The 57,671-nt window shown below is 50.0% G+C and carries 49 protein-coding genes and 3 rRNA genes (1 of these 52 cut by a window edge); 39 read left to right on the top strand and 13 right to left on the bottom strand.

Going from position 1 to position 57,671, the window contains the following annotated elements:
* Window positions 1-643 precede the first annotated feature (643 nt).
* Entirely contained in the window at window positions 644-1,372 is a 729-nt protein-coding gene (locus MKZ07_RS18020) for a hypothetical protein (protein ID WP_051493997.1), read from the top strand.
* Window positions 1,373-1,968: 596 nt separating this feature from the next.
* The gene (locus tag MKZ07_RS18015; RefSeq protein ID WP_341026926.1) at window positions 1,969-2,697 is read left to right on the top strand and encodes a Type 1 glutamine amidotransferase-like domain-containing protein; all 729 of its coding nucleotides are present in this window, start codon (window positions 1,969-1,971) and stop codon (window positions 2,695-2,697) included.
* Between the two features lie 50 nt (window positions 2,698-2,747).
* On the opposite strand, the gene MKZ07_RS18010 is transcribed toward MKZ07_RS18015, so the two are convergent.
* On the bottom strand, window positions 2,748-3,299 hold the full coding sequence (locus MKZ07_RS18010) for a helix-turn-helix domain-containing protein (RefSeq protein WP_341026924.1): 552 nt from the start codon (window positions 3,297-3,299) through the stop codon (window positions 2,748-2,750).
* A 159-nt stretch (window positions 3,300-3,458) separates the two neighbouring features.
* Between MKZ07_RS18010 and MKZ07_RS18005 the strand changes: the two genes are divergently transcribed.
* From MKZ07_RS18005 to MKZ07_RS17940, 14 genes are all read left to right on the top strand, one after another.
* Window positions 3,459-4,112 carry an alpha/beta hydrolase gene (locus tag MKZ07_RS18005; protein WP_341026922.1) on the top strand — a complete coding sequence of 218 codons (654 nt, stop codon included), beginning with the start codon at window positions 3,459-3,461 and terminating at the stop codon, window positions 4,110-4,112.
* 13 nt (window positions 4,113-4,125) lie between these two features.
* The gene (locus MKZ07_RS18000) at window positions 4,126-4,896 is read left to right on the top strand and encodes a dioxygenase family protein (RefSeq protein ID WP_036700257.1); all 771 of its coding nucleotides are present in this window, start codon (window positions 4,126-4,128) and stop codon (window positions 4,894-4,896) included.
* A gap of 156 nt (window positions 4,897-5,052) precedes the next feature.
* Window positions 5,053-5,937: a hypothetical protein gene (locus MKZ07_RS17995; RefSeq protein WP_341026918.1), complete on the top strand. Its 885-nt coding sequence runs from the start codon at window positions 5,053-5,055 to the stop codon at window positions 5,935-5,937.
* 195 nt (window positions 5,938-6,132) lie between these two features.
* Window positions 6,133-7,693, top strand: a 16S ribosomal RNA gene (locus MKZ07_RS17990).
* A gap of 266 nt (window positions 7,694-7,959) precedes the next feature.
* A 23S ribosomal RNA gene (locus MKZ07_RS17985) occupies window positions 7,960-10,888 on the top strand.
* A gap of 127 nt (window positions 10,889-11,015) precedes the next feature.
* Window positions 11,016-11,132: ribosomal RNA gene (gene rrf, locus MKZ07_RS17980) — 5S ribosomal RNA — on the top strand.
* Together the 16S, 23S and 5S rRNA genes form the textbook arrangement of a ribosomal RNA operon.
* A gap of 461 nt (window positions 11,133-11,593) precedes the next feature.
* The gene (locus MKZ07_RS17975) at window positions 11,594-12,253 is read left to right on the top strand and encodes a response regulator transcription factor (RefSeq protein WP_036701871.1); all 660 of its coding nucleotides are present in this window, start codon (window positions 11,594-11,596) and stop codon (window positions 12,251-12,253) included.
* 2 nt (window positions 12,254-12,255) lie between these two features.
* On the top strand, window positions 12,256-13,629 hold the full coding sequence (locus MKZ07_RS17970) for a sensor histidine kinase (RefSeq protein ID WP_341026914.1): 1,374 nt from the start codon (window positions 12,256-12,258) through the stop codon (window positions 13,627-13,629).
* 103 nt (window positions 13,630-13,732) lie between these two features.
* Window positions 13,733-14,824, top strand: a complete 1,092-nt coding sequence (locus tag MKZ07_RS17965) for a hypothetical protein (protein WP_051494091.1) — start codon at window positions 13,733-13,735, stop codon at window positions 14,822-14,824.
* A gap of 126 nt (window positions 14,825-14,950) precedes the next feature.
* A complete protein-coding gene (locus tag MKZ07_RS17960) occupies window positions 14,951-15,661 on the top strand; it encodes a type 1 glutamine amidotransferase (RefSeq protein ID WP_036701867.1) in 711 nt (236 codons plus the stop codon).
* 30 nt (window positions 15,662-15,691) lie between these two features.
* Window positions 15,692-16,489, top strand: coding sequence for a dihydrodipicolinate synthase family protein (locus MKZ07_RS17955; protein WP_036701866.1), 798 nt, complete (start codon window positions 15,692-15,694; stop codon window positions 16,487-16,489).
* 72 nt (window positions 16,490-16,561) lie between these two features.
* Window positions 16,562-17,146: a DUF421 domain-containing protein gene (locus MKZ07_RS17950; protein WP_036701864.1), complete on the top strand. Its 585-nt coding sequence runs from the start codon at window positions 16,562-16,564 to the stop codon at window positions 17,144-17,146.
* 33 nt (window positions 17,147-17,179) lie between these two features.
* Complete coding sequence (locus MKZ07_RS17945) at window positions 17,180-17,881, top strand: metallophosphoesterase (protein ID WP_036701862.1); 702 nt, start codon at window positions 17,180-17,182, stop codon at window positions 17,879-17,881.
* A gap of 64 nt (window positions 17,882-17,945) precedes the next feature.
* Window positions 17,946-18,419 carry an OsmC family protein gene (locus MKZ07_RS17940; protein ID WP_036701860.1) on the top strand — a complete coding sequence of 158 codons (474 nt, stop codon included), beginning with the start codon at window positions 17,946-17,948 and terminating at the stop codon, window positions 18,417-18,419.
* 26 nt (window positions 18,420-18,445) lie between these two features.
* Here the strand turns inward: MKZ07_RS17940 and MKZ07_RS17935 are convergent, their stop codons facing one another.
* The 4 genes from MKZ07_RS17935 to MKZ07_RS17920 all read right to left on the bottom strand — a co-directional run bounded on the left by MKZ07_RS17935 (window position 18,446) and on the right by MKZ07_RS17920 (window position 23,964).
* Complete coding sequence (locus MKZ07_RS17935) at window positions 18,446-19,864, bottom strand: sensor histidine kinase (protein ID WP_341026906.1); 1,419 nt, start codon at window positions 19,862-19,864, stop codon at window positions 18,446-18,448.
* Window positions 19,865-19,866: 2 nt separating this feature from the next.
* Window positions 19,867-20,553 carry a response regulator transcription factor gene (locus MKZ07_RS17930; RefSeq protein WP_036701859.1) on the bottom strand — a complete coding sequence of 229 codons (687 nt, stop codon included), beginning with the start codon at window positions 20,551-20,553 and terminating at the stop codon, window positions 19,867-19,869.
* Between the two features lie 15 nt (window positions 20,554-20,568).
* Window positions 20,569-22,041 (bottom strand): hypothetical protein, encoded by a 1,473-nt coding sequence (locus MKZ07_RS17925; protein WP_036701857.1) that lies wholly within the window; start codon window positions 22,039-22,041, stop codon window positions 20,569-20,571.
* A 501-nt stretch (window positions 22,042-22,542) separates the two neighbouring features.
* Window positions 22,543-23,964: a glycoside hydrolase family 1 protein gene (locus MKZ07_RS17920; RefSeq protein ID WP_036701855.1), complete on the bottom strand. Its 1,422-nt coding sequence runs from the start codon at window positions 23,962-23,964 to the stop codon at window positions 22,543-22,545.
* 139 nt (window positions 23,965-24,103) lie between these two features.
* On the opposite strand from MKZ07_RS17920, the gene MKZ07_RS17915 reads away from it, so the two are divergent.
* Complete coding sequence (locus tag MKZ07_RS17915) at window positions 24,104-25,075, top strand: LacI family DNA-binding transcriptional regulator (RefSeq protein WP_036701853.1); 972 nt, start codon at window positions 24,104-24,106, stop codon at window positions 25,073-25,075.
* A gap of 58 nt (window positions 25,076-25,133) precedes the next feature.
* On the opposite strand, the gene MKZ07_RS17910 is transcribed toward MKZ07_RS17915, so the two are convergent.
* From MKZ07_RS17910 to MKZ07_RS17900, 3 genes are all read right to left on the bottom strand, one after another.
* A complete protein-coding gene (locus tag MKZ07_RS17910) occupies window positions 25,134-25,832 on the bottom strand; it encodes a DUF6710 family protein (RefSeq protein ID WP_051494090.1) in 699 nt (232 codons plus the stop codon).
* A gap of 258 nt (window positions 25,833-26,090) precedes the next feature.
* Complete coding sequence (locus tag MKZ07_RS17905) at window positions 26,091-27,059, bottom strand: carbohydrate kinase family protein (protein WP_036701852.1); 969 nt, start codon at window positions 27,057-27,059, stop codon at window positions 26,091-26,093.
* 21 nt (window positions 27,060-27,080) lie between these two features.
* On the bottom strand, window positions 27,081-28,121 hold the full coding sequence (locus MKZ07_RS17900; RefSeq protein WP_036701850.1) for a LacI family DNA-binding transcriptional regulator: 1,041 nt from the start codon (window positions 28,119-28,121) through the stop codon (window positions 27,081-27,083).
* Between the two features lie 332 nt (window positions 28,122-28,453).
* On the opposite strand from MKZ07_RS17900, the gene MKZ07_RS17895 reads away from it, so the two are divergent.
* The 4 genes from MKZ07_RS17895 to MKZ07_RS17880 all read left to right on the top strand — a co-directional run bounded on the left by MKZ07_RS17895 (window position 28,454) and on the right by MKZ07_RS17880 (window position 33,439).
* Window positions 28,454-29,392, top strand: a complete 939-nt coding sequence (locus tag MKZ07_RS17895) for an ABC transporter permease (RefSeq protein WP_036701890.1) — start codon at window positions 28,454-28,456, stop codon at window positions 29,390-29,392.
* Between the two features lie 12 nt (window positions 29,393-29,404).
* Window positions 29,405-30,286 (top strand): carbohydrate ABC transporter permease, encoded by an 882-nt coding sequence (locus tag MKZ07_RS17890; RefSeq protein WP_341026900.1) that lies wholly within the window; start codon window positions 29,405-29,407, stop codon window positions 30,284-30,286.
* An 18-nt stretch (window positions 30,287-30,304) separates the two neighbouring features.
* Window positions 30,305-31,924 (top strand): extracellular solute-binding protein, encoded by a 1,620-nt coding sequence (locus MKZ07_RS17885; RefSeq protein WP_341026898.1) that lies wholly within the window; start codon window positions 30,305-30,307, stop codon window positions 31,922-31,924.
* Window positions 31,925-31,987: 63 nt separating this feature from the next.
* Complete coding sequence (locus MKZ07_RS17880; protein ID WP_341026895.1) at window positions 31,988-33,439, top strand: glycoside hydrolase family 32 protein; 1,452 nt, start codon at window positions 31,988-31,990, stop codon at window positions 33,437-33,439.
* Between the two features lie 156 nt (window positions 33,440-33,595).
* Here MKZ07_RS17880 and MKZ07_RS17875 read toward each other — a convergent pair whose 3' ends face one another.
* A complete protein-coding gene (locus tag MKZ07_RS17875) occupies window positions 33,596-34,069 on the bottom strand; it encodes a DUF2798 domain-containing protein (RefSeq protein WP_076161025.1) in 474 nt (157 codons plus the stop codon).
* 363 nt (window positions 34,070-34,432) lie between these two features.
* Between MKZ07_RS17875 and MKZ07_RS17870 the strand changes: the two genes are divergently transcribed.
* The 3 genes from MKZ07_RS17870 (at window position 34,433) to MKZ07_RS17860 (ending at window position 37,885) form a co-directional block, all read left to right on the top strand.
* On the top strand, window positions 34,433-34,849 hold the full coding sequence (locus MKZ07_RS17870) for a MarR family winged helix-turn-helix transcriptional regulator (protein WP_036701844.1): 417 nt from the start codon (window positions 34,433-34,435) through the stop codon (window positions 34,847-34,849).
* 280 nt (window positions 34,850-35,129) lie between these two features.
* Window positions 35,130-36,959, top strand: coding sequence for an APC family permease (locus MKZ07_RS17865; protein WP_036701889.1), 1,830 nt, complete (start codon window positions 35,130-35,132; stop codon window positions 36,957-36,959).
* A gap of 161 nt (window positions 36,960-37,120) precedes the next feature.
* Window positions 37,121-37,885, top strand: a complete 765-nt coding sequence (locus MKZ07_RS17860; RefSeq protein WP_341026890.1) for a hypothetical protein — start codon at window positions 37,121-37,123, stop codon at window positions 37,883-37,885.
* On the opposite strand, the gene MKZ07_RS17855 is transcribed toward MKZ07_RS17860, so the two are convergent.
* Window positions 37,860-40,199, bottom strand: coding sequence for an AraC family transcriptional regulator (locus tag MKZ07_RS17855; RefSeq protein ID WP_036701841.1), 2,340 nt, complete (start codon window positions 40,197-40,199; stop codon window positions 37,860-37,862). The genes MKZ07_RS17860 and MKZ07_RS17855 overlap by 26 nt on opposite strands.
* Before the next feature lie 185 nt (window positions 40,200-40,384).
* On the opposite strand from MKZ07_RS17855, the gene MKZ07_RS17850 reads away from it, so the two are divergent.
* The 4 genes from MKZ07_RS17850 (at window position 40,385) to MKZ07_RS17835 (ending at window position 44,871) form a co-directional block, all read left to right on the top strand.
* Complete coding sequence (locus tag MKZ07_RS17850) at window positions 40,385-41,914, top strand: extracellular solute-binding protein (RefSeq protein ID WP_341026887.1); 1,530 nt, start codon at window positions 40,385-40,387, stop codon at window positions 41,912-41,914.
* Window positions 41,915-41,965: 51 nt separating this feature from the next.
* Entirely contained in the window at window positions 41,966-42,826 is an 861-nt protein-coding gene (locus MKZ07_RS17845; protein ID WP_341026884.1) for a DUF4037 domain-containing protein, read from the top strand.
* Window positions 42,827-42,855: 29 nt separating this feature from the next.
* Window positions 42,856-43,299 carry a GNAT family N-acetyltransferase gene (locus MKZ07_RS17840; protein WP_341026881.1) on the top strand — a complete coding sequence of 148 codons (444 nt, stop codon included), beginning with the start codon at window positions 42,856-42,858 and terminating at the stop codon, window positions 43,297-43,299.
* A 294-nt stretch (window positions 43,300-43,593) separates the two neighbouring features.
* On the top strand, window positions 43,594-44,871 hold the full coding sequence (locus MKZ07_RS17835; RefSeq protein WP_341026878.1) for a transcriptional regulator: 1,278 nt from the start codon (window positions 43,594-43,596) through the stop codon (window positions 44,869-44,871).
* 229 nt (window positions 44,872-45,100) lie between these two features.
* Here the strand turns inward: MKZ07_RS17835 and MKZ07_RS17830 are convergent, their stop codons facing one another.
* Both MKZ07_RS17830 and MKZ07_RS17825 read right to left on the bottom strand, forming a co-directional pair.
* Window positions 45,101-45,373 carry a DUF6809 family protein gene (locus MKZ07_RS17830; RefSeq protein WP_341026875.1) on the bottom strand — a complete coding sequence of 91 codons (273 nt, stop codon included), beginning with the start codon at window positions 45,371-45,373 and terminating at the stop codon, window positions 45,101-45,103.
* A gap of 140 nt (window positions 45,374-45,513) precedes the next feature.
* Complete coding sequence (locus MKZ07_RS17825) at window positions 45,514-45,765, bottom strand: CopG family transcriptional regulator (RefSeq protein WP_341026872.1); 252 nt, start codon at window positions 45,763-45,765, stop codon at window positions 45,514-45,516.
* Between the two features lie 92 nt (window positions 45,766-45,857).
* On the opposite strand from MKZ07_RS17825, the gene MKZ07_RS17820 reads away from it, so the two are divergent.
* A complete protein-coding gene (locus tag MKZ07_RS17820) occupies window positions 45,858-46,118 on the top strand; it encodes a hypothetical protein (RefSeq protein WP_341026869.1) in 261 nt (86 codons plus the stop codon).
* Between the two features lie 97 nt (window positions 46,119-46,215).
* On the opposite strand, the gene MKZ07_RS17815 is transcribed toward MKZ07_RS17820, so the two are convergent.
* Window positions 46,216-46,431: a hypothetical protein gene (locus MKZ07_RS17815; protein ID WP_341026866.1), complete on the bottom strand. Its 216-nt coding sequence runs from the start codon at window positions 46,429-46,431 to the stop codon at window positions 46,216-46,218.
* Between the two features lie 463 nt (window positions 46,432-46,894).
* On the opposite strand from MKZ07_RS17815, the gene MKZ07_RS17810 reads away from it, so the two are divergent.
* From MKZ07_RS17810 to MKZ07_RS17770, 10 genes are all read left to right on the top strand, one after another.
* The gene (locus MKZ07_RS17810; protein WP_036701824.1) at window positions 46,895-48,457 is read left to right on the top strand and encodes an extracellular solute-binding protein; all 1,563 of its coding nucleotides are present in this window, start codon (window positions 46,895-46,897) and stop codon (window positions 48,455-48,457) included.
* Between the two features lie 113 nt (window positions 48,458-48,570).
* Entirely contained in the window at window positions 48,571-49,539 is a 969-nt protein-coding gene (locus MKZ07_RS17805; RefSeq protein WP_036701822.1) for an ABC transporter permease, read from the top strand.
* Window positions 49,540-49,560: 21 nt separating this feature from the next.
* Window positions 49,561-50,436, top strand: coding sequence for a carbohydrate ABC transporter permease (locus MKZ07_RS17800; protein ID WP_036701820.1), 876 nt, complete (start codon window positions 49,561-49,563; stop codon window positions 50,434-50,436).
* Window positions 50,437-50,484: 48 nt separating this feature from the next.
* Entirely contained in the window at window positions 50,485-51,594 is a 1,110-nt protein-coding gene (locus MKZ07_RS17795; protein ID WP_036701818.1) for a glycoside hydrolase family 88/105 protein, read from the top strand.
* Between the two features lie 128 nt (window positions 51,595-51,722).
* Complete coding sequence (locus tag MKZ07_RS17790) at window positions 51,723-53,066, top strand: glycoside hydrolase family 28 protein (RefSeq protein ID WP_036701816.1); 1,344 nt, start codon at window positions 51,723-51,725, stop codon at window positions 53,064-53,066.
* Between the two features lie 330 nt (window positions 53,067-53,396).
* On the top strand, window positions 53,397-54,146 hold the full coding sequence (locus tag MKZ07_RS17785) for a LytR/AlgR family response regulator transcription factor (protein ID WP_036701814.1): 750 nt from the start codon (window positions 53,397-53,399) through the stop codon (window positions 54,144-54,146).
* The gene (locus MKZ07_RS17780) at window positions 54,134-55,438 is read left to right on the top strand and encodes a sensor histidine kinase (RefSeq protein WP_036701812.1); all 1,305 of its coding nucleotides are present in this window, start codon (window positions 54,134-54,136) and stop codon (window positions 55,436-55,438) included. Before MKZ07_RS17785 ends, MKZ07_RS17780 begins: the two co-directional genes overlap by 13 nt.
* 166 nt (window positions 55,439-55,604) lie before the next feature.
* Window positions 55,605-57,179, top strand: coding sequence for a radical SAM protein (locus MKZ07_RS17775; RefSeq protein WP_036701810.1), 1,575 nt, complete (start codon window positions 55,605-55,607; stop codon window positions 57,177-57,179).
* A gap of 56 nt (window positions 57,180-57,235) precedes the next feature.
* Window positions 57,236-57,448 (top strand): Apre_1838 family putative sactipeptide bacteriocin, encoded by a 213-nt coding sequence (locus tag MKZ07_RS33620; protein WP_076161002.1) that lies wholly within the window; start codon window positions 57,236-57,238, stop codon window positions 57,446-57,448.
* Between the two features lie 72 nt (window positions 57,449-57,520).
* Window positions 57,521-57,671: the beginning of an ABC transporter ATP-binding protein gene (locus tag MKZ07_RS17770; protein WP_036701809.1), read on the top strand. Its footprint extends 1,685 nt past the window's final position; the window shows 151 of its 1,836 coding nt (coding positions 1-151); the start codon lies at window positions 57,521-57,523; the stop codon falls past the right edge of the window.

The following is a 57,671-nucleotide window of genomic DNA, read 5'->3' as shown; positions in this document are numbered from 1 at the left end:
TTAGATGCCGATCCCTGCATTTCTTGGGCATTTCTCTGCCTCTTCAGGGACACTAATTTTTATTCGTTTTCGTTCACAATTGAACCAGTTTCTTTCCAGTTCCTCAGTCTTTTTCCCTGCGTTTTTGGGACAGGAATTTTTATCTCAGAATTGGCTGTGAAGCCTTGCGGCGCAAGGGATTGGGGTATGTTGGAGAGGGGCAAAATTTGAGACGGGAATTATTATTTTCTTACAGGGGGAATTAAAGGGTGGAGTAATGAACGCTTGGGTAAATCGTAGTTCGAGCCACGCGAGTACTTTGACGAAGGCCATACCATTTGTGGTAACAGGCTTGTACAAAGTAGTCGAACAACACAACGACGGTCATTTTGGTTCCCGTATCTTGTAGTCCTTGGTTTACTCGGTCATCCTTTGGACTTCTTCCGAAGTTAATACTTGTTTGAATACGGTCAAGAATGGGGTATAACTATTATGAGGTCGCCTCATTTCGGTTTGGTTTGGTTGTACTTACCATTACCCGAAATGGCGGCCTTTTTTGTTGTGCAGCTGCTAGACAAACCTACTCACTCATGAAAAAATAGATGAAGATGTAAAAAATAAAGTTATAGAATAATTATGTTTTGACAAGGGGGCTTAAGAATTAATGAGCCGAATTAATGTACCAAGACAAATTGACGATACCGTAATCAACTTTTGTAAATCCATTTCACCAAAAGAACAACCAGAGTACATAAAAGTGATCCCTGAAAAATGGACTAAAAAAAACGAATGCTACGATAATGTACAACAAATGGTACAACAATTTGGTGGTAGGAGGCAGTTAGGCTGGCGCATTCAAGTTGTGCCCGATCCTTCACCTAAATTCATGATTGAAGCTGTCCATCATGCCATCTGGATTAAAGATAACGGGGAAAAAGTAGATGTTACGCCACAAATATCTATTACTAAAGGCATTGTTTTTGTAGCAGACGATGTAACTAAGTTTGGAAAATACAGAATAGGAGAGAAATATCAAGCGTTAATAGACCATCCGTTAGTGCATGAATATATAGCACTTTGTAATAAAGAGAGTGAGGAATACACTAATAAAACATTATTAGACGATAGACCTAATATTCCGATGAGTATCCGTTCGAGTCAGGAGCAATTGAAGCAAGCGATATTACATACTAGGGATCTTTCACGTCATAAACCGATTGAACAGGCGAATTCGCAAGACAAGAAAATAGTAGAAGAAAAGAATAAATCTTCTCTCGAAGAGAAAATTGGGCGAAAAATAATACAAAATGAACAATCAGAAACTCATAAAGTTAATCCTTCATTTATTTCTAGGGTTAAAGGGAAAATTAAGGGCTTGTCAGGCCGACAATAATTTTTAACTGGTTCCATAGTTTCTTAACTGGTTTCTAAATTGTAGTTAAATCCATTAATCAATTTACTACATCGCGGATGGAAGTGAATTATTGGAAATAATAAGCATGCTTAATGGAGTTCTTTATAAACGAATTTGTAACCTACAACAATTTAGAAGTACATAAAAATTATCCAGCTGTGATTGTTGAATTACAATTAGTAGCACATTATGGACTCTGAAAGCCTAAGCACATCGCGTTATGGCTCTATACTTTTTTTCTGAAACGAAAGTCTAATCTCCTGGATAATCTTGAATGCCTAAATCAAATTGTTGTGAGATACACGAATAATGGTAAATTAAGGGCGGATGATAAAGTGGAAAATGAATTTTAAATCTTCGCATTTCTATTATAAAAGAATATAGAAAGATATTTTTAATATAAAAATTTTCTGAAACTACCGATCAATTTAATAACAAACTTATTAATGTGCTTAACCAACCTATATAGCTTGTCACAATAGAGTCAGTCCCGGTGTGTCTGAATAAGACGTCATGCATCCGGGGCTTTTTTGTATTCTTGCTCTGCTTCAATATTATAAATAGGAGTGATGAAGATGGGGATTATTGTGGCGATTGGCGGAGGCGAGATTAGCGAATTGGAGACTTTGGCCATCGATCAAACGATTGTAGATCTAACGAACAAAAGGAAGCCCAAAGCGTTGTTCATTCCTACTGCTAGTATGGATGCGGAGGGGTATTGTGATTCTTTTCAATTCGTGTACGGTGACCGGTTAGGGTGTGAGATCAAGCATTTGCTGCTGACGAAAAATACATATGCACCAGAAGAAATAGAGGACATGATTTTATCCGCCGATGTAATCTATGTGGGTGGCGGTAATACGCGGAAGATGCTGGACATCTGGCGCGAGCATGGTGTGGATATTTTACTGAAGCAAGCGTACGACTCGGGGGTTGTGTTGTCAGGGATGAGTGCGGGTTCGATCTGTTGGTACGAATACGGTCATAGTGACACAGAGACGTTCGATACTTCAGGAGAGAGGATTTATATCAAATTGAAGGCGATGGGGATCTTACCAGGGATTCACTGTCCTCATTATAATGAAGACAACCGCGAGGCAGATTTCTTGGAAATGGTTAAGGGAATGGATACAACCGGCATAGCTATTGAGAATGACTGCGCCATTATTTATAAAGATGATGGGTATAAAGTGATCTCCTCCAGAGAACAGGCCAAGGCCTATAAGATTCAAGAGATCAATCAGCAGATGATCGTGACGGAGATAAAGAAGCATGCTGAATATAATGAGATAGCGAATATGTGAATAAAAGCCCGCACTCCGCCTATCCGGCCAGAGTACGGGCTTTTGATTGTTCAGAGGACATCCTGTCCGTTTTCGTTTTCAGTGTAGATGGAGATTAGCACAATCGCGGTGTCTTCCCCTGTATTTTTGACGGAATGGGGGGTGCAGGCATTCCAGCTAAAGGAATCACCCTCGGTAAATTCAGCTCCGTCTTCCCCTTGCTGCGCATAGATAGTCCCTTTAAGGACGACATGGACCTCCTGTCCTTCATGCGCATGGGGGGCATCCCCAATCATGGCACCGGGAGGGAACTCGACGATCGACATACGTACGTTCTGGGTGGAGCTGAGGTGTTCGACTTTAAGCTTAGCTGCGCCGCTGGTGGTGATTCTCCGTTCATCCTTGCGGACAATCTGCATGCGTTCTTCTTTTTTTAGCAGCAAATAAGCAAGAGGGACCTTCAGAGCCTGGGCGATATTCTCCAGTGTAGCGATGGACGGTGATGTCTTATTGGTTTCGACCTGGCTCATAAAGCCTTGGGAGAGGCCGGTGGTGTCGCATATTTGCGCGATGGTGATATTTTTCCGCTTGCGGATTGCCCGTATTGTAGCGCCGATATCCATGGGATCACACCTTCATAATATTTGTAATACTAAACTTATTTTCATATTAACAATTTAATTGTTGACAAGTCAATGTGTCTTGCGATAAATTACTCATATAAAAATTATATTATTATAACTAATATTTAAGTGAGAATCTTCAATATGGAGGAAGACAAGATGAATCCTAAGTATTCATATGATGTTCATTTACCGGATAAGCTGGAGCAGGGCAGGAAATACCCGGTGATCTTTACTTTTCACGGCAAAGGCTCTAATGAGCGCAATATGTTCGGTCTGGTGGCGCCGCTGGCTGAGGAGTTCATTATTATCGGGGTTCGCGGGAATCTGCCGCTGGGTACGGGGCATCAATATTATGATTTGAAAAGCCTGGGCAACCCCATCCGCGAGATGTTTGACCAAGCCGTCGGCGATCTTGAGGATTTCATTTACTATGCAACGCAACAGTATCCGGTCGATCCGGACAGACGTTATTTGCTCGGCTTCAGCCAAGGGGCCATTCTGTCCATGACGCTTGTGCTTACGATGGGGGAGCAATTGAAGGGGATTATCGCGCTGAATGGATATATTCCGGAATTTGTGAAAATGGAGTATAGCCTCCGTAGCCTTAAGAACGTGTCTGTCTTCGCTTCGCATGGTGAATACGATTCGGTGTTCCCGGTGCGCATTGGACATGAGACTGCTGCCTATCTGGAAGGGCAAACCGAACGGTTGACCTTCAGAATCTATCCGTCCGACCACGGCGTAACTGAAGAGAACCAGCGTGATTTCTTGCGATGGCTCAAGCAGGATGCCGGATTAACCCATTATTAAGGAGTGATTGACTATGATGCCTTCCTATTTTTTTGCACACGGAGCTCCATCTATTGTTCTTGAAGATAATGCCTACACCAAGCTGTTAAAAGAGTTCAAAGACCATATGCCCAAACCGAAAGCCATCGTTGTCTTTTCGGCGCATTGGGAGGAACCCGTGCAGTCAGTGGGCGCGGCGGCAACATATGATACCATTTATGACTTCGGCGGATTTCAGGACGAGCTGTACCAGATGACGTATCCGGCGAAGAGTGACCAGGCGCTTGCGGATCAAATCCAGAATTTATTCACTGCGCATGGGATTGAGAATGTACGGAATGAGACCAGAGGCTTGGATCACGGCGCATGGGCTGTGCTGAAGCTGCTCTATCCAGATGCGGATATTCCGGTAGTGGCGATGTCCGTGAATCGTGATTTGCCTAATGCGCAGCAGTATGAGATCGGCAAGGCGCTGGCGGCGCTGCGTGAACAGGATGTGCTTATCATCGCCAGCGGGGGAACTGTTCATAATTTACGGAGGTTGAACTGGAATTCGGATGAGGCCAACGGGTGGGCCGAGCAGTTCGATCACTGGATTCAGGAGAAGGTGGAAGCATGGGATACAGAAGCGCTGTTCCAATATGATGAGCTTGCTCCCTATGCAGAGATGGCAGTCCCGACGAGTGAACACTTTATTCCGCTGTTTATCGCTATGGGAGCGGGTGACCCGGGGCGTAATGCGCAGTTGCTTCACCGGAGTTATCAGTATGGCAATTTAAGCTTAAGCTGCTGGCAGTTTAATTAAAATGTGGTGAACTCTGAATGCTCCGCTTCGGCAATCTCCTTGGCATAATTCCGTAATCAGGCATCCCAAGCTGTCGGGAAGGAAGGAATTTCCTGTCCACTTTTCAATCCATTCTTGGTAAGGTAGGGGGACTGCTATTCTGAAGAGGTGATGGTTATGCAAAAGAAACATTGTGCATTCTGCGATCAGATTGTCCGCATTACAGCAGATGGTGAGTACGATCAGTATATCGACTGCGCCTGCTCTCCTGGCGGAAGCTACAGCCTGCTTAGAGACAGCTATGAATCGATTCTTGCGCTCTCATTCCAGCAGAAGCGGGACATGCTGCATCTGATTTCAGGCTACATCCGCGAAAAGACGGATTGTGGCGAGAAGGTGATCCTTGCGTTCAGCGATCTGGAGGAGATTGTGAATGCCCCGAATATTCCGGTGACGGCTGAGGTTAAAGGAGACCGGCTGTTGCAGTATCTGTATAGGCATTGTAGTGGCCCTGGTGAGCCCGTAGTCATTCATCCCCTGTCCCGCAGCTACAATCTGACGTATTCTCCCAATCTGCAGGAACTGGTCTATATTATTGACAGGCTGCAAAATGAGGATCTGTTAGTCCGGGAAGGTATGAGCTTCATATTGACTCCCTTGGGGTGGGAGGAAGCAGTGGCAACCACAGGAGGCAGGACCTTACAGCAATGCACCGTTCTTCTGCCGGATGATGAGAAGCTGCAGGCGGAGTGGCAGGACAAGCTTTGGGCCAAAATCGAGCAGTTTGGCTATTTACCCCGTTTGCTTGCCAACAAGAACGAAGCTGCGAATTCCCTGGTGGCTGTGGCGGACTGCAAGCTGGTTATTGCGGACCTTACAGGCCAGTCAGCTGAGGTGTACTTGGCAGCGGGCTATGCGCTTGGGCTGAACATTCCGGTAATCTGGACGGTCAGAGGCGATGAGGCAGATAAATTAAGGATACATCTTCAGGAGATACGTCCTCTGGTTTGGGGTACTGCCGAAGAGCTGATGGTATTGCTTCAGCAAGAACTTTTGAAATAATAGTTGCATTGTTGTTTGATCCATGTTATATTATAAAAGTTGCTGGTGACGCGGTAAGCGGCGCTGACAACGAGCTTGATCTTTGAAAACTGAACAACGAGTGAGTACCTGGAGATCGCTTCGGCGAGATCCAAATTAGAGAATGTAAATTCTCGTCAGATGTTTCAAAATGAGCAATCGCTCTTTCTAAATACCAATTTGGAGAGTTTGATCCTGGCTCAGGACGAACGCTGGCGGCGTGCCTAATACATGCAAGTCGAGCGGAGTCTGAAAGGAAGCTTGCTTCCTTTCAGACTTAGCGGCGGACGGGTGAGTAACACGTAGGCAACCTGCCCTCAAGCCTGGGATAACTACCGGAAACGGTAGCTAATACCGGATAATTTCTTTTTTCTCCTGAGGAGAGAATGAAAGGCGGAGCAATCTGCTGCTTGGGGATGGGCCTGCGGCGCATTAGCTAGTTGGTGGGGTAATGGCCCACCAAGGCGACGATGCGTAGCCGACCTGAGAGGGTGAACGGCCACACTGGGACTGAGACACGGCCCAGACTCCTACGGGAGGCAGCAGTAGGGAATCTTCCGCAATGGGCGCAAGCCTGACGGAGCAACGCCGCGTGAGTGATGAAGGTTTTCGGATCGTAAAGCTCTGTTGCCAGGGAAGAACGTCCGGTAGAGTAACTGCTGCCGGAGTGACGGTACCTGAGAAGAAAGCCCCGGCTAACTACGTGCCAGCAGCCGCGGTAATACGTAGGGGGCAAGCGTTGTCCGGAATTATTGGGCGTAAAGCGCGCGCAGGCGGTTATTTAAGTCTGGTGTTTAAACCTTGGGCTCAACCTGAGGTCGCACTGGAAACTGGGTGACTTGAGTACAGAAGAGGAAAGTGGAATTCCACGTGTAGCGGTGAAATGCGTAGATATGTGGAGGAACACCAGTGGCGAAGGCGACTTTCTGGGCTGTAACTGACGCTGAGGCGCGAAAGCGTGGGGAGCAAACAGGATTAGATACCCTGGTAGTCCACGCCGTAAACGATGAGTGCTAGGTGTTAGGGGTTTCGATACCCTTGGTGCCGAAGTTAACACAGTAAGCACTCCGCCTGGGGAGTACGGTCGCAAGACTGAAACTCAAAGGAATTGACGGGGACCCGCACAAGCAGTGGAGTATGTGGTTTAATTCGAAGCAACGCGAAGAACCTTACCAGGTCTTGACATCCAACTAACGAAGCAGAGATGCATCAGGTGCCCTTCGGGGAAAGTTGAGACAGGTGGTGCATGGTTGTCGTCAGCTCGTGTCGTGAGATGTTGGGTTAAGTCCCGCAACGAGCGCAACCCTTGACTTTAGTTGCCAGCAGGTTAAGCTGGGCACTCTAGAGTGACTGCCGGTGACAAACCGGAGGAAGGTGGGGATGACGTCAAATCATCATGCCCCTTATGACCTGGGCTACACACGTACTACAATGGCCGGTACAACGGGAAGCGAAGCCGCGAGGTGGAGCCAATCCCAGCAAAGCCGGTCTCAGTTCGGATTGCAGGCTGCAACTCGCCTGCATGAAGTCGGAATTGCTAGTAATCGCGGATCAGCATGCCGCGGTGAATACGTTCCCGGGTCTTGTACACACCGCCCGTCACACCACGAGAGTTTACAACACCCGAAGTCGGTGGGGTAACCCGCAAGGGAGCCAGCCGCCGAAGGTGGGGTAGATGATTGGGGTGAAGTCGTAACAAGGTAGCCGTATCGGAAGGTGCGGCTGGATCACCTCCTTTCTATGGAGAATCGTCTTCTGCAATGAAGACATTCAAATCGGAAGCTTGCTTCCACCAATCAGGTTTAGGCCTGTTACTCACTCGTTGGTCAGTTTTGAGAGTTTAAGCTCTCATCTTTACCTTGATCCTTGAAAACTGGATACCGAAACGAATTTGCGTTTTAGAACATCTTTTAGCTGAAACTTGTGTAAGCAAGTTGAAATAGTTATTAGTTGCTACAAAGTGAAGGTTTTTGATTGTGCAAACAAGCAAAACACCGGAACGTTGGTTAAGCTACTAAGAGCACACGGAGGATGCCTAGGCGCCAGGAGCCGACGAAGGACGTGGCGAACAACGAAACTGCCTCGGGGAGCTGTAAGCAAGCTTTGATCCGGGGGTGTCCGAATGGGGAAACCCAGCTGTGGTAATTCGCAGTTACTCGTATCTGAATACATAGGATACGCAGAGGCAGACCAGGGGAACTGAAACATCTAAGTACCCTGAGGAAGAGAAAACAATAGTGATTCCGTCAGTAGCGGCGAGCGAACGCGGAACAGCCTAAACCAAGGGGCTTGCCTCTTGGGGTTGTGGGACGTCTCACATGGAGTTACAAAGGAATATGGTAGGCGAAGAGGTCTGGAAAGGCCCGCGATAGAGGTAAAAGCCCTGTAGCCTAAACTGTGTTCTCTCCGAGACGGATCCCGAGTAGTGCGGGGCACGTGAAACCCCGTATGAATCCAGCAGGACCATCTGCTAAGGCTAAATACTACCTGGCGACCGATAGTGAAACAGTACCGTGAGGGAAAGGTGAAAAGCACCCCGGAAGGGGAGTGAAATAGAACCTGAAACCGTGTGCTTACAAAAAGTCAGAGCCCTCTTTATGGGTGATGGCGTGCCTTTTGTAGAATGAACCGGCGAGTTACGTTTAACATGCAAGGTTAAGGTGAGAAGCCGGAGCCGCAGCGAAAGCGAGTCTGAATAGGGCGACTGAGTATGTGGACGTAGACCCGAAACCGTGTGATCTACCCCTGTCCAGGGTGAAGGTGCGGTAACACGCACTGGAGGCCCGAACCCACGCATGTTGAAAAATGCGGGGATGAGGTGGGGGTAGCGGAGAAATTCCAATCGAACTCGGAGATAGCTGGTTCTCCCCGAAATAGCTTTAGGGCTAGCCTCGGTGAATGGAGTGGTGGAGGTAGAGCACTGATTGGGTGCGGGGCCCGCAAGGGTTACCAAGCTCAGTCAAACTCCGAATGCCATTAACTTCTTGCCGGGAGTCAGACAGTGAGTGCTAAGATCCATTGTCAAAAGGGAAACAGCCCAGACCATCAGCTAAGGTCCCCAAGTGTGTGTTAAGTGGGAAAGGATGTGGAGTTGCACAGACAACCAGGATGTTGGCTTAGAAGCAGCCACCATTGAAAGAGTGCGTAATAGCTCACTGGTCGAGTGACTCTGCGCCGAAAATGTAACGGGGCTAAACACACCACCGAAGCTATGGCTAGATGCTTTGCATCTGGGGTAGGGGAGCGTTGTATGTGGGTTGAAGGTGTACCGTAAGGAGCGCTGGACAGCATACAAGTGAGAATGCCGGTATGAGTAACGAAAAGATCAGTGAGAATCTGATCCGCCGAAAGCCCAAGGTTTCCTGAGGAAGGCTCGTCCGCTCAGGGTAAGTCGGGACCTAAGGCGAGGCCGAAAGGCGTAGTCGAAGGACAACAGTTTGAAATTACTGTACCACCGTAATCCGCTATGAGCGATGGGGTGACGCAGGAGGGTAGTGACGCGGACTGATGGATGTCCGTCTAAGCAGTGAGGCTGGTGTGTAGGCAAATCCGCACACTATTAAGGCCAGGCTGTGATGGGGAGCGAAAATTATAGTAGCGAAGGTCATGATCTCACACTGCCAAGAAAAGCCTCTAGTCAGGAGAAGGTGCCCGTACCGCAAACCGACACAGGTAGGCGAGAAGAGAATTCTAAGGCGCGCGGAAGAACTCTCGTTAAGGAACTCGGCAAAATGACCTCGTAACTTCGGGAGAAGAGGTGCCTCGGTAGGGTGAATAGCCCGAGGGGGCCGCAGTGAAAAGGCCCAAGCGACTGTTTAGCAAAAACACAGGTCTGTGCGAAGCCGTAAGGCGAAGTATACGGGCTGACGCCTGCCCGGTGCTGGAAGGTTAAGGGGAGTGGTTAGGGGTTAAACCCGAAGCTGTGAACCGAAGCCCCAGTAAACGGCGGCCGTAACTATAACGGTCCTAAGGTAGCGAAATTCCTTGTCAGGTAAATTCTGACCCGCACGAATGGCGTAACGACTTGGGCGCTGTCTCAACGAGAGATCCGGTGAAATTTTAATACCTGTGAAGATGCAGGTTACCCGCGACAAGACGGAAAGACCCCATGGAGCTTTACTGCAGCTTGATATTGAATTTGGGTACGATCTGTACAGGATAGGTGGGAGCCGTAGAGGCAGGAGCGCAAGCTTCTGCGGAGGCGCCGTTGGGATACCACCCTGATCGTATCTAGGTTCTAACCTAGTGCCCTTATCGGGTACGGGGACCGTGTCAGGCGGGCAGTTTGACTGGGGCGGTCGCCTCCTAAAGAGTAACGGAGGCGTTCAAAGGTTCCCTCAGAATGGTTGGAAATCATTCGCAGAGTGCAAAGGCATAAGGGAGCTTGACTGCGAGACCTACAAGTCGAGCAGGGACGAAAGTCGGACTTAGTGATCCGGTGGTACCGCATGGAAGGGCCATCGCTCAACGGATAAAAGCTACCCTGGGGATAACAGGCTTATCTCCCCCAAGAGTCCACATCGACGGGGAGGTTTGGCACCTCGATGTCGGCTCATCGCATCCTGGGGCTGAAGTAGGTCCCAAGGGTTGGGCTGTTCGCCCATTAAAGCGGTACGCGAGCTGGGTTCAGAACGTCGTGAGACAGTTCGGTCCCTATCTGTCGTGGGCGCAGGAAATTTGAGAGGAGCTGTCCTTAGTACGAGAGGACCGGGATGGACGTACCGCTGGTGCATCAGTTGTTCCGCCAGGAGCATGGCTGAGTAGCTACGTACGGACGGGATAAGCGCTGAAAGCATCTAAGCGTGAAGCCCCCCTCAAGATGAGATTTCCCAGTATGTAAGACCCCTTGAAGACGACGAGGTAGATAGGTTGGAGGTGGAAGTGCAGCAATGCATGGAGCTGACCAATACTAATCGGTCGAGGGCTTATCCAAATTTCTATCACGCAGATTTGTTTCGGATTCAGTTTTCAGGAATCAAGTTCCTGAACGCAACGAAATTCATTCACACATTCGTGATGAACCGAATTTCTAGCGGCAGCGTCTGTTTCACAGACGCATGTTTGGTGGCGATAGCGGAGGGGTTCCACACGTACCCATCCCGAACACGACCGTTAAGCCCTCCAGCGCCGATGGTACTTGGACCGAAGGGTCCTGGGAGAGTAGGACGTTGCCAAGCACACAAGACCACTGTTGATACCTCGACAGTGGTCTTTTTGTATTTTCGGCGCTGACTGAAGGCAGGCCGACCAAACCAGGAGGTAAGGTCTCATTTTACAACTCCATAACAACTGTCACTCTACTTTATAACATCTTGAGAGTAGGGTAGTGGTAGAGAAATTATTATATTCCTGTGGAGGTTATCCCGTTGTATAAGAAGAAGTGGTCTGCTTCAGAGGAATTGAGTCCCAGGGGCCTGCTGATAAGGAGAAATAAATGATAAGCGGGAAGCTTATGTTCAATGAACAAACTAGTCCTGACGATCAAGCAGCTCTTGATTGTCAGGATTTTTTGGCGGGCGGGTATGTAGTGTCAGGTTCGGCTTATAGGTTATGGATGCTCTGAAATCTGGTATGATTAAGATTAGGTTACCTATGAAAGGGCACCCTGTGGCTACAGAGTTAGGAGGATATTCGATAGATGGCTCATATACTTGTTGTTGAGGATGAACAGGCGATTAATGATTTAATAACGATGAACCTTAAGCTGGTGGGACATACGTATGCCAAAGCTTATAGCGGTTCGGAAGTAGCGGATATACTGGAGAAGGAACGTGCGGATCTGGTCTTGCTTGATGTCATGCTTCCCGGTCTGGACGGTTTCGGGGTGATGGAGCAGATTGCGCCACTGCGGATTCCGGTGATTCTGATTACGGCCAGGGGTGCACTCTCTGACCGGATCAGGGGATTCGAGCTGGGTGCGGATGATTATATTATTAAGCCTTTTGAGATATTGGAACTACTGGCCCGGATTAATGTCGTGCTGCGGAGGAATGAACAGGCCGCCTCTGCCTTTGTATGCGATGGGGTTGAAGTCCGGTTCACGGAGCGTCAGGTGTGGGTGGAGCAGCTGCTGGTGGATCTGACGGCCAGAGAATTCGAGCTGCTTGAAGTGCTGATCCGTAACCGGAATATTGCTCTTTCCAGGGAGAAGCTGCTGGAGATGGCTTGGGGCTATGATTATGCGGGTGATACCCGTACCGTGGATGTACATATCCGGCAGCTGCGCAAAAAGCTGGGCTGGGAAGAACGGATCAAAACCGTGTTCAAGCTGGGCTACCGGCTGGAAGTTCAGGTCTAGCCATGCGATTCTGGCATAAGATTCTCCTTGCTGTGCTGGTGCTATTTATAGGGGCACTTGATGTAAGTGTCGTGATGGTGATGAAAAAAAGCTGGCAGCTGAACATGGCCAGTGAGAGCAAACGCGCGGCCAGCGAACAGCTGCTAATTACGAATAATATCTATGAGAATCTGGATTCCATTCGGGCAAGAGGCGTCTCTCTTACCCCGGCACTGCTGGTCAGTGTAGCCAAGTCCTATGGAGAACACTATCTTAAGCAGGGAATAGAGCTGGAACTGCGGGATAATGGACTGCTGCTCTATCCCGTTGAGAACGGGGGGAGTTCCGGTCAGGAAGAGGTGCATGCGGCGCAGGAAGAACATATCATGACGTTAGCGATGCCGCTCCCTGCTCCTTATCAGCATCTGGAGCTGGCGTACAAGCGCGATATCAGCGGGCTGTACGCCCAGCAGGAGGAGCTTATCCGTTTTTTCGTGATGATTAACTGGATTGTCGGTCCGCTCCTCATGGTACTGCTCTACCTTCTGATCCGGCATCTGACAAAGCCGCTGAAGCTGTTGTCCGAGACGACCAAAACGATTGCCGAGGGCAATTATTCGAACCGTGTGGAGCTGAACAGCAGGGATGAATTCGGGGAGCTAGCCGTAAACTTTAACAAGATGGCTGCTGTGATAGAGCAGCGGATAAGCGATCTCGCAGGCATGGCTGAGGATAAGCAGCGGATGGTCGATAATCTGGCTCATGAGCTGCGGACACCGCTGACCAGTATGCAGGGATTCGCGGAGCTGCTGACCACGGCTAACATAGATCAGGAGGATCAGGTCAAGGCGGGCCGCTATATTCTCAGTGAGACGGTGAGGCTGAAGAATCTGGCTTTCAAACTACTGGATCTGTCCGTTCTGCGGCATCAGCCGCTGGTGTTGGCAAAGGTAGACGTAGCTTCGCTATTCGACACTGTGGCCCAGACCGAGCAGCAGAGGGTGATAGATAACGGATTACTGCTGGAGATGAATAGCTCCATTCCTGCCGTATGGGGAGATGCTGATCTTCTGGCAGCTTTGCTGGTGAATCTGATCGAGAATGCGATTCCGGTGTCCCGGCCAGGGCAGACGATCCGTGTGCTGGCCTATCCGCAGGACGGAGAAGGGGTGCTTGAAGTACAGGACAGCGGGAGTGGAATGACAGAAGAGCAGAGCAGGCGGGCATTTGAGCCGTTCTACCGTGCAGATCCTTCACGTTCTCGGGCCTATGGCCATGCAGGTCTGGGTCTCTCTCTATGCCGCCAGATTGCTGAAGCGCATCAGGCCAGAATTGAGCTGCTATCTGCTCCCGGTGAGGGAACGCGCATCCGCCTTTTTTTAAGCTCCACTGTGTGAAGCTATTTTACAACTCCATAACAACTGCTCCTCTACTCTATAATATCCCGGGATTAAGCTATGGAAAGAGTTCATATTCTGAATCCCGATGGAGGTAATACAATTGAACAAGAAAAAGTGGTCTGTTACTATGGCTGTTGTCCTATGCTCAGGCGGTATGTTTGCATTCAGCGGACTCCTTGTCCCCAGTCTGGCGAACTCAGCAGTCATTGCGAAGTACAGTACGGCAACTGAGGTCAATGCTAAGGAAAGTCCGGCAGAAAGCGCTGTTCCGGTACTGAAGGTGGAGGCGCCCGTGCCGGTATCTACCGTGAATGATGATCTGCTGCTGAAGCAGATGACAGAGGAGCAGATCCAGCAAATCTACGACTATATGGAGCTACCTGGCGATCCGAACACTTCAGGCCGGGAAATGACCGATGTGGAAATCAACCGTCGCCTGGTACTGGAAGATCAGTATGTCTATGATGGTGTGCGGCCACAGAAGCCATTGCCGCTACAGGCGGGGCAGGGGGAAGTGTATTTCGATATAAAGACCAATACGTATTATCAACCGGAGCGCACCTGGACAGATGAAGAGCTGCTGCAAATGATTGACTGGTACTACCGGCTTAATCTTGTGGCATCCAAACATAATATAACTCCTCCGGCCGTTGCCGTACCGGAGAAATTCAGCAAGGATGAAGCACTGGCACGGGCGGCTGAAAGTGTACGTAAGCTATTCGATGCCGATGTCTCCAAGCTGAAAACAAATGTTATGCTGGTGGAACCGGGTTATGGCATACCCTCATTTTGGTCGGTTCACTTTGCACCCTATAAGTCGCTTACTCTGCTTGGACAAGGTCAGGAGTACTGGCAATATAGTGTGCAGATCGATCCTGACACCGGGGTGGTGGTAGATACGACAGCTTTTAACTCTGTGATGAAAAAAACTCCTATCGATGCAGCGGCAGCGGCTGCCATGAAGAAGGATGACAGCTGGATAAAGGAAGCTACCCGGATTGTAAAGGACAAGCAGGGAGAAAAAAGAAAAATAGTGAAGGCGTATTTGACGGGCACTGAGGTTAACAATAAACGCGGGATGGTGGCCGTGGATGTGTTACTGGAAGACGGCAGCAAATATAATGCGGAATTACGCTATCCGGGTAAGCAGCTGCGTTGTCTGATCTATGAGCCTGCCGGCAAGGCTAAATAAGCGGGAAGTCATGTTGCTATAGAACTGAATTTGTCCTGATGATCAAGTATTTCTTGATTCATCAGGATTTTTTGTTACATTGGAGATAGAAGATGATCGTAAAAAAATGTAAAGCGGGTGGAGTGCATGAGAATTCATTGCTTGCAGCATGTTCCGTTCGAAGCGGCGGAGGAAATTGCAGGTTGGGCTGAGGTCAAGGGGCATGCGCTAACCACAACACGGCTGTATGAGAGTCAGGCTCTGCCTGCCATCCGGGATTTTGATATGCTCGTGGTGATGGGCGGCCCGATGGGTGTATATGATGAGGCACTATACTCTTGGATGACGGCAGAGAAAGCTTTCATTAAAGAAGCGATCCAATCGCACAAGCTGATGCTGGGTATCTGTCTGGGGGCCCAGCTTATTGCTGAACAAATCGGCGGCGAGGTCTACCCTAACAAGTGGAAGGAAATTGGCTGGTTCCCTGTCAGGCTGACCGGAGATGCGCAGACCTCTGCCTTTTTCCAAGGATTCCCGGAGCAATGGGTGCCGTTTCACTGGCATGGAGACACCTTCAGTCTGCCTGCCGGAGCGAGAAGGCTTGCTTCCAGCCTGGGCTGTGCCCAGCAGTGTTTTGAATATGAGGATTATGTAGTAGGCCTGCAGTTCCATCTGGAGGTTAATGAATCCAGCATCCGCAAAATCATTACCAACTGTGCCGGAGAGCTGGAGCCCGGAGAGTGTATTCAAGCACCGTCCGACATGACAGATCAGGCGGAGCGAATAATAGCGTCTAATACCCTGCTGTTCATACTCCTGGATGCGATGGAAGAGAAGCATCTGTCCAGAACTTCTTAAGTAACGCCTACTAACAGTAAGGAGTGTAATATGAAAAGATTAAATGTAGCGATCCCTACGCCTTTTCACTGTGATGAAGGTCTGAATGTGGAAGGGTTCGAAGCCATTGTCGCCTACCAGAAGCAGAACGGCATTGAATCGCTGCTTATCTCAGGAAGCACGGGTGAGCAGCATTCGATGAGTATCGGAGAGAGACTGGAGATCATTGAATACTTCAATCAGCAGCGCTTCCAAGGGATAGAGCTGGTCTTCGGGGCTTCTGCTATCAGAACCCGTGATGCGGTAACGCTGGTTCAGGCGCTGGAGACATCGGTGATGGATGCCATTATGATTGGCTTTCCGCCATACATCCGGCCTACGCAGCAGCAAGCAATCGCTTATGTGGAGGAGCTGCTTAGTCATACGGCTAAGCCGGTGGCGTTGTATAATAACCCCGGCCGGACCGGATTCGATCTGGCTCCTGAATCGCTGAATTGGTTAATCCGCCGTTATCCGCACATTGTCGGCTACAAGGAAACAGGCGATCTGCAGCGGCATGTGGGGGTGGAGTACCCGGAGGAATTCATTCTTTTCGCCGCAGGGGATATGAAGCTTGTGGAGAATTTCGCCTCAGGTCCTTGCAAAGGTCTCTCCAGTGTGGCCGGAAATATATATCCCATGGAGATCAAGGCCGCGGTGGAGCGACTGCTGCGGCAGGAACAGGTGGAGGCTGGTCCGATCGAAGAGAGGGTCTCCCGGGTGTTCAGCGGCCAGGCCCTAATTAACATCAAACAGCATTACAACAGCTTAGGTATTCAAGCGGGGATCTGCCGGGCGCCTCTTCTCTAATCCTACAATGAATATTAATCTCCTAAATGACAAAAAATAGCTGGAATCAACCCTATCAAAGGAGACCTGGCTATGCATGAAATTTGGAGTGAAATATGGAAGGCGCTGGTTCTGATTGTAGTTGGAATGCTGGTGCTTCGGCTTGCCGGACGGAAATCTATCTCGCAAATGACCATTCCAACGACGATCGCGATGATCTCAATAGGAACCATTATTGTGCAGCCGATAGCGAATCACAGTATCTTGATCACGATGGTGGCAGCAGCAGTCTTCATTACTGTATTAATCGTGGTGGAATGGCTGCAGGTACGGTGGAATGTTGTTGAGCGGCTGATTAAGGGGCCTGCGGTTATTGTTATTGCGGAGGGACAGCTTCAGCCTAAGAATCTGAGAAAGCTGAGATTAACTGTCGATGAGCTGGAGATGAGTCTGCGGGGACAGGGCATCTCCAGGCTCAGCGATGTCAAAACGGCAACGATTGAGCCTAACGGCCAGCTCGGATATGAACTGCAGGATTCCGCAAAGCCGGTCACTATGGATCAGGTAGAGGCGCTCTTTGCTAAATATCTGTGCGGAAGCGGTTCAGCGAATAAGGCTGCATACCTGGATCAGCCTGATCCGCAGACGGGGCTTTTTGAGGAGATTAAATTGCAGTAGAGGTAGACCGGATGCTGTAGAAGGAGGGAGATCATGCGCAAATTCTTCATAACGGACATCCATGGGGATCAAAAGGGGCTGGAGCTGCTGCTCCGGCAGTCTGGATTGGACTGGGGAAAAGACCAGCTGGTCATCGGCGGAGATATGATCAACCGGGGGAAGGACTCGGCTGGAGTACTTGGTTACCTTAAGCAGCTTACAGAGCGGTATCCGGGCCAGGTCCATGCACTGATTGGCAATCATGAAGAAATGATGGGGGACTATATAATCAGCGGTGACAAGCTCTGGCTGAGTCACGGCGGACGCGAGACGTTGGCTGGTCTGAAACAGGCTTATCCCGATGCGGATCAACGGCAGAAGCTGATGGAGTGGGCCTATTCTTTGCCGTTGTACTTCGAGGATGATGAATATGTGTATACACATGCCGGACTGTATACAGGGCAGCCTCTGGAGGAGCAGAGCCGGGAGATTCTATGGATGACAGAATATGAGTTCTACCGCCAGCCGCGTGAAGCGCTGCTTGCCTTAACGAGGGGCAGGCCGGTGATTCATGGGCATACGCCGGTTGAACGGATCTATGGTGACGGCGCCAGGATGAACTGCGATCTGGGATCTAATACCTACCCGATACTTGAAGAAAGGTCGCTGGGACTGGTGAATCTGACGGAGATGACCTGCCATGTGTATAGACAGGCAGACCAGCGGCTGGAGACCAGACGGATCGGACGTATCTAGCTTCGGGAGTGACACAAAGACAATAGCACTTATTTGTTATGGAGAAAAGAAAGGACGGAGTGAGATGAAGCATCCTTTTCACCTGAAGGCGGTATGGAATGGAGGGCGGAACAGCGAAGGGCATATTGATGCAGGCGGACTGCGGACGGTTATATCGATTCCGCAGGAGATGGGCGGACCGGGAACAGGCACGAATCCCGATGAGATGCTGCTGGGCGCAGCAGCGACCTGTTACCTGATTACCCTGGCTGCGATGCTGGAGCGTTCGGAGATTGTTCCAGAGGGGCTGACCCTGGCGTCTGAGGCAACAGTAGATGTCACGAATAATGTGTTCACGTACGAGCAGATCGTACATAAGCCTAGCATTGTGCTTCAGGCTGATGCGACACCGGCCCAGCTCAAGCTGGCAGAGCGGCTGGCACATAAGGCTGAAGCCTCCTGTATGATCTCCAGAGCTGTGGCCGGGAACGTCTCTATTGAGACTCAGCCAGTAGTAGAAATCGCGCACGGGAACGGACAAGCCCGGATAGAGTCATAGAAGCACAGCGGAATAAAGAGCTAGAGCTACACTGGTGGTGTAAAATGCTGCTCCACCTCGTAGCGCGGCAGCTCTACAGTTACCGAGGTTCCCTTGGTGAATTCACTCTCGATCCGCAGCTGCCCGTCATGCAGCTCAATAATTTCTTTGCAGATTGCGAGGCCCAGGCCGCTGCCGGATTGACGGGAGCGGCCTTTGAAGAATTTGGTGCCAAGCTGCGCCAGATCCGCAGCCTCGATGCCCTCGCCGTTGTCAGCAACGGTGACGGTTATCCGCTCGCCTTCCAGCACTGCGGTAAGACGGATCTCACCCTCCGCAGGGGTGAACTTGAACGCATTATCCAGCAAATTGACAAACACCTGCTTCAACCGGTTAAAATCACCGTCCACCGGCAGCGGCTGATCGGGAAGGTCGGCGTAGAGGCGGATCTGCTTCGTCTGCCCCCGGTATCTGAACTGCAGCAGCAGATCCTCCAGCAGGCCTCTGAGATCATATGGCTGGCGTACAATGCGGATCTCTCCGGCCTGGAACTTGGAGAAGTCGAGCAGATCCTCCACCAGGCCGATCAGCCGGTCTGTCTCCCCGGTCATGACCTCAAGACCCTGGAGCGTCTCCTGCCTGTCCGACAAATCACCGACCAGCAGCGTCTCGCCCCAGCCTTTGATGGAGGTCAGCGGGGTCCGCAGCTCATGGGTGACAGAGGAGATGAAATCATATTTGAGCTTCTCGCTCTTCAGAATTTCTTCAGACATATAATTCAGTGTTACCGCAAGGGTGCCGACCTCATCGTCAAAGCGCCTCTCTGCCCGGACGGCAAAATTACCGGTGGCCATTTCCTTGGCGACCCCGGTCAGCTGCTGAATCGGTCCTACAATTCGTTTGGCGATGATAAGGCTGAGGATGAAGCCGAATCCAATGACGAGCAGCCCGACGATGGCTGCATTCAGCGCAATTTTGAGAATAACGTTATATAAAGGCTCTGCCGAGACCGAGTAACGCAGCAAGCCAATCGTACTCCCCGACTCCTTCAGCGCAATAGAAACTGCCATAATTCGTTCCCCGTTCACCGGCTTGATGCTCTGAAAGCTTCCTTTGCCGCTGGTCAGAGCTGCTCTCACATCAGGGGTATTCACCTGCTCTGTACTGGAGAAGCCGAAGGAATTAATGACCACCTGCCCGGCCGGACTCAGCACTTCCACCTTGCTGCTTTCTTCAGAGGAAATATTCTCCAGAATATAACGCGCCCGCTCATTCAAGCTATAGCTCTCCAGATACTTATTGAAAAAGGTCGCTGAAGTCGTGGCCCTTGTATTCAATGTCTCCATTGCACTGCCCAGATAATAATAGTGGACAGCGGCAATGAACACCCCCTCCAGCAGCAGCACGATTAGGAGCAGCATAAGGGTAATATAGACGATAAGTCTGGACCTGATTCCCTTCAGCACTCTTAGCCCCTCCAAATATATCCGAATCCCCATACCGTCTCGAGGAACTGCGGCCCGGAGGACTCCTGTCCGATCTTCTGGCGGATTCGGCTGATATTCACATCTACAATTTTAAGATCACCCATGAAGTACTGCCCCCATACGTTTGTCAAAATATCGTCCCGGTTCATGGCCTTGTTCGGCTGCTCCATCAGCAGCTTCACGATCATAAACTCGGTTGGGGTCAGCGGGATATCCTGCCCGTCCTTCAATAATTTCCGTTCATCCAGCATCAGAGTAAAAGGCGGAAGCTCAATAAGGTTCTCCTGCGGCAGCGCCTCTCCCGGATACATCCGGCGGTAAAGCGAGCGCACCCGGGCGACCAGCTCCACTGGACTGAAGGGCTTAACCACGTAGTCGTCTGCGCCGGATTCCAGGCCCATGACCTTGTCGATTTCCTGGCTTTTGGCAGTGAGCATAATGATTCCCAGCCGGGGGAACTGTGTCCGCAGAAGGGTACACACCTCGAACCCGCTGAGTCCGGGCAGCATCAGGTCGAGAATTGCGATGTCGAAATCTCTCTGCTCCCGGGCAATGCTCAGCGCCTCTTCACCGGTAGAAGCCTCCGCGATCTCGAAGCCTGCCCGCTTAAGGTTGATGCACAGCAGATCACGGATCGGCTTCTCATCTTCCAGTATCAGCACTTTCATGAACAGCTCTCCTTCTTATTGCCGGGGCTTCTGGGGTGTGCCGGCCAGCTGAACGACTTCATCCAGTGTCAGCTTCAGCTGATTATAATTCTGCAGATCGGCCCCCTGCAGCTTGCCGGCGGCATCCGCTGCGGGCATTACGGCAACGAACAGGGTAGGCTCCGTGTCATTGTTAGAGTTCCCTTGCTCATACAGCAGCTTATACTTTCTATTCTCAGCCTTCAGCTGGACCTCTGCGGCAGCCCAGGCCTTCTTCGTCAGCAGGCGGAGCTCCAGCAGCGGAGCCTTCACCGCAGATCCGGCATTCTTGTAGCTGAACTGGAGCTTCTCCCAGGGCTGCGGTGATTCTCCCGGAACTTCCAGCAGGGTCTGGCCCGCCCAAGACTTGGGAATACGGAAGTTGAAGCCCCAGCGGTCGAACTGCTCCTGCACGAAGGTCAGAACGGACTGTCCGTCCCACTGATAATATTTGGTGATGAATGGGGTCGCCAAGGGAGCCATGCCCTCCGTACCGGCAGGCGGTACCAGGAAGCTGAACTCCAAGATCCCGTCATTGTTCACATCCAGGCTGGACTGCGGGTAGTCCTTAACTGCAATACTGCTGCTGCCAAGCAGGTCAGGAGAGACAGCCGGCGGAGACAGCACCAGATCCTTGCTGGCAGCGAGCGCGGTACGCTGATAATCATCTGTTGCCAGTATATCAGTAAATCTGTCTTTTTCCCAAGTTAGCAATGAAGTATAGGAAGCATGTGCGCCAATGGCGGCATCGATGACGATTGCGTCCTGTGTAGGGGACGCCTTGCCGAACTGGGCTTCGATCACATTACCGTCCAGCTTCTGGTCGGATAAGGTCTGCAGCGTACCGTCCTTGAGCCGGAGTAATAGAAGATGGGTCTCACGTATGTTATCCGTGGTGTAGGTGCTCTGAAGCAAGGCAATGTCCGTATGCCCGCTCCCGGTCAGGTCGCCAAGGACCAGCTGGTCGTATGGCTGCTTAAGCAGCTCGGTCAGCTTGCCGCTGCTTAGGCTGTAGACTGCCAGCTCTTTGCTTAATCCCTCCCCGCCGCCGTATCCGAGCAGCAGCTCCTCCGCTCCGTCACCGGTAACATCTGTGAAGGACACTTCATTCAATTCGCTGCCCACCCCGGTAAGGTTAGCCAGCTTGGTCCACTTGCCGTTCTGCTGTGAGAGGAGGAGGGTGTTGATCTCGTAATCGGTTTTGTCTGTCTTGTAGAAGGCCAGGAGTTCCTCCTGCCCGTCCTTGTCGAGATCCTGTAATTGAATCGCGCTGCCGGATTCCGAGTGGATCGGTACTGTTAAATGCGCGTTGGCCGGCAGAAAGGATCGGACGATTCCGGTAAGATTGCCGTCGCTATTCCCCTGTGACGGGGCTTGCAGCAGATCGCTCGGCGTCTTCATGGTGCCACAGCCGGAAGCGATCAGGCTTAAGAATAAGAGGCTGCTGAGGCCGAAGGTATATTTGTTCATTACAAGTTACGCTCCTTAGGATTCATCTGTGGCTAGTATATCCTAACCTTTCGGGGAATTAGTTTCAAAATGGTAAAGGGGGATAAGTGAAGATATAAATATGAGATGGGATATGAGATGAAATGACAGAAACGCAAAGCTTAAACTCGTCGACTACGGTGAACATTTGGACTTTCGGCCGCTGTTGTATACAGATTTCTTGATTCAAGCCGCTGTTTGCGGTTGAAATCCGTATACAAGCCTATGCTTACGATGCGAGCTTTCCTTCGGGAAGCTTTTAGGCGGACACTACCGCTCCTACAGTTCCAAACTTCCCCTCCGCTCCTTCCCGCTTTTTGTTAATGGCGTATTCAACTGAAATTGATATCTTCAGTTATCGGGGGAGGGGCAGGCAGAGACCGGCGGAATGGGGCGCTGTCGCTACCATTACTACAATTTAAAAAGGCTGCCCCAATCAGCCTTTTTAAGACTTTTCGGGACAACCTGTATTGTAGGGCTATTCTATTCGCCTGAGCGCCGCAGGCTCTGTCCATTGGTAGCGATAACATCCTTGTACCAGTGGAAGGATTTCTTACGGTAGCGCTCCAGGGTTCCGGTATTGTCGTCGTGACGGTCTACGTAGATGAAGCCGTAGCGCTTACTGAGCTGCGCGGTTGACGCACTGACCAGGTCAATGCAGCCCCATGAAGTGTAGCCCATGAGTTCAACGCCGTCCTCGATGGCTTCGCCAACCTGCACCAGATGGTCATTCAGGTACTCAATCCGGTAGTCGTCATTAACGGTCGGCACGCCGTCTTCGCCGGTAATCAGCTCATCCTTGGCCCCGAGTCCATTCTCCACAATAAATAGCGGCTTCTGGTAACGGTCATAGAACATATTGAGCACATAGCGCAGACCCTGCGGGTCAATCTGCCAGCCCCATTCGGAGGCCTTCAGGTATGGATTGGCTGCACCGCTGAACAGGTTGCCTTCCTGGGTGCGTTTGCCGGGGTCTCCAGTCTCACAGATGCTCACATAGTAGCTGAACGAGATAAAGTCAACGGTATGCTTGAGGATGTCCGCATCTCCAGGCTCCATGTGAATCTCAATGCCGTTCTCTCTGAAGTAACGTTTCATATATCCAGGGTATACGCCTCTCGCATGCACATCCCCGAAGAAGTAGTTCATATGCTCTGACTTCATCGCAGCAATGACATCGTCCGGGTTAGGCGTGAGCGGATAGGTTGGCATGCTTAGAATCATACAGCCGATCTTGGCCTGCGGGTTGATCTCATGTCCGATTTTGACCGCAGTGGCGCTTGCTACCAGCTCGTGATGGATGGCCTGATACAGATCCTGCTTGCTCAGCTGCTCCTTCGGTGTATAGATCCCGCCGCTCATGAATGGCTCGTGCAGGATGGAGTTGATCTCGTTGAAGGTCAGCCAATACTTTACTTTATCCTTATAGCGGGTGAATACCGTTCTGGCATACCGTTCATAGAAGCCGACTAATTGCCGGTTCACCCAGCCGTCATACTGCTTGGACAAGTGCAGCGGAGTTTCGTAGTGGGAGAGAGTCACCAGCGGCTCAATACCGTATTTGTGACATTCATCGAACAGGTCGTCGTAGAATTGCAGGCCTTGCTCATTAGGCTCCAGCTCGTCGCCGTTCGGGAAGATCCGGGACCAGGCGATCGAGGTGCGGAAGACCTTGAAGCCCATTTCGGCAAAAAGCTTGATATCTTCTTTGTACCGGTGGTAAAAGTCGATGCCGACCAGCTTCATATTATCCTCGGTAGGCACCTCGGTGATGGGTCCCTTGATTCCTTGCGGAGCTACGTCCTGGGTGGACAGGCCTTTGCCGTCCTCGTTGTATGCGCCTTCCAATTGGTTCGCAGCGACTGCGCCGCCCCACAGGAAGCCTTCAGGAAATGGTGTATTCATCGATAATCCCGCCTTCTATTAGTTATGGATTCAGATATGGTAAGCTGTTCATAGGTCCTATAATTCCATGCTAAATGTTGTAACGCGTTACATGTCAAGTATTATTATAAAGATGAAAAAATATGTAAGGAGAGCCATCATGTCGAATCTGGATCAAATCGCTAAACTGTCGGGATTCTCCAAAGCTACGGTATCGAGAGTACTGAATCGTTCTCCCCATGTGAGCCAGGCGACGCGGGAGATCATCCTGAAGATCATGGAAGAGCTGGACTATGTGCCGAACGGCAATGCCATCTCCTTGTCCAGAGGGGAGACCATGCAGATCGGGATGGTGACAGAGGGGATCAACGAGGTGATGCTGCCTTTTCTGAACAGCTTCGTGGAGACTGCGAGCCGGCACGGATATCAGACGATTATCTATACCTCCGGGGGCGATCCGGCCAAAGAGCTGCAAGCCTTCGAGGATATGCGGCGTAAAAGAGTCGATGCGCTGGTCATCAGTACCTGCGTTAACGATCAGGCGCTCCTGGGCTCCTATTGCAAATACGGGCCGATTGTCTCCTGGCAGCGGATGGAGCTTCCTGAGATTCAGAGTGTGGCCATGAATCAATATGACGGATATACGCTCGGGCTTGAACATCTGATTGAAAAGGGGTACACGCGGATTGCTAATGCCTGGGGCCGGCCGGCCAGCTTGAATACCTCCGGGCGGATACAGGCGTACCGGGATGCTGCCCGCAACTATCATCTGGAGGTGAACCCGGAATGGTCGCAGACGGGCATCCACTCCATCCGGCAGGGCGAGGAGTTGATCCGCAGGCTGCTGATGATTCCAGGCGGGCCTCCGAATGCCATTCTCTGCGCCAATGATATGGTCGCGGCAGGGGTGCTGAGCGAAGCCCGCAGACTGAAGGTGAAGGTGCCGGAGGAGCTGGCGGTGGTCGGCTTCGACAATACGGAGCTGGCCCATACGCTGGGGATCACTTCGATTGATAATCCGATCGCCGCACAGGCACAGAATGCGCTGCATCTGATTCTCGGCAAGCTGAAGGGGGGAGAGGCGGAGCAGGAGCCGCTGGGGTTCCAGCTGGTGCCGAGGGAGACTACTTGAATAAGCCGTGAAGCGTCTGGAAGTTAGCTGGAGGGAGCGGTGAATATCACATCCGGCCTCAGAAAATAATCTTCTGCTCCGCCATAATCCGGCCGATTTCAAAGATGGCGGCGCATTCCACGAAATGAACCTCGGAGATGATCGAACGGTCATGCGTTCTGTAGTAGTACTTGCCGTCGGTATATACGTGATCGTAGATGAGACTGATGTCATACACCGAGGTAGGGTAGAGCTCCCCTTCGCCCTTGGCGATCCCCGCTGTGATGGAATGATGTCCTGAGCCTTCAACGAAGGAGATGCCCATTGGAAGCCACAGGGTAACCTGATGATCCTTATCCTGCCGCCAGCTTCCGTTCAGAGTACCTTCACCGATGCGGATCAGACTGTCGCGCAGCTTGCGGGGAATCCAGGGGGAGGGGAAGACGAGGTCACGTGCCAGGTTGATGATTCTGCTGCTATTGTCGATCTGCCGCATCAGGAAGTGGAAGCTCCGTCCGTCGAGCGTAACCTCGGCCCATTCATCAAAGAAGAGGTTGTCCGAGAACATCCGCTCCATCTGATCGACCTCCCCGTAGAGCGCGGGCATCAGCATGAGCTGGCTCTGGATACGTCTGCCGATCAGCCGGATGAAGTCCACAATCGGGTGGGTCTCCGGCTGGAAGTAACCATAATTAATATCGTAATAAAAGCCGAGATTCTCATTGATTAAATCCTTGGCAAACGCCATGAGATGGTCGAATTCTTGTTTCATTTTCATGCACAAGCTGCTCCTTCAGTCGTATGATATTGTGCTTATCATATTACGTGCCAAGCTCCTGTGTCTGTGATGAAAACAGCAGGTAAAGATTGGTTCAGCAGCGGCTCCACAGCGGTTCTCCGGCATCGGTCCTGGCAGCAATAAAGTTCCCTATACAAAAAGGTGTTCCCTGGCCGTCTGCAATCAGACGGCTAAGGAACACCTTTTGTACTACTCAGGCATCAGGACTTGATGCCTATACATATCACGCTCTGCAGCTTACCCGGCATACTTCTGGACCTCGTCCAGTGTCGGCAGCGCAGCAATCGCCCCGATCTTGGTGCAGACAATTGCCCCCACATGGTTGGCGAAGGTGACGAAGTCCCGCTGCAGCTCCGCGCTGCGGGTGAAGTCTGCCGGATGCGCCAACTGGCTGATCCGGCAGAGCAGGGCTCCAATGAATGCATCGCCGGCGCCGGTGGAATCGATGGACTTCACGGTGATGCTGGGAATCAGCAACCGGGAGTCCGGGGAGGAGATGAGGGTGCCGTCTTTGCCCAGAGTAACGGCTACTGCTCCGGCTCCCCATTCATGCAGCATATCAAGGGCGGCATCACGGTCCGCTTCGCGCGTAATCAGCTGAAGCTCCTCGTCGCTGACCTTCACCAGATCGGCCTTGGCGATGCCTGCTCTGGACAGCGCGATGAATTCCTCCTGACGTCCGGTCCACAGGTCATCCCGGTAGTTGGGGTCAAAGGAGATGAACTGTCCGTTCGTCTTCGCTTCGTCCATGAGCGTCATATAGACCTCGCGGAAGGGATCAGCCAGCAGCGCTGTCGCCGAGCCGAAATGAAGCATGGCCGCCTTACGGACGGCTGCCCGGTCCAGCTCTTCCAGCCTGAGCAGCCGGTCTGCCCCGCGGTGGAACACGAAATCGCGTTCCCCGTTCGCTGAGCGCGAGACGAAAGCCAGTGTGGTCGGGCTTGCGGGATCAAGCAGCAGCATCGCGGTATCCACGTTCTGTTCCTCCAGCGTCTGCTTCAGGAAGAGGCCGAAGGGATCAGCCCCGACCTTGCCGAGGAAGGCGGAGTGACCGCCGAGCCGGGCGATGGCTGCACTTACGTTCGCCGGTGCCCCGCCGGCCTGCTTGGCGAAATGCCGGCCTTCGGTCAGGCTGACGTCCGCCTCAGTGCAGAAGAAATCGATGAGCAGCTCGCCCACGCAAAGGACTGTATTCTTGGATTGCACGATAGTAACCTCCTGGCGAAATTAGTTCGGTACGGGAGTAGAGTCTCTGAATAGGACGTCAGTGGCGACATGCGTGACCTGATAAGGCCGGGCCGGGTCCTTGATTCTGGAGAGCAGCATCTCTGCGGAGACAATCCCCATATGGCTGCTGTAGATATGTACGGTCGAGAGATGAGGCTCGATGACCCGTGATTCCGAAGCGTCATCGAAGCCGCAGACCGCCACCTGCTCCGGTACCTTGACCCCTCTGTTCTTAAGCGATTTCATCACGCTGATGGCAATGAAGTCATTCGCACAGATGAAGGCGGAGGGCCACTGGCCGAGCGCCTCCATCTGCTGGTCCATCCAGTTCGCCTCCAGCAGGTAATCCTTGTCCTGGCCGGCAATGCAGGATTCGGGATTCAGCGGGATTCCGGCTGCAGAGAGGGCTCGGTTGAAGCCGGTCCACCGTTCATGGAAGCTGCGGCAGTGGTTGTAATCGCCGACGAATCCGAAGCTCCGCACACCGAGGTCCATCAGCTTACGGGTCATCGCATACATGCTGTGTTCGTTCTCCATGAGCAGCAGATCCGCCTTCAGCTCAGGGTAGACAATGTCCGCCGCGCAGTCAATGAAGATCGTGGGGATACCGAGATCGGTAATCAGCCCGCTGTACTCCTTATTGAACATTTCAATACAGATAATCCCGTCAACATTAGAAGGCTCGAAATTACCGGGCAGAGTCATGGCGTTAATATCGTTCTCCCGGACAAAATAAATGGACAGGGTGTAGCCCTCTGTGCTAATACGCTTCTCCAGTCCGCTGAGCAGCTGGGAGCCGAAGTGGGAGCTGTTGGGGAGGTTACTGGTCAGGAGGGCGATATTGCCCTGCTGCTCGGAGGGGCTGCTTGCGGTCTCCATATAAGAGAATTGTTTATATTTAAGCTCGGCAGCTTTGCTGAGTACCTTCTCCCGGGTCTCGGGAGGAACGCTCTCTGCGCCGTTCAATGCCTTGGAGGCCGTGTTTCTGGAGATTCCCAGGGCATCGGCAATGTCTTGAATGGTGACCTTGGCTTTCTTCATCACTGTGTTCCACCTTTGTTTCCCCATATTTGTAGTCTCTGTTACCTAATATATAGCATATCAGCAAGATTGACAACGGAATTTTACAAATGCACAAATTCGTTTCACATACATGGGTGTGAAATAACAGTTCGGAGCCTAATTTATATGAATATGTTACATTTGCACTGTATAATGCAATAAATAATTTATTTTTTGCACAAAATGCATTGACTTCTTGTCAGATTCTCTGATAAATTGTAAATGCAAAACATGGTCAAATGTAAAAATGTAAACCTATTCATTAGGGGCGAATGCAAAAATAAGAAGGGGGAAGAAGATTGGCAAATCCGATGGCTCAACCCGGGAGAACAAGGCTCATCAAGCACAGGTCGTGGCTAAGCTATGTACGCCGGAATTATATCCTGTATTTATTCTTGGCTCCAGCTGTAATTCTCACGGTTATATTCAAATACGTTCCGATGTACGGCGCGATGATTGCCTTCAAGGATTTCAGCCCGCGCAAGGGCATCATGGGCAGCGCATGGGTGGGCTTTGAACATTTCGAGCGGTTCCTCACCTCGCCGAATTTCTACGATATTCTTATGAACACGCTTAAATTAAGCGCCTACGGGCTGATTCTGGGTTTTCCGGTGCCGATTGTGCTGGCGCTTATGCTGAACCTGATCCGCAGCGCGAAGTTGAAGAAGAACATCCAGCTGATTGTGTATGCGCCTAACTTTATCTCGGTGGTGGTTGTGGCAGGGATGTTGTTTGTCTTCCTGTCACCGACAGGTGTGGTGAATGCGCTCATTACTACTTTTACAGGTAAGCCGGTGTCCTTCATGAGTGATCCTGCTTACTTCCGTACCGTGTATATTCTGTCAGGCATCTGGCAGACGGCAGGCTGGTCCTCGATTATCTATGTAGCTACGCTGGCGGGTGTAGATCCGCAGCTTCATGATGCGGCAACGATTGACGGTGCCTCGCTGCTGAAGCGCATCCGCCATATCGATCTGCCCGCGCTGAGGCCGGTGATGGCCGTGCTGTTCATCCTTGCCGCAGGCGGCATCATGTCCATCGGCTATGAGAAGGCCTTCCTGATGCAGACGGCGCTTAATACCCCGACCTCGGAGATTATTGCGACCTATGTCTACAAGGTGGGTCTGCAGGCTGGCGATTATGCCTATTCCACCGCTATCGGATTATTCAATTCCGTCATTAACGTAATCCTGCTGGTCTTCGTCAATACGGTCGTCAAGCGGCTGAACGAAGGGGAAGGACTGTATTAAAAGGAGGTAAGTATGGATATTCAATATTCCGGGAAGGACCGGATTCTGCTTGTTGTTACTTATATATTGCTAGGTTTGTTCATCCTGGTCATTCTGTTTCCGCTGGTGTATGTCGTGCTGGCCTCCTTCTTAACACCGAATGTGCTCATTACCAAGGGGCTGGCTATTGCGCCGTCGGACTGGACAATTACTGGCTACGTCAAAATTCTCAGCAACGACGCGATGATCCGCGGCTTCTTCAACGCCTTGTTCTACTCTGCCGCCTTCGCGCTGGCTACGGTATTCTTCTCCGTCTTTGCGGCGTATCCGCTGTCCATGGAGGGGCTGGCCGGGAAGCGGCCGGTGATGATCTTCTTCCTGATTACGATGTTCTTCGGCGGCGGTCTGATTCCGACCTATCTGGTTGTGAAGGATCTGGGGATGCTGAATACGGTGTGGGCGGTGATCCTGCCGGGGGCGATCAGCGTGTTCAATATTATTCTGGCGAAGACCTATTTCCAGGGTCTGCCCAAGGAGCTGTTTCAGGCGGCGAGTATCGACGGGGCGTCAGATCTGGGCATTTTTTTCCGGATCGTACTGCCGTTGTCGAAGCCCATTATCTTCGTGCTCGCCTTGTATGCCTTCGTGGGGCAGTGGAACTCTTACTTCGATGCCATGATTTATCTGGACGATTCGCGGCTGTTCCCGCTGCAGCTGGTGCTGCGTTCGATCCTGATTCAGAATCAGGTGCAGCCCGGCATGATTGCCGATGCACTGGCCCAGGCGGAGCTGAAGAAGCTGTCTGAAATGATCAAGTATTCTTCGATCGTCATCTCCAGCCTGCCGCTGATCGTGATGTACCCGTTCTTCCAGAAGTACTTCGAGAAGGGTGCCATGGTCGGCTCCATTAAATAATAATAGGGGGAATCTCATATGAAAAAATCATTGCAAACCCTGTCTGTGCTGGCACTCTCGGCTTCCGTACTTGCGGGCTGCGGCGGCGGGGGCGGTAATTCCTCGGCCTCTAAGGATTACAAGCTGGAGAACGTGACGCTGCCGCTTAAAGAGAAGGTATCGCTAAACTTCATGTCTCAGAGCTCCGCACTGGCGCCTGCCGATCCGAATGAGAAACTGATCTACAAGCGGCTGGAGGAGAAGTCCGGGGTCCACATCGATTTCACCAATTACACCAACGACGCTTTTATTGAGAAAAGAAATCTGGCGATAGCCAGCGGAGATCTGCCGGATGCGATCATTGATGCCGCCTACTCGGACTACGATCTGCTGACCCTGGGCAAGGATGGAACGATTGTTCCGCTGGAGGAGCTGATCGAGAAGTACATGCCGAATCTGCAAAAGGTGCTGGCAGCCGCGCCGGAGTACAAATCAATGATGACGGCGCAGGACGGCCATATCTATGCTTTTCCGTGGATAGAAGAGCTCGGGTCCGGCAAGGAAAGCATTCATTCGGTCAACGGGATGCCGTGGATCAATGTGGAGTGGCTGAAAAAGCTGGGACTCGCTATGCCAACCACAACGGAGGAGCTGAAGAAGGTGTTGGTCGCCTTCAAGAATGATGACCCGAACGGGAACGGCCAGAAGGATGAGATTCCGCTGTCTTTTGTGCTGAATAACGGCAATGAGGATATGAACTTCCTGTTCGGTTCGTTCGGTCTCGGTGATAACGGCGATCACACGGTGGTTACCAATGACGGCAAAGTGGTCTTCACTGCGGGCCAGGACGGATATAAAGAGGGCATTAAGTATCTGAACGAGCTGTATGCGCTGGATCTAATCGATGAAGAGGCGTTTGAACAGGATTACAACACCTATCTGGCCAAAGGGCAGAGTGAACGCTATGGCCTCTACTTCCAATGGGATAAATCCAATATCACCGGCTTCAACGATAAATATGATCTGATGCAGCCGCTTGCCGGACCGGACGGACAGGTCAATGTAGCCCGCACGAACAACTTCGGATTTGACCGCGGCCGGATGGTTATTACCGGTTCCAACAAGAATCTGGAGCTTACCGCCAAGTGGATTGACCAACTCTATGATCCGCAGCAGTCGGTTGAGGATAACTGGGGAACGTATGGGGATGAGACGCAGCAGAATATTTTTGAATACGATGAATCGGCCAAAATGCTGAAGCATCTGCCGCTGGAAGGCGCGGCCCCGGTTGAATTGCGCCAAAAGACCAGCATCGGCGGACCGCTGGCGATCCTGGATGAATACTACGGTAAGGTGACCACGAAGCCGGATGATGCTGCTTGGCGGCTGGACCTCATGAAGGAGAAGCTGGTGCCTTATATGAAGGCAGACAATAACTTCCCGCGTGTCTTCTACTCTCTGGAGGATCAGAAGGAATTGACCGCTATTGAGACCGACCTGTTCGCTTACGTCAACCGCAAGCGCGCGGAATGGACCAAGACCGGCAAAGTGGAAGAGGAATGGAAGGATTATCAGGCAGAGCTGTCCAGACTCGGGCTGGACAAATGGCTGGAGATCAAGCAAAGAGGATATGACAGTTATCTCAAGAACAAAGGCTGAGGCTGCACTAGCTGCGGCACATGAAGAACGTATAACCTATAAACAGATAAAGGTGGTAATGGAGTGGAGATTATCGGGAGAACCAAACACAGGCCGGCGCTGCATTTTACGCCGGCGCAGCATTGGCTGAATGATCCGAATGGACTGGTTTATTTCGAAGGGGAATATCATTTGTTCTATCAGTATCATCCGCATTCCTCCATCTGGGGGCCAATGCACTGGGGCCATGCAGTCAGTAAAGACCTGATTGTCTGGGAGGAGCTGGACATTGCACTGTATCCGGACGATCACGGCTATGCGTTCTCCGGCAGTGCCATCGTAGACTGGAACAATACGAGCGGACTGTTCCCGGAGAAGCCGGGTATCGTCGCAGTCTACACCAGTCATCTGGAGCCGACGGCATCGTCGCCTGCCGTACAGAGACAAAGCCTGGCCTACAGCCATGACAATGGCCGGACCTGGATTAAGTATGCAGGCAACCCGGTGCTGACCCATTCTTCCAAGGCGGATTTCCGTGATCCGAAGGTGTTCTGGTCTGAAGTTCACGGGAAATGGATGATGGTGCTGGCGACGGATCAGACGATCACGTTCTACTCCTCCCTGAATCTGCGGGAGTGGAGCCTGGAGAGTGAGTTCGGCGAGGGCGCAGGCTCTCATGATGCCGTATGGGAATGCCCGGATCTGTTCCAGCTCCCGGTGGAGGGGACAGGAGACAGCAAGTGGGTGCTGCTGGTCAGCATCGGTGATAACAGCGGGCAGCGATACGGCTCGCGGACGCAATATTTCGTCGGTGAGTTTGACGGCTCCGTGTTCACGCCGGAGCACAGCGACATCCGCTGGCTGGATTATGGTAAGGATAACTACGCGGGGGTCAGCTTCTCCGACATTCCGGCGGCGGACGGGCGGCGGATCTTCGTCGGCTGGATGAGCAACTGGCGTTATGCCAACCATGTTCCAAGCCAGGGCTGGCGCGGAGCGATGACGATTCCGCGGGTACTGACGTTGCATGAGGCAGAAGGCCGCACCTTGATCCTCCAGCAGCCGGTAGCGGAGCTAGACCGTTACTTTGCGGCAGAGTCTGGGACATTGCCGGAGATGCTGCTGATACCGGGCGAGCGCCAGGATATCAAGTGCAAGGATTCCGCCTTGGAGCTGCGGATTGCGCTTGCGGATAATGAAGCGGAAGAATTCGGTCTTATTATTCATCATACCGCTACCGAGTATACCGAACTCGTCTACTCTGTTGTCGATGGCACTCTAACCCTGCGCAGAGATCAGTCCGGCGAGACCGGCTTCTCAGACATATTCCCCGATCCCCAGAGCACCGGGGAAATGGGCATCTTGAAGAACCTGCGTATCCTGCTGGATGCCTGTTCGGTGGAGGTATTCGCCAATGACGGCCTCACCGCCATCACCAGCCTGGTCTTCCCCGGAGGTATCTGCTCTGGACTAAGCTTCTATGCTAAGGGCGGCAGTGTACGGCTGCGGGATGGGCGCTTGTCTTTCATGGAATAAATAGTCAATAGGATGAAGCCCGGACAAGGGTGTTCCGCACAGCCATGAGATCATGGCTGGCTGAACACCCTTTTTGGTGTGGCGGGAACACCGCTCAGTCCTTGGCTGGAGGCCATGCCCGTATTCGGATAAGCGGCCTAGTGGTTTCAGCCAGCCTTAGACGCCCGGTGCTGCCGTTCGGACCGGAAACATCCGGCTGAACAGGAAGCGGGTCAGCGGACCGGCAACCAGCAGCTGGAGTGGCAGGGCACAGATGAAATTAAGCCCCAGGATGGAGAAGTAATGACGGAAGAAGTTGTCCCCGAATCCGAAGTGTGCTAGTGTGCCGTATAGAGACATGAGGATGACCATGCCGCAGACCATGAAGCATGAGATCGTCAGTATTTTGCGGATCTGGGGCGCAGAAGGCTTCACTATTTTGAAGGCCAGTCCTTTGGCAATTCTGCTAACCACCACAATATCGCAGAACAGGGCAACGGCAAGTGCCGGGAGTAAGCCCACAGCCACATCCGTGAACAGCCTGCTGTTGAATCCGTTCGCTATAATCACATTGTAAAAAGACATAAAGATGACCATGCAAAAACACATCATACTGGTGAAAATTAAAGCTTCTTTTTTGTTGCTGCCCATGTTTCCGAACTCCCTTAAATGTAAGTTTGTCAAACTTCACTTATAGTAACAGTGCGAGGACTTATTGTCAACCTAGTTGACAATAAGTATGATATGGATTGCCCGTCCGTGATGGGTCATTGTTGTAAAAAGTACAATTTGATTCATGTCTAATAGTCCATTCAGAAGGGTTGTTGTATGAAATACAAGAATTGTGCTGACAAGCTGCATATGTAGGGAGGAATCATGCCTTTCTTACAACATATTATGGAATAAGCCCGATAGTATGAGGGGATTGTTGTATTGTGTGCAGGATTTCAGCGGGTACCTTAAGGTGGGCTCGTGCGCTGACGGAACTTTATTTCTATCATGGAGGTCTTGTAAATGGAGGAATATATGAGCGGGTTGAATCTGGTCGATATGATCAGCGAGAAGCATAAGGTGCTGCGCGACAAGGTGAACCAGATGAGCGGCGAGCCGCTGAATAAGACGGAGACGCATATTCTGGCGATGCTGGAGCAGCACGGCGTTCTGTCCATTTCGGAGATCAGCAGGCTGATCGGCATTTCCCGCCAGGGCACGCAAAAGACGATCAACAATCTGCTGGCTGAAGGTTACGTAGATACTGCTGCTAAGGAAGGCAACAGCCGGGACAAGCCTATCGTGCTCACTGCGAAGGGAACAGCGGCTTGTCGGAGTATGCTGGAGATCAAGCAGAATATTGAGGCCGAAATCACGGCCCGGATCGGCAGGGAGCAGGCGGAGCTGCTGCGGACGCTGCTTACACAGGACTGGCTCTGAGACAGCCTGAAAATGGCTGAATATAGCAAAAAAAGCTGAAATAAGCAAACGGGACGGAGCGGACAGCCTGCTTGGTCCCGTTTGCTGTGTCTTTCGGCGAATTACATTTATTATTCATGGTTTGGAGTTTGTCTAGGATATCTGCATATATACAGATGGTGATAAAAGAATTAATGTAGTATCGAACGGGCAGCAAAAATAGTGTCTGTATCCAGTTAAAGGTTCAGATTTTAATCGTGCACCAGGGGTAATATAACTTTAAAAAAGTCGGTGAGTGATGATGATGTCTTCGGTAAAAAGGTTCCTGATCGGACGGCCGCTGAAGTCCGATCAGCTGGGAGAACAGAAGCTAAACAAAACTAAGGCCCTGGCCATTCTGTCCTCGGATGCCTTGTCCTCTGTGGCTTATGGCCCGGAGCAGATTCTGCTGGTGCTAATCACGGTTAGTACAGCCGCGTTCTGGTATTCCATTCCTATTGCAGGCGGGGTACTGGTGCTGCTGTTGGCCCTGATACTCTCCTATAGGCAGATCATCTTCGCCTATCCCCAGGGCGGCGGGGCTTATGTCGTATCCAAGGAGAATCTGGGCAAATATCCGGGTCTGATTGCCGGGGGCTCCTTGCTCGTCGATTATATACTAACCGTAGCGGTCAGTGTCTCTGCGGGAACAGACGCGATCACTTCAGCTTTTCCGAGTCTGCATCCTTATAATGTAATCATTGCCATCATCTTCGTACTGCTGATCACGACGCTAAATCTGCGCGGGGTCACCGAGTCGGCCTCTTTCCTGGCGTATCCGGTCTATCTGTTCGTCCTGGCGATGTTCATTATGATTGGTCTGGGTCTGTTCAACGTGCTGACTGGAAGAGTACCGGCGGAGCTTCATACCTCACTGGGAACACCGGTGGCCGGAATCAGCCTGTTCCTGCTGCTGCGGGCGTTCTCCTCGGGCAGCTCGGCGCTGACGGGGGTGGAGGCGATATCGAATGCGATCCCCAATTTCAAGGCACCGGCACCGAATAATGCAGCCAAAACCTTGGCGGCAATGGGGATTCTGCTCGCGCTGTTATTCTCAGGCATCGTCTTCCTGGCGTATTATTACGGCATTGCTCCGCGTGAACAAGTCACGGTGGTGTCCGATATTGCCGAGCATGTCTTTGGCCGCAACTTCATGTATTATGTCGTGCAGGGAACAACAGCCTTAATTCTGGTTCTGGCGGCGAACACCGGATATTCCGCGTTCCCGCTGCTGGCTGTGAATCTGGCGAAGGATAAATTCATTCCCCGGATGTTCACTGTACGCGGAGACCGGCTGGGGTACTCGAACGGAATTCTCAGCCTGGGTATCTTGTCGATTATCCTGATCATTGCCTTTGAGGGACGGACGGAGCATCTTATTCCGCTGTATGCAGTCGGGGTCTTCATCCCGTTCACCCTGTCGCAGACGGGCATGATCGTCAAATGGCTCCGGCACAAGCCGGAAGGCTGGCTGCCCAAGCTGATCATTAATGCAATTGGAGCACTGATCAGCTTCATTGTTACGATGATGTTCTTCCTGACCAAATTCACGCAGGTCTGGCCGGTGCTGGTCTTCCTGCCGCTGATTATCCTGTTCTTCTACCGCATCTACAAGCATTATGAATCGGTTGCCGATCAGTTGCGGGTAGCCACCTGCGGTGAGCCGCCACTGGCGATTGAGGGGAATATCATTATTCTGCCGGTGGCCGGTATTACCCATGTGGTAGAGAATTCCTTGCGGTATGCCAAGTCGCTGGGCGCAGAACAGATTATTGCTGTCCACATCCCGTTCGAGCGCGAGGATGACGCTATTTTCGAAGAGAAATGGAAGAAATTCCATCCGGAGGTGCGGCTGGTGACGCTGTATTCGCCTTACCGCAGTATCATTCATCCATTGAGCAAGTTCATTGATACGGTTCAGCGCAAGGCGAGCGAGTCGAATTATCAGGTGACCGTCATCGTTCCTCAATTCATACCGAAGAAGGGCTGGCATAATATTCTGCATAACCAGTCCAGTCTGCTGATCCGCGCGCATCTGCTGTACCGGCGCAATGTAATTATCACTACCGTCCCTTATCATTTGAAAAAATAACAAGATTACGCGCAGGGAAGCCTCCAGCTTACGGATATCCGCAGGCTGGGGGCTTTCTGTACCTCCCCGGCATGTGATAAGCTTGACTCCATAAGCGCAGATTCGCTTCTTCAAGGTTCGGTTAAGCTAGTAGCAACAGTCAGCGGATGGAGGGACAGAGGTTGAAGAAACGCAGGTTGAACGCGATTAGAATCAAGGCAATACTGATTATGCTCATGCTTGTCCTGCTGCTCACAGGCTGCGCGCAAGGCACGGCCCATGTAACCGTGAAGAAGGACGGCTCCCTGGATCTGGCCTTCAGCCTTATGTTGGATGCCCGGGCAGAGAAGCTGGTCAGCGGCAAAGCGGAAGAGCTTCTAACCACCCGGCTGGCGGCCGCAGGCATAGAGCTGAAGAAGACAGCAAGCGGCAAATCCACCGAATACCAATTTCAGAAATCCTACGCCTCCATGGAGGAATTGAAGAACAGCAGCAGCGGCTTCGATATTGTAGAGGCCAAGGTGGGGCAGACGGACAGGTGGCTGTATACCAAATACGATGTAGTGGCCCAGCCGAAGCTGAACGCCTACTCCGATGAGATTATTGACGGCATCGGCAGCTTGAATGTCCCTAAGTCCCTGGTGCGCCTGCTGATGGGCAGCTTCTCCGTCGATTTCAAATTAACGATTCCCTATGATCTATACGGGGCTAATAATGCGGCTGAGCAAGACGGCAATACCTTAACCTGGCATGTATCCCTTGCGGATTCCGAGCCTATTCAGCTGGTAGTCTATGTACCGGATATCAGAAATATTGCGATTACTGTAGGCGGCATCTTGCTTATTCTGGTCTTACTTCTTACATGGTTTATCAGACGCAGAAAGCTGCAGAGACTCAAGGCCCCCCCTGAAGGTACAGCGCCTACTCATCGCCCGGGACCGCTCTGAGCTTCGTGTGGAAGCTGTCACGGTACTGGCCGGGGGTCATCCCCTCCTGCTTGCGGAAGGAACGGATGAAATTCTGTGAATTGTTGTATCTCAGGCGGGAGGCGATATCCTTCACGGGCATATCGGTCTCCTCCAGCCATTTTTTGGCCATTTTGAACCGGTACATGCTCAGATAATCACTGAAATAATACTGCGTCTCCTTGCGGAACACACTGCTGATGTAGTTGGCGTTATAGTGCAGCCGCGAAGCACACTCCTCCAGCGTCAGATCCTGATCATACTCATGCTGGACGATGTCGATCAGCTTCTCGGAGATATTATGGTACTGGGCGTTCTGCCTGCTGTGGAAGATGACGATAACCGGCTGGATCACGATGGTCCAGAACCAGTCTTCAATCTCGGCCACAATATGCAGATCGGTTAGCTCCTCGAACAGGGAACCGCTCGCATGGTAGATCTGATTCAGCGTAATTCCCGATTCCTGCATCATAATGAGCGTATTGTTCAGCAGCCGGGTCAGCGGAATCTGATATTCCTGCGGCGACAGTCCCAGCGCAAAAATACACTTGAACAGCTTATGCAGCAGCTCCTTCGCTTTATCGCTGTCGGCCAGCCTGATGGCATCCATCAGGTCATTTTCCGTGTGGGTCGGGTAGTTCAGATTGAGATAATGCTTGCCGGAATTGATATTCTCGTACTGGATGATGATGCCTTTGCCCAGGGTAATCCGGTGCTTCAGAGCTTCAAGGCTTTCCCTATAGGCAATGGACATTTTGTCAAACGAATGAAACGGCAGACTAAGCCCAATGCTGACCTGCAGCTTCAGGACCCCGTTAATCTCCTGCTGGAGCTTCTCCGTAAGCGCATAGAGCATCCGGTGAAAAGCTTCCGTGCTCTCATCCTCACTGCCGATAACGACTGCCAGCGCATGACCCATCATCACAGGGGTTAGCCTGTGCTGCGCAGAAACCAGCTCCTGAGTCATATTATGCGCAGCGAATAACAGCAGATTGAGATCCTTTTTCTCATAGCTGTTCTCCTCGGAGAAGTCGATGCTCAGCGTAATGACAGCCATCGTCTTCCATTCCTCGACTTGCTTGCCGTATCCGTATTGCTCCAGCTCCTCCATCAGCTCGCGTCTTCTAAGATTGCCTCCGAATGCCTGAATCAGAAAGAAGGTCCGTACCTGTCCGAGATGCTGGCTGACCTCCTTCTCCAGCTGTGATTTCGATTGGAACAGGGAATGCACCTGCTCGCCGATGAGCTGGAATTCATCCGTACGCCCTGCCCGCAGACCGGGACGGCGCAGTCCAATCTGGGTGAGCAGCCGTTCGATGGGTGTATACATGCGCCGGGAGCCCAGCCACGCCAGCAGCACAGATAACAGCAGCATGAACGTGCAGACGAATACCGTGTAGGTGCCGATTTTGCCGGATTCGCGGGTCAGACTCTTGATGGAGGTGGCCGACAGATAGATCCAGCCGTTCAACTGGGAACGCATATAGGTGATTGAATAATCGGCTTCATTAAGCTTCGTCTTGAATTGTCCCGACGGCTCAGCGGCAGCGGCGATCTGCCCGAAGCCCGTGAATCCGGCTGCGGTGGCAGGCTCTCCGATCAGCTTACGGTCCGGATGCAGCAGAATCCGTCCGCTTTTATCCAGCACCATAATACTGTCCAGCGGCTGCATATCGGGATTAATGAAGTCCTGAAGACTGCAGGCCGGAATATTGGCCAGAGCCAGTCCGTATTTCTGCAGCTTGGTCGTCGGCAGCTTCTTAATCAGACTGATGCTGTACTTGCAGCCGGTCACGTTAATGCTCTCTTCACTGTAGAACAGGGAGGAGGGGTTCAGCACCCAGGAGGAGCTGCCTTCCACATTCAACAGATTCGTCAGCTGCTCGTAATTGCGGTATTCATTCAGCCGGTAGAGCCCGGAATTCTTAATCATCCAGTTCTGGCGCTGATTAAGCAGGATGACATCCTCCAGCCGGGTATCGAAGGACTGCATATTGCGGATCTCATTGCGGATGTCGTTATATAAAATGAAATCGTTCTCATTCAGCGGGTTGTTCATCGCCTTCTTCAGCACCGAAGAGTTCACGACCTGGTTCAAGGTCTGGTTGACAGTATTCAGCTTATGCTCTACATTTGAGGTAATTTGTAAAATGAGTTCCTTTTTGCTTTCGTTAACATTTTTTTGAATTTCGCTGGAGGATGTGAAATAGGAGAACGATCCAATGAACAACACCGGCAGGATGCTGATGGCGAACGCGAACATAGTTAATTTACTGAGAAAGCTAAGATGTTTCAACAGCGTTCAGCACCTTTGCATGAAATAGAGAAATCACTGTCTTAAGTGTATGCATCACGAAGGATAATAACAATAATCATCTGGTGCCGCAATAATCATTTTCTCTAATCATTCATACATAAGCTACATTAATCAATAGATAGGCTTCTAAGGCAGATAAATATTACGCTTCAGGGGGTTATGGAATGTTCAACCGGTTAACGGGCAGGAAGAAAGCTCTTGCAGTGTGCTTCATCCTGTTCTTATCGTTCATGATGTTAAGCGCTTGCAGCGGGGGGGAGTCTGAGCGTTCCGATTCAGCGGGCGCCCCGGCGCCGATCTCGATTCTGGCACCGCTGCATTTTCCGCAGACGCCTTCAGCGGAGCTGATCGCCGAGATTGAGCGACTGACCGGGACACAGCTCAATATTACCTGGGTACCGGAGGGCGTCTACACGGACAAAATGAATACTGCACTGACCACCGGCTCCCTCGGCAAAGTGACGTTCGTGAAATTCACCGATTATAATCCGGTCAAGAATATGATCCGCTCCGGCGCTTTTTGGGAGATTGGTCCCTATCTGGCGGAATTTCCGAATCTCGGTCAGCTGAATGCGGCGATTCTTAAGCAGACTTCGGTGGACGGAGGAATCTATGGCCTTTATACGGAAAGACCGGCCTCCCGGCAGGGCATTATTATCCGTAAGGACTGGCTGGAGAAGCTGCATCTCCGTCCGCCCGGAACGCTGGAGGAGCTGTATGAGGTGATGAAGCAGTTCACCATGAATGACCCGGACGGCAACGGCAAGCCAGACACCCTCGGACTGGTGGACCGCAACGATCTGGTGTACGGGGTATTCAAGACGTTAAGCTCCTATTTCGGCACGCCGAATAACTGGACAATCGAAGATGGACAGTTCGTCCCGGAATTCGCCACGCCTGAATATATGAACACGATGAACTTCATGCGTAAGTTATACAAGGAGCAGATCATTAACCAGGATTTCGCCCTGACCAGCAAAGAGGTACAGCGGGACAAGTTCATCCGGGGAACAGCGGGGATCTTCATCGGGAGCATGACGGATGTGCAGCGGCTCTCCATTGAGGCCAAGGCGATCAACCCCAAGGCGGAGCTGACGCTGATTAACCGGATTAAGGGGCCGGACGGATATAAGGTATGGTCCATACCCAAGTACAACGGCTTGTACCTCTTTTCACGTAAAGCCATTGCTACCGAGCAGGAGCTGAAGCAGGTGCTTAGATTCTTCGACCGCACGATGGATGAGGATGTAGCCAACCTGATGGCTTACGGCTTCGAGGGCCGCCACTATAAGCTGGACGGGGAGGGGAAAGTGATTCTTCCTGAAGAGACATCCCAGCTGCGGGTGTATGAGGTCAATCCGCTCAATTCCCTGATGATCGCCGATGTGGGCAATACGCATATCAAGGAGGTCGCACAAAAGGAGCAGCTCACCGCCCTGGCCGACCAGCTCAGCCGGGATAACGAGCAGTTTCTGGTCGATGATCCCACCGTATCGCTAACCTCGCCAACCTATGACGAGAAGAACGCCGAGCTCTCCGCTATCATCGCAGATGCCACCTACAATTACATTCTCGGCAACATCGACGCCACCGGCTTCGCCGGCGAGGTCGAGAAATGGCATACCAGCGGCGGCAGCCTGATTATTCAGGAGTATGCGGAGGCGGAGGCGAAGGTGCGGGGGGCGGAGGAGTGAGGGGGACATGTATATGACTATTTGCACAGCGAGAAAGGAATGAATATACATATGGAACAAATAAAAAATTATTCTCAGAATGAGTTTGTGGAAATTGGTAAGAAACATTTTGAAACGGTAATACTTCCAAAACTCCAATTGATTTCAGACCAGGTTGTCAATAGTATGATGATCTTCATTGAAGGTTCGGTTGCATATGGATTCTGTGATGAAAAATCGGATATTGATTTAGATTATTATATCGACATGGATATTGATGAGGATATCCGTCAAAGCATTAGAGAACTTTTTACAGGGGAAACATATTGGCATCAAGGAGTACGAGTATCTTATGGATTTGGTGGAGCGTATTGGAAATTTGATCTCCTTATGAATGATGAAATGGATAGATTTTGGAATGAGTTTGATCCTTATGCGTTAAACAATATTATGAGAGCTACTCCAGTATGGGACCCAAAAGGAATATTAGCATTATCGCAAAAAAAGGTTGAATCCTATCCGGATGAGATTAAAAAGAAGATTATTCGTGGTCTATGGGTTACAGTTAATGACAGTGGAGAGTACAATTTCTGCGAAGCATTGAAAAGAAATAATATAATTGAAGGGCGGATCTATCAATATAGAGCAATAGAAGCAATGCTTCGACTGGTATATATCCTAAATAATCAATATTTTTATCCAACTAAATGGTTATCAGCGGGATTAGGTCATGTACAGGAGGATTTTGGGCTAAAAGAGGCTTTTGATCAAATAGCTGTATCACATTGTGAAGAAGATGATTATAAAGAGTTTATGAAAGTCCATGAAAATATGAAGCGATTTATGATTAAGCATGATTCGATTGAATTAGAGTGTATTGACAACTACAGTATGATTTTTCAAAAACCATTTCATATTTTTAGTACATTTTAGATCAGACAATATGGAGGATTGATTACACCGTGAATATTACACTACATAAGATTACCCCTGAGCTGGAACAGGAGTGCACTCAATTGAGCGTAAGCGCCGGGCAACTAAACTTGGTGGCAAGTAATGCCGACTCACTTGTACATGCGACCAACGAACCTACCTCTGTACCCTACGGTATTTTTAATGAAGAAGAGATGGTCGGATTTATTCTGTTTGATAATGAGAGATATACAGACGGCTATTATTGGATTCTGAGATTTATGATTGACGGAAGATTTCAGGGCAAAGGGTACGGGAAAGCAGCAATTAAAGAGGTTATTAAGATGCTGAGCAACCGCGAGGATTGCACACAGATCAGGGTATCGCATATCCCGATTAATCTAACGGCTAATAAGCTCTATAAGAGTGTGGGATTCACCGAGACTGGGGAGTTTGAGGACAACGGGGATATTATTTTGGGTTATAGGATGTGAGCATTTTTTTAGGCCTTGAGTGAATCCTCAAGGTCTTTTTTTTGTGCCCGAAACTATTCATAACTCTATTCATGAAAGTGAGCAGGATGGCCATTGTACCAATAGTGGCAACTCTAATGCCAAAATTTTAAAGTTTAGGAAAAATACATAAAATAGTACTTGATTAACGAATCGGGCGTTGGTATATTTTGTGTAACATAAAAGGGATTTTATTCTATAAATCACATATTGAAGAGGGAAGGTGGTTGCGAATTGCAGACAACGACTACGATATTATCTGAATTGGAGGAGTATTTGCGGCAGACGGACTTGAAAATTACTCAATTTGCCAAGCGTTCTCAGCTTCATTCCGGGACACTCAGCAATATTCTTCGAGGGCACCGGCCTATTGCGATGCAGCAGTTGGACCGGATTACTCAGGCCATGGGGCAGGAGGAAGGGTATTTCTACGAATTGTACATCAATGACTACATTATCGGCGGCTCTTCCGACTGGCGGAGAATTGGCCCCCTGCTGCTCCGTTGTGCCGAATTGAACAAGCTGGACAGTATTGAGCGAATGGCCCGCCATATTATGGACAATCTGATGTATGCGCCTCTGTTGTTTGATAGTGCAGAAGAACTCTTCATCGCTGGGAAAAAGGATGCAGCTGCTACAATCTACGAGATTGTCGCCGAAGCTGAACGCTATCAGCATTCCGAACGGTTGGCGCTATGTCATTTCAGGCTGTTTACCATCTCACTCAGCGATGACCAAAACCGGAACCTGTGGGCAGCGAACCGGTTCGAGCCTTTTGTGGAACGGCTCCATGAAGTCGATCAGCTCGATGCACTCAAAGAGCTTTCCAATACATACCGGTCCTTACAGCGCTGGGACAAGGTTGAGGAATACGCCGCCAAAATGGGCCATAAAGCCAGAATTCAATACGACCTGAAAGGCCGGGACGAACGCAGAGCATCCGAACCCGTCAAACTTCCCGGCAGACCGCTGTTCTTTTACATTGCGTACAGTAATTTACTGCGCGGAAATGTTTGCGATGAGTTGGGTGATTATGAGGGGGCTTTGGGTTATATAACGAGTTATGCTGATTTTGGCTGGGTAAGAGAACAAGGGGATGAAGTCGAGCGTTGGAAGAGTCTGTTCATGGAGTGGTCCGAAGCTAATATTATTTTGACAAAGCTGATAAGTGGAGATTCAACAGTAATTGAACCATACTCTATTTATCTGGACGCACATGAAGAGGAGAGAATTACCGGGTTGTTGTATATGCTTAAGGCAGCTAATAAATACAACTTTAATATCAATGCTACCTTACAACACTTTAAGCATGACCTGGAGAAGAGTGTTATTGATCTGGTCCAGGTGAGATATTCACGTAAATTAGTTCTAGACCGTCAAGCTAATTTACTGTTGGAACTGGCTAAGTACTTACTAGACAGAGGTGAATATCACAGCGGCCTGGAATTTCTAACGAAGTCGGTTCAGCAGTATCAGTTGATTAACGATGAGAAACATAAGATTCTGGGTACTTTCACCAACATCCTTAAGCAATCCAGAAGCAATACAGGCTAATAGTTGAACAAGCTATTTCTCCTATAATCCTCAATCGAACCTATTCCCCCTGTAGATCTGATCTTCATCCTAATTATCTAACACTGCCGCACTCAAGGTGACTTCAAGCACAGACCTATACGATTTGCAGAAAAAGTGGAAATGAAATGCAAAAGAAGGCCCCGCCGCTTCAGTGATGGGGCTTAGACAGGGGACTATTCTACGAGACAGACGATATATTCTCTGCGGCTTATGGCCGATTACTCATTACTTCAATTACTAAGTTTGCGCCCAACTTGAACCCATGATGAAAGGCAGCTTCCACTTGCATGCTGTTCACGCTGTCGCACAAGTCTAAATATTCCTCTAGCTCTCGAAACACTTCTTCCCCTAACCGTTCGCGCCATTGCTGTGTCTCTGCTGTCACCTGTTTGCATGCGTAACGATATTCTGGATGTGACGGCACAATAGTCATATTGGGTTGAAGCTTCCCATGGTACAGGGCTTCCAGAATTGTTTTCATGTTTGTCCTCCCATTATGTTCATCACACCGCTTGAATGAGATTCCTGCACATGGTAGGATATTTATGCAGTCTGCTTATCCAAGCGGTTGCGGGATAGGAAGTAGCGGTGTTCTTCTCGGGACTTACGCTGCTTCCTTCTTTATTTTTGGAGCTCGTCAAACACCTTTTCAATTCCCTTGCGGATCACATCGGAACGGGTCGTTTGGAGCTTCTCGGTGCAAGCATCAAGCTTACTCAGAATCTCTTGATCGACACGGACCCGAATCAATTCACTTTTGGGATTGTCAGATAGTGGACGCCCCATCTTTTTGGACGACATCGCTTCACCCCACTTTTTGTGTCCATGATAAGTATATTTATGTGGCAACAAAAAGTCAATGATCTCCTTCATGATTGATCTATTTTTCAGCCGAAAAATGAAGCTAACAATAATAAAAGTGCAGAACAAGATAAGAATAATGGTAAAGGGAGAGGAGTGGGTTAATGAGAGGTCAAGTCTATGTAGAGTATAGACGGTTAGGTTTTTTTGCTGTACAGACTGAAGACAATTATTTTTCCATCATTGAGGTTCAAAATAAACTCCCTTCCTTAGGAAACAAATTAATTGGAGATCTTGATTCATTGGGTGAAAAATCACTATACAATGAAACAACCCAAGAAGAATTAAACGTATCCGTTATATCAACACAGTTAACCTTGGCTGAAGCGAAGAGTTATATAAAGAAAACTGTAAGAGGAATCTAATTAAGTGAACACAGAATACGCACCAAACTATGATCTGTAAAGCGATGCACATTAACTATTCCATTAAAATGTTGCAGATAATGCATCTCTGGATCGCCTATATCAGGACACTACAAAGGAATGTTGCACGAAATGCAGGAATTTTCTCTTTGGGCGGCTTAGAAGAGAAGGAATGCTGCTTTTTCTGCAACATTTTTTGATAATGGTTAGTTTCATGAGCGGAGTGTTGCAATTTGTGCAGGATTTTTGAGTAATAGAGGGACTGTTCACCTTTAATCCTATTCAGCCCACCTAAGGCAGCAAAAGCTGACACAATCCGGCCTCCTACAGCACCTTCACTCTATCCTTTTCTTCCTCGCCCGCTACACAGCATACTTCAAGGCCCCGCCGTGCGAAGCGGCGGGGATATTCCCTTGCCCCCTTTCAAGGATAGGCCTTGAAAGCCCCCAGCCTGGAGCGGCAGAAAGGGACGGAGGGAGGTTTGGAACTGGAGGAGCGGTAGCGTCCGCCTTTGTCTCTGGATGTTATCTGCTGCAAGCATATAATCAAGAACATCTGGAGACAACAGCGGCCGGAAGTCCAAAGCTTACGTAGTCCCGCCCGCCGCCGCTCCATAAGTGGTTTTTCCGCGGCCTATCCCCCCATCACACGATAATCATTAACCCACACCCCCGCGCCCCGCCTGCCTTTATGAGCAAATGATTGTTTTCGTAATCCAGCGCAGAGCGTAATGTGAGGCTTGTAACCAATACAAGTTAAACGGAGGTCAAAAAGGAATGACGAAAAAATCCTTCACCCTGCTCCTAAGCTCGCTGCTGACACTCAGCATGTTGTCCGCTTGCGGCGGTAACAACAACAAAGAGGCGGCAGCTACGAAAGACCCGGGCGCCAGCACCGGGACCAACACAACCGCAACCACGGACCCGGCCACCGCAGAGCCGGAGAAGCCGACAGAAATCAAGATTATGCTACCGCTGAATACGACAGATACTCCACCGGATACGATCAAGAATGAAGTGGAGAAATTGACGAATACAAAGCTGACTTATCAGTTCTTTCCGGCTGACACGTATGAAGAGAAGCTGAACTCCTCGTTCGCCACCGGTTCCCTGCCGCAGGTGACGTACCTGAAGAACCAGACCACCTTCCTGCAGATGAAGGAAGCGATCAAGGACGGACAGTTCTGGGAGATCGGGCCGCTGCTCAGCGAATTCCCGAACCTGAACAAGCTGAAGCCGGAGATCCTGAACAACACCAAGGTCGACGGCAAGCTGTATACCCTATACATCGGCCGTCCGCTGGCCCGCCAGGGCATCATCTACCGAAAGGACTGGGCGGATAAGCTGGGTCTGAAAGCACCGGCCAATACCGAGGAGCTGTTCGCCATGGCCCAAGCCTTCACCGAGAAGGACCCGGACGGCAACGGGAAGAAGGATACTATCGGCGTTGTGGACCGCAATGAGCTGGTGTACGGTGCCTTCAAGACGGTCTCCTCCTGGTTCGGCACGCCGAACAACTGGGCGGAGAAGGATGGACAGCTGGCACCGGAGTTCACTTTTCCGCAATACATCGACACGATGGATTTCTTCCGCAAGCTGCGTGAAGGCGGTTATATGAACCAGGACTTCGCGGCAACCAGTAAGACGGATGCGGTCAATATGTTCACCAGCGGCAAGGCCGGGCTGTATATCGGCGGCTCGATGCAGGACATCGATTCCCTGAACAAGGACTTGATCAAGAACGTGCCGGATGCCGTACTGGATACGCATAGCATGGTGGCTGGACCTGACGGCAAATTCGCCCAGTGGATGATTCCCGGCTACAACAACGTAGTGCTGTTCCCGAAATCGGCAGTCAAGGATGAGGCGGAACTGAAGAAGATTCTGAAGTTCTTCGACGCGATGATGACCCCTGAGGTAGCCAATCTGATGTACTGGGGCATTGAAGGCACACACTACACCGTCGTGGACGGCAAGGCCAAAGCGACCGACAATAAAGAGCTGATCGAACGTGAGGTCAAAGGCTTCAAGGACAGCGTCATTGGCGAATACGAAACGAACGGCATGTATCAGAGTCTGAACGTGCTGCCGGGCCGGATTCATGCGGAGGAGCTGGTGCTGGAGAACGTGAAATACGGGGTCGCAGATCCTACGGCGGCGCTCGACTCGGCTACCTATACGTCCAAGGGCGTAGAGCTTCAGCAGATTATTGCGGATGCCACTTACAAATATATGTACGGTCAGCTGGATAAGGCCGGATTCGAGAAAGAAGTGGAGAACTGGAAGAGCCGGGGCGGGGCGAAGATTATCGAAGAATACAATGCCGCGTACACCAAATAAGCAGAGCGCAGCTGCTATAGCAGCGGACTGAACAGGAAGAGGGCTGCCCCGGGTTAGCGCTCCGGCAGCCTTTTTCTACTACCCGAATAATTTACAGAGAAAGGAAGAGAATCATGCAGGAAGTATCCGCCCCGCCCCGCGTAGTTCCCGAACCCATGCCGAAGAAATATAAGAGCAGCAGTGAGCTGAAAAAGCGGCTGTGGCGCAACAAATTGCTCTATGTCATGCTGATCCCCGGCGTGCTGTATTTCATTATCTTCAAATATTTGCCGATGTACGGACTGATTATTTCCTTCCAGGATTACAAGCCTTACCAAGGGATTACCGGTAGCGAATGGGTGGGCATGAAGCATTTCAGCCGGCTGTTCACCGAGCCGGATTTCCTGAACATTTTGGCGAATACGCTGATTCTGTTCGGGATGAACATTCTGATTTATTTTCCGATTCCGATTATTCTGGCCCTGATGCTTAATGAACTCAGAGGCACCTTCTTCAAAAGATTCTTCCAGACCCTAGTGTATCTGCCGCACTTCATGTCTTGGGTTATCGTCGTCTCGATCTCCTTCGTCATGGTGACGATGGACGGGGGGATTATCAACGAGCTGCTGGCTTACTTCGGCTTCGCCAAGATCAATTTCCTGCTGAGTCCGGGCTGGTTCCGGCCGATGTATATCCTTCAGGTCATCTGGCGGGAAGCAGGCTGGGGCACGATTATCTATCTGGCTTCTATTGCGGCTATTGATCCGGGGCTCTATGAAGCTTCGCGTATGGACGGAGCCGGACGGCTCAGACAGGTCTGGCATATTACGCTTCCAGCCATCCGGGGAGTGATCATCACCCTGTTTATTCTGAAAATCGGTTCCGTTCTCGACCTGGGCTTCGAGCATGTCTACCTGCTGCTCAACTCCATGAACCGCGAGGTTGCGGAAATTATTGATACGTATGTCTATACCGCCGGTCTGCGGCAAGGGCAGTTCAGCTACAGTACAGCCATCGGCTTCTTCAAGTCGATTGTGGGCCTGATTATGGTTATGACCGTCAACAAGGTGTCCAAGAAAATAGGAGAAGAAGGCGTTTATTAAAATGCCGCAGGAGGAATTCAAATGGTAGAAGACCGTACATTCAGCGGCAGACTATTCTCTGCCGTCAACTTTATACTGCTCGCCCTGATCGCGCTGGTAACGGTGCTGCCGTTCGTCCACGTGGTAGCAGGCTCCTTCACTACAAGTGCTGAGCTGGCTGCCAACAAGTTCGTGCTGATTCCGAAGGTATGGAGCTTCGAGGCGTACAAATTTATTTTCTCCACGAATACCATCTTCAGAGCTCTGGGTGTGTCGATCGGGGTTACGCTCATAGGCACGCTGTTCAGTATGTTCGTTACGGCGCTGATGGCCTACGGTCTCTCCCGCAAGGATCTGGACGGCCGCCGGGTGTTCAACTTCCTGGTGGTGTTCACGATGCTGTTCCACGGGGGAATGATTCCTACGTTCCTCGTGGTGAAGGAGCTGGGGCTGATCGATTCGTATGCGGCGCTAATTCTTCCTTCCGCGATCAGTGCATTCAATATGATTATCCTCAAGAACTTTTTCCAGAACATTCCGGAGGGGCTGGAGGAATCGGCCAAGATCGACGGCTGCAATGACTTCGGGATTCTGTTCAAAATCGTCCTGCCGCTCTCGCTGCCCGCGATTGCCACGATCTCTCTATTCTACGCCGTGACGTACTGGAACACGTATATGAGCGCCATTCTCTATCTGGATAACAGCGCTAAATGGCCGATTCAGGTCCTGCTGCGGCAGATCGTCGTGCTGGCCAGCGGGATGGATCACAGTGCGACGCTGGACGGCACGGTTCCGCCGCCGGATCAGACGATCAAGATGGCAGTTATCGTGGTCGCTACGCTGCCGATCCTGATGGTGTATCCGTTCCTGCAGAAGCATTTTGCCAAGGGTGCGATGCTGGGCTCGATGAAGGGCTAGTTCCTGGGGACGGGCGGGCTATTCTGACAAGATGAAAGGGGTATTACGATGATAGGCAGTCTGCCGCAAACACCGATTGAATGGGCGCAAAAGGCCTGTGATTCATTAATGGATACGTATGAGGCGGGAGAGCTCCCGCCTGCGCACCGCTGGCATTATCACCAGGGCGTGTTCCTGTGCGGGATGGAGCTGCTGTGGAAGACGCTCCGGGAGGACCGCTATATCGATTATATTAAGCAGTATGTGGATGATCTGGTGGATGAGCAGGGGAACTTCGACTTTGCCCGGGATGAGCTGGATGCCGTTCAGGCGGGGCTGCTGCTCTTCACGCTGTATGAACGGACCAGCAAGCGGAAATACCGGGAAGCTGCAGTCAAACTCCGCCATCTGCTGCTGACGCTGAACCGGACCTCCGAAGGCGGGTACTGGCATAAGGACAAATATCCGAACCAGATGTGGCTGGATGGACTGTACATGGCCGGGGTGTTCTCGCTGAAGTACGCGAATACTTATAGAGACGATGCCTTGCGGGCCGAGGTCCTGCACCAGGAGCGTCTGATGCGCAAATATATGAAGGACGAGGCGACCGGCCTGCTCTACCATGCCTGGGATGAGAGCCGCCGCATGCCGTGGGCCAATCCTGCCACTGGTTGCTCGCCGGAGTTCTGGAGCCGTTCGCTTGGCTGGTACGGGCTTGCCGTCTCGCAGTTCATGGATGAGCTGCCGGAGACTGATCCGGGGCGGGCGGAGCTGGCTGCCGAGCTGTGCGGGTTCGTGCAGGCGCTGATCCGTTATCAGGACCCGCAGAGCGGCCTGTGGTATCAGGTGGTGGATAAGGGACAGGAGCCGGACAACTGGCTGGAGACCTCAGGCTCCTGTCTGTTCGTCTACACGATTGCCAGAGCAGTGAAGCTGGGTATCCTTCCGGCTGAAGTTACGGATGAAGCGGCGGAAGCAGCGCGTAAGGGCTACGAAGGCTTAATTCAGGTGCTCCAGTGGGATGAGCAGGGCCGGCTGCTGCTGCCGGATATCTGTATCGGGACCTCGGCGGGAGATTACCGGAACTATGTTACCCGCCCGAAGGTCAGTAATGATCTGCACGGGGTAGGCGCACTGGTGATGGCTTGTGTGGAGATGCAGGATTTGTATAAGGCATAAGGGTGATAGGGTAGAGGCTGCTGGTTAGGCATATGCATGATAGAGCCGGAAGCAGATGCTCCTGATACAGGCGTAACAGAGCTGAGGTTACGTGAACCGGCAGCTAGAGTAAAGAATGGAGGTGCAGGGTGTTTAATATAGTAGATTACGGAGCGCAACGGGACAGCGGGGTATCAGCAACGCAGGCGATTGCGGATGCTATTGCGGCGGCGACCCGTGCGGGTGGCGGGATGGTGTATATTCCAGCGGGGACTTATGTGACAGGTGCAGTGCGTATGCGCAGCAACCTGGAGCTGCACTTAAGTCCCGGTGCGGTATTGTTCTTCAGTGCCGATCCGGCGGATTATCCTGTCGTGGAATCACGGTGGGAAGGGGTGAAGCGGGAGGTTCATGCCGCCTGCATCTACGGAGCGGGCCTGACTAATGTCTCGATTACCGGGAGCGGAACCATTGACGGGAATGGGGAACCCTGGTGGGAGAAGCACCGGAACCGCCCGGAAGAGCTGGAGTATCCCCGCCCGAGGCTGATTGGCTTCGACGATTGCAGCCGGGTGACGCTCCGCGATCTGACGCTGATGAATTCTCCAAGCTGGACGGTGAATCCGATCCATTGCAGCAATGTGATGATCGATAATCTGTCGATCCTGAATCCGGCCGATTCGCCGAATACCGACGGAATTAATCCCGAATCCTGCCAGGATGTGCGCATCAGCAACTGCCATATTGATGTCGGCGATGACTGCATTGCCATAAAGGCAGGTACCGAGGATACCCAGGAGCGGATTCCCTGCGAGAATATCACGATTACGGGCTGCGTGATGGTTCACGGCCATGGCGCGGTGGTGCTGGGCAGTGAGATGAGCGGCGATATCCGCAATGTAACGATCAGCAATTGTGTGTTCAAGCAGACGGACCGCGGCATCCGCATGAAGTCCCGGCGGGGACGGGGCGGGATTATTGAGGATATCCGAATCAGCAATATAGTGATGGAGGATGTGATTTGTCCCTTCACGCTGAACCTTTATTACTTCTGCGGACCCAGGGGGAAGGAGAAATACGTCTGGGACAAGAATCCGTATCCGGTGACAGCGGAGACGCCGCAGTTCCGGCGGATTCATTATGCCAACATTACGGCCCGCAATGTTCATGCCGCTGCCGGCTTCCTGTATGGGCTTGCCGAGCAGGCCGTCTCGGAAATCACCTTCACCAACATCGATATCTCGATGGCGGAGCACGCTGTGCCCGGCCAGCCCGATATGATGGCAGGGCTTCAGGACATGCAGCGCCGGGGCTTCTTCCTCGGCAATGTCCGTCAGGTGCAGTTCCAGCAGGTCACTATTGAGAACCACGACGGCCCGGCTTTTTATGTTGAGAATGGGGAAGAAGTGGAATTCCTGAACTGCCGCTCCAGGAACACGGCGAAGCCGGAGAAGCTGGTGGAGCAGGTTACGGTGGCGCTGGCGGAACGGTAACGCCTGGGGGTTCTGTGAGACCTGGTGAAATCAGGCGAGATTCGGTGAGATCAGGCGAGACCAAGGGAGTCATTCCTCTGACCGTGTGCGTGGAAGCTGAAAGTGAAAGAGCCTGGTCCTTTTGGGGACCGGGCTTTTAAGGTTTTACTGGGTAAGTGATGACTGGATTTATTTGTATTTTTTATGGAATAATGAGATGGATAATTATAAATTATGGGAAAGTATTGCACTTCTATGATATTGTTAATACTAATGATTCCTATTTAATTGGTTTCTTGCATTCTTTTATGTTTTTAAAATAAAAACAAAGAGGATCATAGGAGGGAAAGTATGTTAAATGTGGCGTTGTGTGATGATGATAGAGACTTTTTAGATGGAATTCTTCCTGTAGTTCAAAAGACATTCCAAGCTTTGAAGATTCCGGTCTCCATATATTGCTTTACAAAAGCGGAGATATTGATTAAGAGATTTGAAGAGTATAATCCATATTTTGATCTCATATTCTTGGATATTGACATGCCCTTCATGAATGGAAAAGAAGCGGCAAGAAGACTTCGCATTTTGGATAGCCATTTTAAGCTGGTGTTTATGACTTCATTTGAACAGGAGATATTAAGCACCTTTCAATTCAATGTAAGTGATTTTTTGCCTAAGCAGCTACTGGAAGATAGATTACCGGCAGTTATCAAACGATTGGGAAAGGTCATTACGGAAGAACACCCGCAGAATCAAATTTTCAGAGTTAATCTTGCCGGGGATAGGGAAATGACCATTAAAGTACCCTTGGATGACATCATCTATTTTGAAACTCTTAATAGGATTACTTACTTACATACTCGAACCAAAACATATGTGTTACATTGCTGCAAATTCATAGACCTAATAGAACATTACAATTCCTTGGGGTTTGTTGAAATATATAGGGCATGTATCGTAAATCTTAAGTACATATTTTCTATAGATGATGCGGAGATTCGTTTGGATAACGGAATTACATTGCCATTAAGCAGAAGGAAAAGACATCAGGTTCTCGAAAAATTCGTTGATGTGATCAGTGAGGTCAACCGATGTCAGGAATGACCAATGGATATTCTTTTTTACTTGTAGAAAGTGCTCTCGGGTATTGGTTCATTAATAAGTTCCTAAAGTGTAGAACAAAGGGTTATTGGAAAATTGTTGTGTTTCTCCTAGCTGTAATAGTTAAATCTCTTATTACACAGTTTTATCCTGTGGCGCCCATTATAATGAAAGCGCTTATAGTAATGGTGATAACACTAATAACTATACATGTATTATATAAAGATATGATTTTATTTAAATTATTTCTTATTTTATTTACTGAATACTTTTTAGTAATTAGCGATATTTTGACAATTGGCATATTCTCTTTAGCAGGCTGGGCAAATCAGGATAATTATTTATTTAATATTTTACAACTAATAGTATTTTTTTGTATTAGATTAGCAGTCATAGTATTAAATTTGATATTTATCAAAAAAATAAACTTTAATCTAACGATTAAGTCGTGGGTTTGCATAGACGTGATGCTTGGAGCCTTGGTGGTCATTGTCAATTCTCATAGAGTAATAAATAGTAAATTCTCAAGCACGAACCCAGAATTATTATGGCTGTCCTTTAGAGTATCTATTTATTTCTTACTAATGTCATTATTAATTATTTATCTATTCGGGGAATTGTTCTATCAAAAAGAGCAGCAAAGGAGAAGTCTTGAACTACAAAATAAGCTACTGGAGCAGCAATTGGCAACTGATGAAATCTCGGCTTATGACTTGAAGCAAATTAGGCATGATATTGGAAATAACCTTGCCAACATAGCCTACTTATTGAAAGAGAATTGCATAGAGGAATCTATAGAATATATTCAGGCGATTTCAGCCACTCTGGAGCGCTCTAAGCCTGTAATACAGTGTGGTAGTAAATATATTGATTCTATATTGAACTATGAAATCGCTGTATGCAAAAAAAAGAATATTGCTGTGGAATTTGAGATTGATAGTCTACCAGAATTAAGCATTGCACCTACCTATTTATCCGCTATATTAACTAATGTTCTTAATAATGCAATTGAGGCAAACTTGGGGGTTATGGAGAAGGAAAGGTATCTTAATGTGAAGATTTTTTGTTACAAAAATTATTTATCTATTGTGGTTACAAATCCATATCATCATAAGCTTATTCATGGTACTGGCCTATTGAAAACGAGCAAACCAAACAAGTTGCATCATGGGTATGGGTTAAGATCCATAAAGGCTGCGGCAAGTAGATGTGGTGGAACTTTCAAGTATTCATATAACAGTACAGTATTCAGAACTACTATAGTTGTTCCCATATCTCCTATCCAGGATACTTAAGAGATTCCCCTAAGAATACCGCACAGTCAAATATAGTTACCACTCAGCTTGGAATTATATACATTGTTGTATTTAAATGATAGATTTCAATCAGACATTAACTTTGTGAATTTAATTACATATTACAAATGAGTACCATAAACGAGTAAAGGTGGATGATAACGTTATGGTTAATGAAACACTAGACTCTAAAATTATGGAATTCAAGCCGTTTTTTCAAGATTTAAAAAAGGATAATCAATTCTACCGATTGGGTAAACCCTTTGAGACATCGGAACGGAAATACTTTTATGATACGGGAACAGGGAAAATTTTTCAGATTAACGAGAATGTTTACGCAGTTTTATCATGTCTTTTTGACTCGGATCAGTTTGATTCACTTTTAGAGCTTAAAATGGAAAATAAAGTACTTATAGCAGCTCTGCTGGAAATTAAAGAATGCATAGCTGAGGAACATATTTTATCAGCGCCGCCAGTTACATGCTTCTCCGGTCCTCATGTCAGCGCTCTGGAGAATTATCTGGAATACAATATGAACCAACTCACTTTAGAGGTCACTGAGCGATGCAATTTAAGGTGTAAATACTGTATTTATCAAGAGTCTCATAATGATTTTCACGGATATAATGAGCGCGATATGACCTTTGAGACTGCTAAAAAAGCTATCGACTATACCTATCCGAGAGTAGAAGAGGAATTTTTCCTTGCATTTTATGGCGGAGAACCTCTGCTGAACTTTAAATTAATTAAGCAATGTGTAGAATATGCTGAGAAGCTTGTCGTTGATAAAAAATTGGGTTTTTCAATGACTACAAACGCAGTTCTAGTTACGAAAGAAATTGCTCAATATCTGGTTGAACATAATTTTGTTGTGCTGGTTAGTCTAGACGGACCAGAGGAGATTCATGATGAGAATCGCATCTTTCAGGATGGAAGCGGAAGCTTCAAGCATGTCATGCGTGGCATAAAATATCTTGTAGAGGCTAAAGAAAAGAACCGTTCTAAGGATGAAAGTGGTGATACTTTATACTTCAGCCTGGTTGCAAGCGGTTCTAATCTGGTGGAGAAATATAATAAGATTCAAGATTTTTTTGATAATACAGAATGGCTGCCCAAACCAGTGACTGTAAATGCCTCCTACGTGTCTTATGGTCGTACTGGAGAAGAGTATCTGGAACCGACAAGTCTTGAGGATAAATCCTATAGGGAAGATAAATCTATTGACCCGCTGTTTTCGTGGAGTGTGGAGAATAAGAGAGATGCAACTGCTCGAAATAAGCTATTTTCCAACGGTCAAATGAGGAAATTTCTTCATATGATTCATAGACGAGATATCAGGCCGGTTCCAATGGATAATTATTATTTTAATGGTTGTTGTGTGCCTGGCTCAAGACGGCTTCATGTTAATGTGGATGGTAATTTTTTGCCATGTGAGCGAGTAGGCAGCGTTCCGTTTTTAGGCAATGTGGATAGCGGATTTGATATCCAATCCATCCAGAAACATTACGTCCATAACTTCATGGAGAAATCTGTTGAATACTGCAACAAATGCTGGGCAGTGCATTTGTGCACAAGCTGCTACATTGATTGTTTTGACGAGGAAAAAGTCGATTTATCATACCGCCATAGTGGTTGCAGATATATCAGGTATCTTCTTGATCAGAGTCTAAGTTTGTATCATGAAATTCTGGAACATGATCCAGAATCTCTAATGGAGCTTAATGAGATTATTGCAAAGTGAGGTAAAAATATACAACTGTATATTTTTATAAATGTGACTAAAGAGGAGGAAGAAGTATGAAACTGATTAATCCTGTCGGACGGGACATGAGTTCGGGTCTGGAAGCGCACTTTGAGCCTATGGCATGTATGTGTGGTTCCGGCGGTGGCCAGTTTACCGGTGCACGCGGCAATAGTGATAGTTGCTTCCACTGCGGCTGTGATTGTACCAGCTCGAGCTATGGTTCCGGCAATGATAGAAACGCTACTACTACGATTCACAGAAGCTAACACAATCTAAATTAACGGGAAGAAGTTCTGCTGTTAAGGGCTTCTTCTTGTTGATTTGTGGTAGGTGAAAAGATGAAATCACTACTTACTGATTTTTGGAATAACATTGGCGTTGCTAGTAGAACTTTGGGTTTTGTCTGGAAGGCATCGAAGAAAACAATGACTGCAATCTTAATTATCACGCTTCTTCTTGGAATTATCGTCCCGGTGAATACCATTATAT

It is taken from the genome of Paenibacillus sp. FSL P4-0338 (assembly GCF_038002365.1).
Classification (GTDB): domain Bacteria; phylum Bacillota; class Bacilli; order Paenibacillales; family Paenibacillaceae; genus Paenibacillus_AQ.
This window is presented reverse-complemented; position numbering and strand designations above follow the sequence as displayed.

Coding starts and splice junctions, on each gene's coding strand:
- MKZ07_RS17825 (WP_341026872.1), bottom strand. CDS start 45,765: ATGAAGGAGATCATTGACTTTTTGTTGCCACATAAATATACTTATCAT.
- MKZ07_RS17830 (WP_341026875.1), bottom strand. CDS start 45,373: ATGAAAACAATTCTGGAAGCCCTGTACCATGGGAAGCTTCAACCCAAT.
- MKZ07_RS17775 (WP_036701810.1), top strand. CDS start 55,605: ATGGTTAATGAAACACTAGACTCTAAAATTATGGAATTCAAGCCGTTT.
- MKZ07_RS17875 (WP_076161025.1), bottom strand. CDS start 34,069: ATGGGCAGCAACAAAAAAGAAGCTTTAATTTTCACCAGTATGATGTGT.
- MKZ07_RS17820 (WP_341026869.1), top strand. CDS start 45,858: ATGAGAGGTCAAGTCTATGTAGAGTATAGACGGTTAGGTTTTTTTGCT.
- MKZ07_RS17945 (WP_036701862.1), top strand. CDS start 17,180: ATGCGCAAATTCTTCATAACGGACATCCATGGGGATCAAAAGGGGCTG.
- MKZ07_RS17795 (WP_036701818.1), top strand. CDS start 50,485: ATGATAGGCAGTCTGCCGCAAACACCGATTGAATGGGCGCAAAAGGCC.
- MKZ07_RS17920 (WP_036701855.1), bottom strand. CDS start 23,964: ATGAATACACCATTTCCTGAAGGCTTCCTGTGGGGCGGCGCAGTCGCT.
- MKZ07_RS17890 (WP_341026900.1), top strand. CDS start 29,405: ATGGATATTCAATATTCCGGGAAGGACCGGATTCTGCTTGTTGTTACT.
- MKZ07_RS17925 (WP_036701857.1), bottom strand. CDS start 22,041: ATGAACAAATATACCTTCGGCCTCAGCAGCCTCTTATTCTTAAGCCTG.
- MKZ07_RS17800 (WP_036701820.1), top strand. CDS start 49,561: ATGGTAGAAGACCGTACATTCAGCGGCAGACTATTCTCTGCCGTCAAC.
- MKZ07_RS17950 (WP_036701864.1), top strand. CDS start 16,562: ATGCATGAAATTTGGAGTGAAATATGGAAGGCGCTGGTTCTGATTGTA.
- MKZ07_RS17915 (WP_036701853.1), top strand. CDS start 24,104: ATGTCGAATCTGGATCAAATCGCTAAACTGTCGGGATTCTCCAAAGCT.
- MKZ07_RS18005 (WP_341026922.1), top strand. CDS start 3,459: ATGAATCCTAAGTATTCATATGATGTTCATTTACCGGATAAGCTGGAG.
- MKZ07_RS17785 (WP_036701814.1), top strand. CDS start 53,397: ATGTTAAATGTGGCGTTGTGTGATGATGATAGAGACTTTTTAGATGGA.
- MKZ07_RS17850 (WP_341026887.1), top strand. CDS start 40,385: ATGTTCAACCGGTTAACGGGCAGGAAGAAAGCTCTTGCAGTGTGCTTC.
- MKZ07_RS17975 (WP_036701871.1), top strand. CDS start 11,594: ATGGCTCATATACTTGTTGTTGAGGATGAACAGGCGATTAATGATTTA.
- MKZ07_RS17845 (WP_341026884.1), top strand. CDS start 41,966: ATGGAACAAATAAAAAATTATTCTCAGAATGAGTTTGTGGAAATTGGT.
- MKZ07_RS17780 (WP_036701812.1), top strand. CDS start 54,134: ATGTCAGGAATGACCAATGGATATTCTTTTTTACTTGTAGAAAGTGCT.
- MKZ07_RS17870 (WP_036701844.1), top strand. CDS start 34,433: ATGGAGGAATATATGAGCGGGTTGAATCTGGTCGATATGATCAGCGAG.
- MKZ07_RS18000 (WP_036700257.1), top strand. CDS start 4,126: ATGATGCCTTCCTATTTTTTTGCACACGGAGCTCCATCTATTGTTCTT.
- MKZ07_RS17895 (WP_036701890.1), top strand. CDS start 28,454: ATGGCTCAACCCGGGAGAACAAGGCTCATCAAGCACAGGTCGTGGCTA.
- MKZ07_RS17940 (WP_036701860.1), top strand. CDS start 17,946: ATGAAGCATCCTTTTCACCTGAAGGCGGTATGGAATGGAGGGCGGAAC.
- MKZ07_RS17970 (WP_341026914.1), top strand. CDS start 12,256: ATGCGATTCTGGCATAAGATTCTCCTTGCTGTGCTGGTGCTATTTATA.
- MKZ07_RS18020 (WP_051493997.1), top strand. CDS start 644: ATGAGCCGAATTAATGTACCAAGACAAATTGACGATACCGTAATCAAC.
- MKZ07_RS17930 (WP_036701859.1), bottom strand. CDS start 20,553: ATGAAAGTGCTGATACTGGAAGATGAGAAGCCGATCCGTGATCTGCTG.
- MKZ07_RS17910 (WP_051494090.1), bottom strand. CDS start 25,832: ATGAAAATGAAACAAGAATTCGACCATCTCATGGCGTTTGCCAAGGAT.
- MKZ07_RS17955 (WP_036701866.1), top strand. CDS start 15,692: ATGAAAAGATTAAATGTAGCGATCCCTACGCCTTTTCACTGTGATGAA.
- MKZ07_RS17900 (WP_036701850.1), bottom strand. CDS start 28,121: ATGAAGAAAGCCAAGGTCACCATTCAAGACATTGCCGATGCCCTGGGA.
- MKZ07_RS18010 (WP_341026924.1), bottom strand. CDS start 3,299: ATGGATATCGGCGCTACAATACGGGCAATCCGCAAGCGGAAAAATATC.
- MKZ07_RS17810 (WP_036701824.1), top strand. CDS start 46,895: ATGACGAAAAAATCCTTCACCCTGCTCCTAAGCTCGCTGCTGACACTC.
- MKZ07_RS17885 (WP_341026898.1), top strand. CDS start 30,305: ATGAAAAAATCATTGCAAACCCTGTCTGTGCTGGCACTCTCGGCTTCC.
- MKZ07_RS17960 (WP_036701867.1), top strand. CDS start 14,951: ATGAGAATTCATTGCTTGCAGCATGTTCCGTTCGAAGCGGCGGAGGAA.
- MKZ07_RS17995 (WP_341026918.1), top strand. CDS start 5,053: ATGCAAAAGAAACATTGTGCATTCTGCGATCAGATTGTCCGCATTACA.
- MKZ07_RS33620 (WP_076161002.1), top strand. CDS start 57,236: ATGAAACTGATTAATCCTGTCGGACGGGACATGAGTTCGGGTCTGGAA.
- MKZ07_RS18015 (WP_341026926.1), top strand. CDS start 1,969: ATGGGGATTATTGTGGCGATTGGCGGAGGCGAGATTAGCGAATTGGAG.
- MKZ07_RS17865 (WP_036701889.1), top strand. CDS start 35,130: ATGATGTCTTCGGTAAAAAGGTTCCTGATCGGACGGCCGCTGAAGTCC.
- MKZ07_RS17805 (WP_036701822.1), top strand. CDS start 48,571: ATGCAGGAAGTATCCGCCCCGCCCCGCGTAGTTCCCGAACCCATGCCG.